We start from the raw sequence: 57,671 nt of genomic DNA, 5'->3' as shown, positions 1-57,671 counted from the left end.
GACAAATTGTCAATCTCCTCAGGTGTCAGTGCCTTGGCAATCGGGTTCATTATTGCATCGGATCGAATACCCGGTGAATAGACGGTGAGATCCTTATAGATACGAGGCGTCTTGGTGTAATCACGTGCGATCGCATCGACTTTTACACCGATGTCCAAGGGATTACGCGCAAAATCCCGGAGTTGTTTGCGAATGTAGTCAGGATGCAATCCGGCCAATCTGGGGTAACCGAGTCCCCGGTTGCCTTCGCCTGATCCACCATGGCAACCCGTGCAGGCCGGAATATCTTCGCGACCCTGTTGTGCCAATTGTTCGCCCATCTCTACGGCAGTCTCGAAGGAGGCACTCCGGTGGGACTGAAGATAAACCAGCAGCAACATCCCCAATCCACTGATCACAAGGGCAGAGAGGATGAAATATGATTTTTTCCACATCTCGGATTATATTGTGAATATAGTCACTTTAGCTGATCCGCGCGCCCTCAGTATTGAGGGGCTAACCCGACTTGCCGGGGAGGGATCAGCGTGTTTCCCCGACCAACCGGACCGGTCGCCCGTCCCGACAGACCGCCAGGCGTTGCAGGTCTATAGACACCCATAACCTCCGGAAGATCCTCCGGTAGTGGTAATTTAAATGGTTAGCGTAGAAGGGTTCATGATGCCCCGTTGCTTGATTGTCCCCAAAAACTTCAGTCCGCCGTAGGCGGATCGAGGTACAAACCTCCATCTTCCAGATGGATTATCTTCAGTCGGCGGTTGAGTCCGCCGAGGGCCACTTTAGTGGCCCAACCTACCAGCTTCAGCTGGTAGTGATTGAGTTGATCCCCTCTCCCCGGCCCCCCTCGCTGCGCTCGGCGCAGGCTCTCTCCCGGCGGGAAGGTGTCGCAAAAGCCCCTCTCCCGCCGGGAGAGGGGCTTTTGCGACACCCTCGGAGGGAGAGGGGGTGCTGCGTGTGACGTGCCCAACCCACTGCGAGTGGCGATGTTTCCATTTAAGCCTTAACCACTACCGATCTTCCATGCAGGCCGCTAACTCGGCCTTGTGCTCAGACGGGATCACCCGGCAGGTTTGCTGATACGGTTTCCGCCTATCTTTTTGAGTGCGCGCATGACGGTCGGTGCGGAGATGGCGTCCACTACCTTCAGGGCAACCAGCTCTGCGGCCAGTAAACGCAAGGTCCACCGGGCATGTCCGGGTGGTGGCTCGCTACTGGCGAGCTGGATCAGGCGCGCTTCTTTCTCCCCATCGAGAATCGGTGCGCGCGGGGGCCGCTCACGCTGCTTGCGCTCCAGGGCCGCCCCAAGCCCTTGCTCCACAAAGCGTTGGCGCAGTGTGAACACGGTTCGCGGGGCGCAGGAGAAGGCCTCCGCGGCTTGCGCATCGCTCCAGTTCGGTCCATCCGCATCGACCTTCAGCAGTACATTGGCATGCTTGATCTTATAGGCCGCCGCCTGGCCCTTGTTCACCAACTCGGTGAGCAGGGCGCGCTCCTCCGCGGTCAGACGCACGATGTATTTTTTGGTCATGGGATACCTCCTGATGGAATCACATCATGAGATAGCATCGATCCTGTGAGTTTGCAATGTTAGCCGAAATTGGAGTGTGTTTTCGATGCGGCTATTGGTTGAATTGTGGGTCGTGCGGATTGCTCGGTGCACCGATGAAAAACGAAACCAGCTTTGACAATCTGCGTAATCTGTGGATAAAGGTCTCTTGACCGAGACGTTCAACCGCATGGAAATATGACAGAGTATAAGCATGTCGAAGAAATACCCGATCATCGCCGTAACCGGCTCGTCCGGTGCCGGAACCACCACGGTGAAGGATGCATTGGAGCATATTTTCCGGCGGGTCGGCGCCCGCGCGGCGACCATCCAAGGCGACAGTTTTCACCGCTTCGACCGGCAGCAGATGAAGGAGGAGCTCGAGAAGGCCAAGACGGAGGGCCGCAACCTGAGCCACTTCGGACCTGAGGCCAACCTGTTCGAGAAGCAATCCGAGCTGTTCCGCCGCTATGGGGAGTCCGGCAGGGGGGAGCGCCGTTACTATATCCATGACGAGGAAGAAGCCGCACTCTTCGGGCAGGAGCCGGGCACCTTTACGCCTTGGGAGCCGATCCCGCCGGATACGGATCTGCTCTTCTACGAGGGGTTGCACGGTGGTGTGGTCACCGACGACATCGATATGGCCAAGGAGGTGGATCTGCTGATCGGGGTGTGTCCGACCATCAACCTCGAGTGGGTGCAGAAGATCAAACGCGACATGGCAGAAAGGGGCTACCGACAGGAGGTGGTGTTGGAGACGATCCACCGTCGTATGCATGACTATATGCACTACATCGTGCCCCAGTTCTCCGCGACCCACATCAACTTCCAGCGCATCCCCCTCATCGACACCAGTAATCCCTTCTCCGTAGCCAACATCCCGACTGCCGACCAGAGCCTGGTCTTGATCCATTTTCAGAAACCCAAGCCCAGCATCGAGTATAAGCTCAACCTCAAGGGCCTGATCGACGGGGCCATGATCACCGGCTTCAACACCCTGGTGATCCCCGGCGGCAAGATGATGTATGCGATGGAGCTGATCCTGACCGAACTCGTCATCGGTCTGTTGAGGCAGCGAGCGGATGTGGCGACACACCATCTCTAAGCCGGACAGGCTCTCAAACCGATTTCCATTGTGTTGATCCGATACGCTGACAAACCCACCGCGCCGACGCAGATGATGGGTAAGGTATGGTTCGTCGGTGCCGGACCGGGCGATCCGGACCTGATCACGGTCAAGGGTCGCGGACTCATCGCCGGCGCCGGTGCAATCCTCTATGCCGGTTCTCTGGTCGCAGAGACGGCCTTGCGCTGGGCGCCGTCCGGCTGCGAGATTGCCGATTCCAAGGATATGACGCTAGAGGCGATCACCGGCTGGTTGATCGAAAAGGCACGGGTGCATGACCGGGTGGTGCGCCTGCAGACCGGCGATCCCTCCCTGTACGGCGCATTGATCGAGATGGCACGACCGCTGGATGCCGCCGCTATCGAGATCGGCGTGGTACCCGGTGTCTCCTCCGCCATGGCCGCGGCGGCGGCGGCCGTGGAGAGCCTCACCCTGCCCGAGGTGACCCAAACGGTTATCATCACCCGGGTGGCGGGCCGCACGCCCATGCCGGAGGGCGAAACCCTGGAGGCACTGGCACGGCATCGCTGCACCCTATGCCTATTCCTTTCCATCCGGTTGCTGCGCAAGGTGCGCAGCGCGCTGTGCGCGGCAGGCTGGCAGGAGCAGGCGCCGGTGCTGGTCGTCCACAAGGCGAGCTGGCCCGGCGAAGAGAAGATCATCCGCGGCACACTCGCCGACATCGAGGCCAGGTGTCGCGCCGAACAGGTCGACAGCCAGGCCATGATCATCGTTAGCCCGACATTAGGGGCACGCCACTGGCCGAGCTTGCAGACATCCAAGCTCTATGATCCGGATTTTACGCATCGTTTCCGCCGGCGGGTCGGGTCGGAAGGCGAGGGGTAAGGTAATGGTTCAGCCCCCGCTTCGTCATTCCGGTAAGTGTGGCCGGAATCCGAGTGCCGTGGATGGCAAAAAAGATGGCTCTTTTTCACGCTCGTTCCCACGCTCCAGCGTGGGAACGCCGGCTTGTCCGCTCCCGCGGACTCAGCTCCTCGGTGCTGATCGGCGTTGTCACGCTCGTTCCCATGCTCCAGCGTGGGAACGCCGTCTTGTCCGCTCCAGCGGACTCAGCTCCTCGGTGCTGATAGGCTAAGTGCCCGGATTCCCGACCAACGCCGCTGGTATCCCCCGTGGCTGAGGTTAGCTCGAGCCGCGCCGTTTTGCCGGCGCACTCCAAAGCGGTCCGGAATCCATAAAGAACCAAAGAGATTTGAACAAAGGTACATCGAAAAACTTATGCCCAAAACGATCACCGAACAAGCGACCCAAACCGGCCGGCGGATTGAGCATGACTCTTTTGCCACCGTGGATCGAGAGGCCGGTCCCCATGGCTATGACGCGCACCAGTGGACGATCGTGCGGCGCATGATCCATGCCTCCGCGGATTTCGACTTCAACGGCCTGACCCGCTTCCATCCCCAGGCGGTCTCCGCCGGCGTCGCCGCCGTCCTGGCCGGCAGTCCGGTGGTGGCGGACGTGGAGATGATCCGGGTGGGTCTATCGCAGGCGCGCCTGGCCCACTTCGGTATCCAGATACACCAGTTCATCAGTGACCCCGATATCATCGCCCGGGCGCAAGCGGATGCCGGCACCCGCGCCGTGCAGTCCATGCGCAAGGCCCATGAACATGGCCTACTCAATGGCGGCATGGTAGCAGTGGGGAATGCGCCGACCGCCTTGCTGGAGGTCGTGCGCCTGGTACGCACGGAGGGGGTGCGGCCGGCCCTCGTCATCGGGATGCCCGTGGGATTCGTCTCGGCGGCCGAGTCGAAGGCGGCCTTGAGCAAGCTCACGGAGGTCCCCTGGATCCTTACCGACGGGCGCAAGGGAGGATCCGCATTAGTGGTAGCAGCAATCCACGCCCTCCTGGCACTGGCCGAGGAGCGGCAGTCCCAATCGGTAGGCCCAGTCCAGCCTCCAGGATCTCGAACATGAAAACCTTCAATACCGCCGGCCCCGTCAGGCCGGATGACCATTACATGATCCCTGCATTAGCGCGTTGGGAGATGGATGAAATCCGGCGTCTGATCCAGGAGAAACGCTACTTCGTCCTCCATGCCCCACGCCAGACCGGCAAGACCAGCTGCCTGTTGGCCTTGATGGCGCAGCTCAATGCGGAACAGGATTACACGGCCCTCTATGTAAACCTGGAGCCGGCCCAGGCGGTGCGGGGGAACCTGGAAGCAGGCATGCGGATCATCCTGGACGCCCTGGTCGCCAGTGCCGATGAATACCTGGCCGATCGGCTCCTGCCGGAGATTGCTCAGGAGATCATTGCCACTCACTCTGCCGGCAGTCTGCTCCGGGAAGGGCTGCGTCGCTGGTGCCGAGGGCTAGAGAAGCCCCTGGTCTTGCTCCTGGATGAGGTGGATGCCTTGGTGGGAGATACCCTGATCTCCCTGCTGCGCCAGATCCGCGCCGGCTATCCGGATCGTCCGCGCGCCTTCCCGCAGACAGTGCTCTTGTGCGGGGTGCGGGATGTGCGGGATTACCGCATGCATAGCGGCGACCACCAGATCATCACCGGCGGCAGCGCCTTCAACATCAAATCGAAATCCCTGCGGCTGGGGAACTTCAGTCACGGGGATGTCGCCGGGCTCTATGCCCAACACACCGAGGAGACCGGGCAGGCGTTCGCGGACGGGGTGATCGATTATGTCTTCGAGCAGACAACCGGTCAGCCTTGGCTGGTCAATGCCCTCGGCTACGAGGCCTGTTTTGAAATGAAGGCAGGCCACGACCGTGCCCGCCCGATTACCTTAGGTCTCATGGCCGATGCCCGGGAGCGGCTGATCGAGCGGCGGGATACCCATCTCGACCAGTTGGCCGACAAGTTGCGGGAGCCGCGGGTCCACAAGGTTATCGGCGAACTCTTGGGCGACGATTTCGAATCCGGAATCGCCCCGCCCAGCGAAGACGACCAACTGTATGTGCAAGACCTGGGACTGATCCGCACCCGCCCGCAGATCGAGATCGCCAACCCCATCTACCGGGAAGTCATCCCGCGCACCCTGACCTGGATTGCCCAGACCCGGATCCCCCAGGAGACCGGTTGGTATGTTACCCAGGACAAGCGCCTCGATCTCCCCAAGCTGCTCGCTGCCTTCCAGCAATTCTTCCGCGAAAACAGCGAGATCTGGATCGAACGGTTCGACTATAAAGAGGCCGGCCCGCAGCTCTTGATGCAGGCATTCCTGCAACGCATCGTCAACAGCGGCGGGCGCATCGACCGGGAATACGGCCTGGGACGCCGCCGCACCGATCTGTTGGTGCAGTGGCCCCTGGATGAGACTCAGGGCTTCCATGGCCCGGTCCAACGGGCGGTCATCGAGCTCAAGCTCCTACACAAATCCCTGGCGGCAACGATCAAAGAAGGCCTGGCACAGACCGCCGACTATATGGACCGGGTCGGCACCGACGAGGGCTATCTGGTCGTCTTCGATCGCACCCCGGAGGTGCCCTGGGAAGCAAAGAGCTTGGTTCGGCAAGAGCAGTATGGAGAGCACCGGATTTGGGTGTGGGGGATGTAAGGTGATTTCCGTTGAGAGCCTGTCTAAGAACTTGCCCGGTTGGCTCCCTCGCCCCCTGGAGGGAGAGGGGGGATCAAGGGCTTTATTTCGACAGGATTGGTCACGCCACATCAAGCAACATCAATAGGTTGGTTTTTAGACAGCCTCTGAGACGCTTTTTTTCCGCAAATGAACGCAAAAAAGACAATGACGAAAGCTCAGCGAAAAATCCTGATAGCCCTATTGGGACTGATCGCCGCGGTGGCTGCCGCCATCGGCGGCGGCTGGGCGGTGCATGTCTTCCTGTCCAATCAAAACAACTCGATCACGGCCACAGATGGCGGTGTGGTCAATCAAGACATCCAAGGCTCCCCGGTCACACATACAGGAACCGGGGACATCAACCAGGGCATCCAGCACCAGGGGATCGGGGACATCGGCCAGGCCGTCCAGCAGGAGGGGAAAGGGAATACCCAGATCATCCACATCGGCATCCCCTTCGAGAAATACAAAGCCGATCTCAAGGAACGGGAGCAAGAGGTCACCGAGCGCCTGGAACAGATCCATGCCAAGGAATCCCAAATACAGGAGAAGGAACGCCAAATCCTGAAGAAAGAGAAGGCCGAGATCGAACGCCAATTGGCGGATGCCGAAGCCAGCTACCAGAACCATATCAAGGAACTGAAGGAACGCATCGCTCAGTTAGAGACCATCCGCGGCCAGATCCCAGATGCGCTCCTGGATCAGGCCCGCACTGCCTTGGCCCAAGGCGACCGGCGCCAGGCAGACCAGCTCTTTACCCAAATCAAGGCCCGGACCAAAGCAGCCATCCAGGTCGCCGCCGAGGCGGACTATCAGCTCAGCCGCATCGCCCTGGACGAAATCCGCTATCGAAAAGCCTATGAACACGCCCAACGGGCCGCCCAGCTCGCGCCGGAGAACGGCCTGTATCTCACAGGCGCAGGCGAGCTAGCGCGGATACTCGGTGACTACAGGGCCGCCAAGGACTACTCCGAGCAAGCCCTGGCCAGCGATCTCAGCGCCTACGGTGAGGACCATCCCCATGTGGCAGCAAGCCGCAACAATCTGGGAATGGCCTGGGAAGCACTCGGGGAGTACCGGAAGGCCATCGGCTATTATGAGCAGGCCCTGGCCAGTGATCTGAACTCCTATGGCGAGGACCATCCCCGTATCGCGACAATTCGCAACAATCTGGGATTGGCCTGGGATTCACTCGGGGAGTACCATAAGGCCATCGGCTATTACGAGCAGGCCCTGGCCAGCGATCTCAGGACCTACGGCGAGGACCATCCCAAGGTGGCAATACGCCGCAACAATCTGGGAATGGCCTGGAAAGCACTCGGGGAGTACCAAAAGGCCATCGGCTATTTCAAGCAGGCCCTGGCCAGTGGCATCAAGACATACGGCGAAGACCATCCCCATGTCGCGACAATGCGCAACAATCTGGGATCGGCCTGGTATTCACTCGGCGAGTACCAGAAGGCCATCGGCTATTTGGAGCAGGCCCTGGCCAGCGATCTCAACGCCTACGGCGAAGACCATCCCGATGTCGCGACAATGCGCAACAATCTGGGATCGGCCTGGGATTCACTCGGGGAGTACCGGAAGGCCATCGGCTATTACGAGCAGGCCCTGGCCAGTGATCTCAAGACCTATGGCGAGGACCATCCCCAGGTAGCGATCTACCGCAACAATCTGGGAATGGTCTGGCGGTCACTCGGCGAGTACCGGAAGGCCATCGGCTATTTGGAGCAGGCCCTGGCCAGTGGCATCAAGACCTATGGCGAGGACCATCCCCGTATCGCGACAATTCGCAACAATCTGGGATTGGCCTGGGAGTCACTCGGGGAGTACCAGAAGGCCATCGGCTATTACGAACAGGCCCTGGCCAGTGATCTTAAGACCTATGGCGAGGACCATCCCCATGTGGCAGCAAGCCGCAACAACCTGGGATCGGCCTGGCTGAAACTCGGCGAGCATCAAAAGGCCATCGGCTATTACGAACAGGCCTTGGCCAGTGATCTCAGGACCTACGGCGAAGACCATCCCGCTGTGGCAAGAGATCGCAACAATCTGGGAGCGGTCTGGCAGGCGCTCGGCGAATATCAAAAGGCTATCGGCTATTTCGAGCAGGCCCTGCCGGTTCTCGAACGCAAGCTGGGGCCGGAGCATCCTGACACGAAAAGGGTTCGCGCCCGTCTCACCGCCGCGCGGGCGGGACGGGATCTGAGCGCTACCGAGGGGCGTGAATAGTCCAGAGGCCGGATCGAGGAACCAAACCCGGCACTTCGGCTCGGATGCGCAGATTAGGCAGATTTCCACAGATTTTCTTTGCCGCGCTCGTTCCCACGCTCCAGCGCCTGCCTGTGCGTGCCGCACGCAGACAGGTGGGAACGCCGGCTTGTCCGCTCCAGCGGACACAGCTCCCCGGTGCTGATCGGCGTTGGCGGTTGGCCTACCGAGGCGCTTAATCGATGCTGGAGCCTTTCTCGTTCCCACGCGCTGAGACTGTGAAAGAATTCGCCTTTCCCGGAAGCGGTGGGATGAAGTTACCATGTTCCACGCTGAATTCCATATCACGTGGGACTGAGGAGAAAGATTCCCGGCTGGATTATGGAAATTATGTTGCCCTATCCCTGATGCCCTGAAAATCCAGTAATACTTTCACAAAGCCGTCTGAAAGACGGCGGTCCCAGCCGGTTCACAAAGCCGTCTGAAAGACGGCGGTCCCAGCCGGTTCACAAAGCCGTCTGAAAGACGGCGGTCCCAGCCGGCCCGGAACCGCCGACATCTTGTCGGCCCCTGGGATCGCCGACATCTTGTCGGTCCCTGGGACCGCCGACATCTTGTCGGCTCCCAGGACTACCGATATTTCGTTGGCCCTTCCGGCTATCGGGTAAAACCTGAATGCCGAGTTGCCGGTCCAAACAGTCAGCGCTCGTTCCCACACTCCAGCGCCTGCCTGTGCGTGCCGCACGCAGACAGGTGGGAACGCCGGCTTGTCCGCTCCAGCGGACACAGCTCCCCGGTGCTGAGGAGCCAGAGACGCTCCAGGCAGCGGCAATCCCTATAGCGCACACCCCAGGCCGACGCTATAGTGACCATTCCCGCTCATAACCTTGGCAGGAAACGACTATGCCCTACCAGAACATCGATGCGTCGCTCTCAGCCGCCGACATCAAGGCCGTCAAGGACGCCTTCGATACCGTGCTCAATAAGCTGCCGTTCCTGGTCAGTCTGACGACCCAGGAACGCAAGGCCACCTTCAAGACCGGGCCCGATAGCGTCTCCTTCGTCCGGAATGCCCTGACCGCCGCCCAGGATCACCCCACCATCCTCCCCGCCAGCTTCGAGATCCCTGGCTTCGAGAAGGATGTGGAGCTATTCACCGCCCTGACCGAGCTGGGCACACTGGCCGATTCGGTAGCCTCCCAGCTCGACGACACCCGGTTGGCGGTGGGCGGAGAGGCGATGCAGGAAGCGATCCAGGTCTACGACTACGTCAAGACCGCCGCCAAACGGACACCGGGCCTCAAACCGGTGGCCGAGCAGCTGGGCGAACGCTTCCAGCATATGGGCGGGCGCAAGCAACCCCCCGCCGCAAAGGAGTAGGGCGCGGCGTGGAGATCGAGATCCAAAGCCGCAACCGGGCCTGGCAAGGACTCACCGGAGCGTCTTGAAGACTCACTGGAGAGTGTTGAAGACTCATCGGAGAGTCCTGAAGACTCACTGGAGAGTCCTGAAGACTCACTGGAGAGTCCTGAAGACTCACTGGAGAGTCCTGAAGACTCACTGGAGAGTCCTGAAGACTCACTGGAGAGTCCTGAAGACTCACTGGAGAGTCCTGAAGACTCACTGGAGAGTCCTGAAGACTCACTGGAGAGTCCTGAAGACTCACTAGAGAGTGTTGAAGACTCACGGGAGAGTCCTGAAGACTCACTGGAGAGTCTTGAAGACTCACTGGAGAGTGTTGAAGACTCACGGGAGCCTGTTAGAGACTCATCGGAGTGTCTTGAACGCTTATCGGAGAGCCCTGTAGGTCGGGTCAGCACGTAGCATCCCGCCTTTCCAGCTTTTGCGACATCCTTTTGGAGTGCGGCGGCAACCGGCCATCCCGGTGCCGCGGGTGAGTTCCAGTGATTGGCTGATAGCACCTGTCCGGCGACCGGCACCAAGCCGCCGCCGCTTTGGATCAGAACCACCCGCCAACCAAAGCGCCGTCGCCGCGCCGCGTGGGATACACCGTACCACCGAATCTAAGCATATGCCGCCCTGGTAGCGTACACCGCTGGAGATCGATCCAGTCGCGGCGCTTTGCCGGCGCACTCCAAAGGGTCGGACCGATGACCTGACCCCTCCCATTGACTGACCTACCATCAGCCTGTTTCAACAGTGATTATCTTTCGGTTGCCCTGCCTCCTACGTCGGGATGACAATTTCTGTTGGCTCCCACGCTCCAGTGTCAATAAGCGACCAGCTAGCTACCCATATCGGCTGGCTCCCACGCTCCAGCGTGGGAGCAGATCCCGACGCTCCAGCGTCGATTAAGCACCTCGGTAGGCTGACAGCCAACGCCGATCAGCACCGAGGAGCTGAGTCCGCTGGAGCGGACCAGACGGCGTTCCCACGCTGGAGCGTGGGAACGAGCGCGGAGTTCATAGTATCTGCTGGCTCACACGCTTGGCTCACATGCTCCAGTGTGTGGAGTAGGGGGTGTTGACATTCCAAAGGTCCGCGCAGCGGACCCTACGCTGACCAGCTGATTATGTGTCGGGTCCGCGGAGCGGACCGCTGGGATGTTGCAGCCATCTGACCTGTGAAAACCGTTGGTCAGTGCAGATAACAACCGGAAAGCGAACCACGGATGAACACGGATAGACACGGATAGAGACCAATCCGTGTCTATCCGTGTCTATCCGTGGTTCGATATAGCGAAGATTAGATCGTTTGTTAATTGCGAACACCCCCTAGCAATATCGATCGAAACTAGGTACTAGTGTAGTGCGCTGTAAATAGTAGAACTAATAAAGCCGCCCCTGGTCGGGAGAGGGGTTGGGGAGAGGGTAATCGAACAGGTGAGAGAGCTCCGATGCTGGGGTCTCACCTGGAATGATGATGGAGCACCAAGCCATCGATCTTTATCCTTTGACCCCTTCTCCCTGTCCCTCTCCCGGAGGGAGAGGGGACGAAGATGCTTGATCCTCTCTTATCCTGCAACCGGCGATTTATTGGCTGGATTCCCACTCAGATTTTACCCACTACCACCACTTAAAAATTTACTACTCCCTTCCCTAAAATTGAGAAGACCGTGCCGGTTGCAGATCCGACGACACTGTTTCAGCGTCGCCTGAGAACGAGGATGCGGCCACCGCGCCGAATCTTCAGGCTGACCAGGGTCCGGGCTCGACGCAGGACACGCCCCAGCTCCTTGAGGTTGCGCACCCGCTCCTGATTGACCGCCAACAGGAGGTCTCCCGCCCGTAGCCCGGCGAGCCAGGCGGGACTGCCCTTGTCCACGGTCCCCACGGCCACTGCGGACGAGCGGTTACCGCCGCTGCCATCGATTCGGTCTCCCAGCTTGGCACCTTGCAGCAGCGGGGTCAGACGCCGGCCTTCGACATACCCCGCATAGGGGTCCGCCACCGCGCTTTTGAGCCGGATGCGCGCACCCTTGCGAATCAGCTCCAGCTCCAGGGGTGTACCTACCCGTAGCAGACCGATATGTGCCTTCAGGGCCCCCGCGCCGGTGACGGGACGCTCGTTCACGGCGACGATCAGGTCGCCGGGGCGTAGCCCCGCGGCCGCGGCTGCCGAGCCGGGATCGACATGGGATACCACGGCGCCGTCGGCGTCCCCCGTCCCCAGTGCTCGGGCGAGCTCCGGCGTGAGATCCTGGACGGCAACGCCGAGCAGCCCGCGCCGCACTTCTCCATGCTCGAGCAGCTGATCGGCGACGACGCGCACCATCGCTACCGGGATGGCGAAGCCGATGCCCACGTTACCGCCGCTCGGGGCCAGGATGGCGGTATTGATGCCCACCAGACGGCCGTGCAGGTCGACCAGCGGGCCACCCGAGTTGCCCGGATTGATGGAGGCGTCCGTCTGGATGAAGCTTTCAAAGCCTTCGATGCCGAGGCCGCTCCGAGCCAGGGCGCTGACGATGCCGGAGGTCACCGTATGGCTGAGTCCGAAGGGACTGCCGATGGCAACCACGAAGTCTCCCACCCGCAAATCGTCCGAGTCTCCCAGGGCGACCGCGGTCAGGCCCTGGGCCGGGATGCGTAGCACCGCGATGTCGGTCTCCGGGTCCGAGCCCACTAATTCGGCCTTGAGCTCGCGCCCGTCCTGGAGCCTGACGTCGATCGCGTCCGCCTGGTCCACCACGTGGTGATTCGTGAGTACGATACCCCGCTTGGCGTCCACGATGACGCCCGAACCCAGGCTCTGAGTTTCACGCTCCCGGCGCTTGCGAGGCAGCTCGAAGAAGTAGCGGAAGAAGGGGTCCCGCAGCAGGGGATGGGTCTCTGCCTCGATCTGGGTGACGGTAGAGATATTGACGACCGCCGGTGTCACCCGCTCCAACATCGGCGCCAGACTGGGCAAGGGTTCCTTGTCGACCGCCGGCGGCAGGGCGGCGTGGGATAGGGGCACCAGCGCGAGCGATAAGACCAGGGCGCCGAGTGCGAGGCGTTTCGAGGGTCGGGATCTGCCCATGTTCACTCGGTCTTCTCCGTGGGGGTAAAGACACCCTTCCAATCGATCACCAGGTCGGGGATCGCCGCCGGGGTGCAGGAATCCACCGTGGGTAAGATATCCGGCTTGCCGTATCCATCGGCCCCCAGTCGATACATGAACAGGACCCGGTCGGTCGGATGGACCAGCCAATATTCTCGAACCCCGTGGCGCTCGTAGAGCGCACGTTTCCGGATCTGATCTTTGGCGGCGGTGGCGGGAGAGAGCACTTCGATGATCCAATCCGGGGCGCCGCGGCAGCCTTTTTCATCGAGCTTGGACGGGTCGCAGATTACCGCAATGTCGGGCTGGACGACCGTCTCCACCGCGGCGTCGACTTCGTCGCGGTGTGGCAGGCGAATGTCGAAGGGGGCGACATAGACCCGGCAACGGTCGCCTTGGAGGCCACCTTGGAGAAAGTTACCGATCTGGCGAACCAATTCGACTACCACCTCCTGATGTATCCGAGCGGGCGCGGGCGACATGGCGTAGGCCTCGCCATCGATCAGCTCCCAGCGTTCCTCATCAGGCCAGGTGCAATAGTCCGCGTAGGTGAAGCGGCTGGGTTTGTATGCTATTTGGGCCATACTCGTTGCTCGAAGGTCTTGGAAGCTGTCTGGTTACAAGCAATCCTGAATAATTCGGCGTTGTTTGGGGGACCGGACGTGTTGGGTTACGGCGCGTTCAAGGGTGTTTGTGTCCTTCGGGATCGAACCACGCGCCTAACCCAACCTACACCCAAAGGTCCGCGCGTGCAGGCAGCGCGGGGGTAATGTGGGTGTCGATTGCGTTGAGACGCTGGCGCCAGCACACCGTCATTGTGCAAGCCTTGGTACGTCGAACGCAACACGTCAAACCTTGTCCTGACGCCAGGTAAGGATCTTTTCCTGCCGGACAATGCCGGATCACTCAGGCCGAGGAAGCCGAAGCGGAATCCGAATCCCAGGGCCTGGGACACCTCCGGTTCATGGAACAGGGCGGCATCATTGAGCCGCAGCTTGTGCAGGGCATCGTGCAGGTCCTCGTAAGCGGTCCCTTTTTCTCGCTTCATGAATGATTCTCTGGAGAATACAATAACTGTTCGAAATCAAGATTCCATTCTTGTTTATAGTGAACATTTTTCCCCTCGTTCAAAGGCTGACTTTTTTTGATTGGGCGCCTTGAAAAATAGGTGTTTTCACCAACGCGGGCCGTAACCGGCAAGACCGAGGTGAGGGGAGCGGTATGAACCCTACGGTGATCCTCTCCAGGCTGCGCGCCCAGGTGCCGAAGCTACTGGCGGTTTATGCCTTTGGCAGCCGTATTCAGGGCATGGCCAGGGCGGACAGCGACCTGGATCTGGCGGTGTTGGTGGCCGGTTATGCGGAGCCGCTGTTACTCTGGGAGCTGGCGGGCGAGCTGGCCGATCTGGCTGGCTGCCCGGTGGACCTGTTGGACCTACGGGCCGCATCCACCGTAATGCAGTACCGGATTATTATTCAGGGGCAGCGTTGGTGGGCGAAGGACGCGCAGGCGGTGCTCTACGAGGCGGCGATTCTCAGTGAAAAAACAGCGCTCGACACTGCCCGCGCCGGGTTGCTGGAAGAGATACGAAAGCGGGGGAAGGTGTATGGCCGATGATGTCCTGATCAACAAGGCGGCCACCATCGAAAGGTGTGTGGCGCGGGCACGGGAAGAGTATGCCGCCGATCCCGATGGCTTCACTCAGGACTACACCCGTCAGGATGCCGCCATCCTGAATATCCAGAGGGCCTGTGAAGCGGCGCTGGATATGGGGCAACACCTGATTCGGCGTGAACGGCTGGGGGTTCCGCAAAGCGCACGCGATGTCTTTGCCCTGTTGGCGCAGGGGGGATGGATAGATGCCGAGTTAGCCGGTCTCCTCAAACGGATGGTCGGTTTTCGCAATATCGCCGTGCATGATTATCAAAGTCTGCAACTGCCCATCACCGTCAGCATCATCCGGAAACACCTTGATGATTTTCTGACCTACAGCAGGACTCTGTTGTTGCGAGATGCATCCCAATAACAGAGCAATGTCATTGAGGACCGTAGGACGGGAAAGCGTAGCGCATCCCGCCGCGTCAGTCATTCCAGAGTCAATTCCTTTACAACATCGTCCGCGGCCCAATGCGGTGGATACAGGCCCGCTTTTACATACTGGTGAAAGCTCGAATACGGCCAATCGATGAGGTGCGACACCTGGCCGGCGGAATGCCTATATACGTCACCTTCATCCATTTCAAAATGCGTATGGCGCCCCTGATCAGTTGTTTTTTCATTAAGGATCCATGTCTATCAACAAAGTCCTGCTTTTTCCATCATGTGAAAGCCAACTACCCCCTTTGCCTCCGGAAAATGTGAACCATCCACGGTCTTTTCCTATGAAGAGCCTATCACCCTCGACCCGCAATTCACCATCCCACCGATCGCCCAGAGTGATCTCGCCGTGCTTCCTTATCAGGAGACGATCTCTATCCCAATTGATGATAGATTCATCCCAGTTTACCTGGATTCCTTTGTCGTATTCGAAGGTAACGAACAGAAGGCTCTTAAAAACCCCGGAGCCACCTCCCCAATCAGACGTGTAAAGGATGTACAAGCCGGATTCGGTCATTCCTACATACCGATATCCGAATTCTTCCTCGGCGACTTGAATATAGACATAGGGATGCTGTCCATCGATTTTCCGAACACGCACCTCGCCAAAATAGCGATTGCTTTCCTGGGAGTCCAACAGACCGATGGCAATGATCTGATCCCCCTCATCACTCAGCCAGGTTGTTAAATCTTGCACAATCTTGGGGTGAATGTAGGGCGCATGCGTAAAAGAGTACGGAAAACGGTCTCGCGGCACACTCGCTGACTCGGCAAGCATGAACTCTGAGGGATTCGCCGCGGCCAGCCCGACAATTATAAATATACGAGAGCACAAAGACTTCATTATGGAGAATGTCGCAAAAGCTCGTAGCTGCGAACCGCATTGTTGGATAGTGCCATGTCCGACGTGGTATTGGCACGCCACCATCCATCGATGCGGTTCGGCCATCCCTGGCCTCACCACATCCTACGCAGCTTACTTTTTCATCAGTTATATAAATAATCACAATCGTCGCATACGAAATACCAGGTTTTATTACCACAGCTGATTGAGCCGGTACTGCCAGGCATTATCTTCCATGAGCAATAGATATCCCGATATTTCAGAGGGCCGGCTATATAGCAAGGCGCCACCTCATAGTGGTCATGGATGATTCGATAATCCACTTCCTTGGCTTTATCGAAAAATTCTCTTGCCTGAGAATGACTCAATTCGACATCCGACGTTTTGCATGATTGAATATCATCTGAATGGAAATCATCGATATAAAGCTCCTCGATATTACTAGAGTCCATCGTTGATGTCGTACAAGAGACCAAAGTGATAAAAAAGATGGGCAATAGTTTTCTCATTTCCATTTTGCACTAGCCGCTTCGCCAGGGTTTTTATAAGAAACAGCGGGGTGCCTATATATGTCACTTTTATCCAATCCAAAATGCGTATATAGCTCACCTATTAGCCATTGCAATGACATGTTTTGGCAAGCTGTTACAGGCTCATATGTTTTATCATTAATATGCATACCGACTAACTCGATACCAATAGAATCACTATTGATAGGAAATCTATCCGGATAATTTTTTTGTCGTTCATGCTTGTCGATAGCAACTAACCTTTTGGACCAACTGTACGCCTTGAGTTTTGCCAATTTTTTATCCTTACACTGGTTTTTATTGATTTCCAAACACTTTGATTTAATACGCCTGCCGACATGGTAGCAGCGCTTACTCAAGCTTGCCGTTTGATAAATCACCCCATCTTTTGCTATTAAAAAATGCGCACCATTTCCTCCTTTCCCATACGCATTGAAGGTAGATCGTACATTCGGGGAATCGGTTTGATGAATAATGATCCCGTGAACAACACGCAACGATCCATGTTCTATGTGTGGATATCGCCATAATGTCACTTTGGGCGAAATCAACATTCCGTTCTTGTCTATGGTAGACATTTTTTCCCCTATTCAAAGGCTGATTTGCTAATTATCCCTTCCAACCTGAAGCACCGCCAGGAAGGCCTCCTGGGGGATCTCCACCTTTCCCACCTGCTTCATGCGCCGCTTGCCCGCCTTCTGCTTCTCCAGCAGTTTGCGCTTGCGGGTTACGTCGCCGCCGTAGCATTTGGCGGTCACATTCTTGCGCAGGGCCTTGACCGTGGTGCGGGCGATGATCTTGCTGCCGACGGCAGCCTGGATGGCGACCTCGAACATCTGCCGGGGAATGAGTGCCTTCATGCGCACGGTCACTTCGTGGCCACGGAACTGGACCTTATCCCGATGCACGATGGCGGACAGGGCGTCCACCTGCTCCCCGTTGATCAGGACCTCGAGCTTGACCAGGTCGGAGGCCTGAAAGCGTTTGAAATCATACTCGAAAGAGGCATAGCCGCGGCTGACGGATTTCAGGCGGTCGAAGAAATCCAGCACCACCTCGCTCAAGGGCAACTCGTAGGTAGCCTGGACCTGGCCGCCCAGGTACCGGATGTCCTTCTGCACGCCGCGTTTCTCGATGCACAGGTTGATGACTCCCCCGAGCAGGTCCTGAGGCACCAGGATATGGGCCTCGATGATGGGCTCTCGGATCTCGCTGACCTTGCCAGCCTCGGGCAGGTCAGCCGGATTGTCCACCCGCACGACCTCGCCGTCGGAACGCAGGACCTCATAGACGACCGTAGGTGCCGTCGTGATCAGGTCCAGGTCGTACTCGCGCTCCAGGCGTTCCTGGACGATCTCCAGGTGCAGCATCCCGAGAAAGCCGCAGCGGAATCCGAAGCCCAGGGCCTGAGACACCTCCGGCTCATAGAAGAGGGCGGCGTCATTGAGCCGCAGCTTGCGCAGGGCATCGCGCAGGTCTTCGTAAGCATCGGAGCGCGTGGGGTAGAGCCCGGCGAACACCCGTGGCTGCAGCTGTTTGAATCCGGGCAATGACGCCTGCGCCGGGCGGTCCGCATGGGTGATGGTGTCGCCTATCGGGGCCCCGTCGATCTCCTTGATCCCGGCGACCAGGAAGCCGACCTCGCCCGTCCCCAGGACCTGGCGTTCGACCTTCTTGGGGGTGAATACCCCGATCCCGTCCGCCTGGTGGGTACGCCCGGTGGACATGACGCGCAGCTTGTCGCGGCGTTTGACCGCGCCGTTGACGATCCGCACCAGGGAGACGACGCCCACATAGGGATCGAACCAGGAATCGATGATGAGGGCCTGGAGGGGACCGTCGGGATCGCCTACCGGCGGTGGGATGTGGGCGATCAAGCGTTCGAGCAAATCGGAGATGCCGGCGCCCGTCTTGGCGCTCACCTGGAGGGCATCCTTGGCCTCGAGCCCGATGATCTCCTCGATCTGAGTGATCACCCGTTCCGGCTCCGCCGCCGGCAGATCGATCTTGTTGAGTACCGGCAGGACCTCGAGGCCCTGCTCGATGGCGGTGTAGCAATTGGCTACGCTCTGGGCCTCGACCCCTTGGGCCGCATCGACCACCAGCAAGGCCCCCTCGCAGGCGGCCAGCGAGCGCGAGACCTCGTAGGAGAAGTCCACGTGGCCGGGGGTGTCGATGAAGTTGAGCCGATAGGTCTCGCCATCCTTAGCCACATAGTCGAGGGTGACGCTCTGGGCCTTGATGGTGATCCCGCGTTCCCGCTCCAGGTCCATCGAGTCCAACACCTGGTCGGCCATCTCGCGCTCGCTTAAGGTACCGCTGAGCTGGATGAAGCGGTCCGCGATGGTGGATTTTCCATGATCGATATGGGCGATGATGGAGAAGTTGCGGACGTGATTGAGTTCAAACATCGAATCACGCTTATTCCTCTGGGATGCGCACCGCGAGGAACACATGCCCGTCGCCGCGCTGGATCAGGACGGCGACTGAACGGCCCGGCTCGATGTCCGCGAGCAGCTCCCGGAACTGCTTGGCACCCTCCACCGGCTTGCCATCGAACATCAGAATTACATCATCGGGACCTATGCCGGCGCGTTTGGCTGCACCGGGCTTGACCTCCCGAACGATCACCCCGCCTTGCTTCAATCCGAGCTGGTCGCGTTGCTCCGCATTCAGATCCCCCACCACCAGGCCGATACTGTTCGCCGTCGTGGATTCCGGCTCCGCGGCAGCGGTCAGCCCGCCCTCGTCCGGCAGCTCGCCGATGACCACTGTCACCTCCTCGATGCGACCCTTACGCAGCACTTCCAGTTGCGCGGGCTCGTTCACCCGAGTCGCACCGACCAGCGGCGGCAGTGCACTGTGGGTGGCAACCTCTTTGCCGTTAAAGCGCAGGATCACGTCCCCTACCTGCAGCTCCGCCTCCGCCGCCGGGCTATTCGGAAGCAGCTGCGCGACCAGCGCCCCCCGCGGCTGATCCATACCGAAGGTCTCTGCCAGCTCGCTGGTCACTTCCTGAATCCTTACGCCGAGCCAGCCCCGGCTGACCTTACCTGTGGCCTTGAGCTGCTCGACCACATTCATGGCCACATCGATGGGAACGGCAAAGGACAGCCCCATAAAGCCACCGGTGCGGCTATAGATCTGGGAGTTCACGCCCACCACCTCGCCGTCCAGGTTGAACAGGGGACCACCGGAATTTCCCGGATTGATCGCCACATCGGTCTGGATGAAGGGGACGTAATTCTCGCTCGGCAGGCTCCGGCCCTTGGCGCTGACGATACCGGCGGTAGCCGAGTGGTCGAAGCCGAAGGGGGAGCCGATGGCAAGCACCCATTCACCCACCTTGAGGTCTTGCGCGGAACCTAGCTTGATGGGCGGTAGGTCCCGGGCCTCGATCTTGAGCAAGGCGATGTCGCTGCGCTTGTCGGTTCCCACCTGCTTGGCGAGAAACTCCCGGCGATCGCTGGTGCGAACGATGATCTCATCGGCGCCCTCCACGACGTGGAAATTAGTGAGTACATACCCGTCCGAGGAGATGAAGAAACCGGAGCCCAAGGACCGGGACTGCCGACCTTCGTCGTGTGGGGTCAGGCCCTCTTCCCCGAAGAAGTGGCGAAAGAGATCGTGGAAGGGGCTGTCCTCGGGTAGGTCGGGTACCGAAAAACCATGGAATCTGCGGGCACCGCGGCGGGACTGCTTGGTGCTGATGTTGACCACAGACGGCCCGTAGGTCTCGACCAGCTCGCTGAACTCCGGCAGCGCGCTGGCCAACGCCTGCGCTGGCAGCGCAAACAAACTATGGACCAGGCAGATTGCTACTGCGATGAGTGCGTTTTTGTTCATGGATACCTCTTTGTTATCCTCATTCTCTATTTAATCCGCAGATTTTCGCAGATTTTCGCAGATTCTTTTTTGTCAACGTGCACTCGAGTAACGGGTTTTTGGAAAGAGACTCCAATACAAGCGCATGGTCTTCACGAAAAATCTGCGTGAATCTGCGTAATCTGCGGATAAGGAATGTCGTCACCAACTCGTTCTCCATACCCAAGCGGTATTTTTCAGGATACCCGTGCGTGTTTCCCGAGAGAAAAGATGCGTTTCAACCATTTCAATCGACGACTTTCCCTTTTGTATTCGGGGAAAGGGCCGTACTGATTTTCCAATTCGGCTACCGCCTCCTCCAATGGCAGTGACGTTAGAGATCTCGCTATCGCCACATGCTCATCACAGAAATATCTCATACCATCCGCTTCAATAAGCGAATAGGGAACACCTGGTCGGTAATCGGCGAATTCGACATAATCTCCCTCATTCGGCGGGATCTCATCGGTACAGGATTTTCCACAGAGTACACAAACTCCTGGTATCATTGTTCATCCTCCGTTGCGATTACCCCGAGGACCGGCATTGCAAGCCGTGGGACGTCGTGCCCGACGGACTTCGCGAATACATTGTGAAGAACTACTGCTTGTCGAGGAACGAAAGCGGTTACTCTCGGATATTTAGGTACAATTTCTGCGATATTTTTGTAGACGGAGGGGGTAGTATTTCCAACTGTCCTGTCCATATAGCGAATCTGTCCGAAGACCGTACGGAAAGCATAGAAGGCATGTCCATCCATAACTCTTCCTTGCTTTATGACATCCACTGCGATCATCACAACGCTTCCATCGTGAGGCACCATCCTCATGATGTCTTTCTCATTGGAGACACGTCTTATGGCACCGATTCTTACCCCCATTCTCTGGAGATGAGACATTCCTGTGCGTAGACCACGAACCCCCCACAGGTTGTCCATCGGCATGCCGAGGGCCCTGGCCAAGTCTTCAACACTCACGAACAGCTTGCCTTTGGATTTATGACCAATTTGCGCAAGGGCCTTTGCCGATGCGACCCAGAAGCAATGTGGACCACCTGTATCGACGATTACCTTTGCGCGCGTGAGGCCCCGTACCGATTTGAGTGTCTTCGCAGCTTTCCCGAAGGGAAATATGGCTACGAAACGCAAGGCATCCACCCCCGCTCCCTTGAGGGTTCCTGCTCTTATTCCGTCGCCTAGGCGGAGAATGTCGACGAAGCCGGCACCGAAAGTAGTCAGTGCTTTCGTCGTGGCTGCAACGATCATTGCTCCCTGGCTGTAACCCGAGTCCTCGACCCAGCGGTCTAATGTGGCATCCGTGTCCTTGCGCTTGCCTTCCCACCAATCCGCTATTTCTGTGAAGTACCACATTGTGTTTTCCTTCTGAGGAATCCTGGGCCTATCCTGACGAGCCGTAGCTCAAGCATAATGATCTCAACCGATTATTCGTTGCTTGACTTCTGACCACGGTGATCCCTCATTTGGGTTTGCATAGTATTCCTGAAGTCGCGTTTCCAGCGCCGTCTTATGCCACGCCGGAGTAATTGAATTCCAGCTGTCTTCGACTAACCGGAGGCGCTGGTCGATGGGCATTGCTGCCAGCTCTGATGCCGATATGGTTTGCATTGGGCAGATGTCTCCGAAGCGGTATTTTTCAAGGTGCTCATAAGTGTTTCCCGACAGAAAAGATGCATTTCAACCATCCCGATCGAGGCTCTTTCCTTTGGTATTCGGGGAAAGGGCCGAACTGATTTTTCAATTCGGCCAGGGCCTCTTCCGATGGCAGTGATGCCAGAGACTTGGCTATCCTCACATGCCCATCACCGGAATATTCCGTACCAACCGCGCTGCTAGGCGAATGGGGCTCAGGCCGTCGGTAGTCGGAAAATTCGATGTAACTCCCTCGATTCGGCCCGATCTCATCAATATACGGTTTTCCGCAGAGCACACATCTCGATGGTATCATTGTTCATCTTCCGTTGCGATTACCCCGAGGACGGGCATGACCGGCCTGGGAACATCATGCCCGACAGACTTTGCATACCCATTATAAGGAACCACCGCTCGATGAGGATAACAAGGGAGGGTCCCGGTACGCTCGGATCAGGAGCCACGCCGGGTCAGAAACATGGCATCGCCGTAGCTGAAAAAACGGTAGTTCTGCCGGACCGCGTGACGGTAGGCGGCCATTACCTGCTCGAACCCGCCGCAGGCGGACACCAGCATCAGCAGGGTCGATTCCGGCAGGTGGAAGTTGGTGATCATGGCATCGACCACCCGGAAGCGATAACCCGGACGGATAAAGAGTCGGGTATCGCCCCGATAGGGCCGCAGGTCCCCGTCCCGAGCGGCGCTCTCCAGACCACGCACGCTGGTGGTGCCGACGGCGATGACGCGCCCACCGGCCTCCCGCGTGGCCGTCACGGCGGCGCAGACCGCCTGCTCCACCTCCAGCCGTTCGCAGTGCATGACATGTTCCTCGAGCCGTTCCACCCGCACCGGCTGGAAGGTCCCCGCCCCCACATGCAGCGTGAGATGGGCGATCCGTACGCCCCGCTCCGCCAGGCGCGCCAGCATGGGGGCGTCGAAATGCAGCCCGGCGGTGGGCGCGGCGACCGCCCCTTCACGTCGGCCATAGACGGTCTGATAGCGCTCCAGGTCCGACGCCTCGTCGGGACGCCGGATGTAGGGCGGCAGGGGCACATGACCGTGGCGCGCCATCAGATCCTCGAACCCGGCGTCCGGGGAATGCAGACGCAACAGATCACTGTCCCGACCTGCTACCTCGAGCCGCTCACCGCCTGCGAGCAGGATCAGGGTCCCGGCCTTGAGGGTTTTGCTTGCCCGCACCTGGGCTAAAGCCATTCGATCACTCAGGAGCCGCTCGAGCAGGATCTCGACCCGACCCCCGGAATGCTTGCGGCCGAAGAGCCGCGCCCGCATCACGCGGGTATCGTTGAAGACCAAGAGATCATCCGGGTTCACCAACCGCGGCAGATCGGCGAAGGCCAGATCCCGTACTGCCCCGCTCGGGCCGTCCAGATACAGCAGCCGGCTCGCGCCCCGCTCCGGCAGGGGGCGTTGGGCAATGAGCGATTCAGGGAGATCGAAGTGGAAATCGGAACGCCGCATGGCGTGATACACTCGTCATATATAACGTAGCTACTTCATAGACTATGCTCGAAACCAAATCGAAACCGATGGAAATACTGGAAGATATCACCCTTGCCGATCTGCCTGGAAAACTGCGGCAACTCAAGACTCCCGTGACGGCCCACGTGCGCGTGTTCGTCCAGGAAATCGAGGAGTATCCCAGGAAAACCCGCCCGAGATTCGCCAAAACGCCGGGGCATGGCCTGTGGAAAGATCGGGAGGACCTAGACGACCCCACGGCATTTATCAATGCACGCCGCCTAACCCGCTGTCCGGATGTTTTTTGATACTGATGTCTTGATTTGGGCACTTCGCGGGCATCTAAAAGCCGAAGAGACCATCGTTCTGCCCTTTTCGCCGTAACTACCCCACTTTCTCCGGTCCAAAACAGCTTACAGCTGTGCTGTTGTGCGTTTTCCCCTCTATGTCCCTCCGCTGATATGCGCTTCCCCCGGAGATAAACACGCGTTCGATCTTGCCCCGCCGACCGGAGCGGCTATACTGTGACGCCTCGCCCACAGGCAGCCCCAGCGAGCCCGGATACCCGGGCGGTTCCAAGACTGGGAAGGCCAGGGTTCCTGGTGCGATCCCGCCAGTTCCCTGCCGGGGTGGCGAAATTGGTATACGCAGTAGACTCAAAATCTACCGGTGGCAACACCATGTCGGTTCGAGTCCGACCCTCGGCACCAATCTTTCGTTGATTGCGCGTTCCTATGCTCAAGTCAAGTTGGGGTAACAATCCCAATTTGCGGGTTTGAAATGAACCGCAGAGAACACGGAAGACACAAAGATTCCTCACTTGAGACTTCTCCGGTGGTGTTCTAATTTTGGGTAGTGGTTAAGGTTTAGGCTCTTTATGGATTCCAGACAGTTCTATCCTCCCTCCCCGGCACGACCGTCGCGTATGGTGAGCACCTGTCTGCGTGCAGGGACGCACCGGCAGGCGGCGAACCGGAGCGGTCCGGCGGAAACTTTGGAGTGCGGCGGCGACCTTATCCCGGCATTGGTAGAAACCCATAGTACCTGGTGTAACCGGGGATGCCGGCAGGTACAGTGCAAACCCGCCGCCGCTTTGGATTTAGCGACGTATCCAGCAAGGTGTTGCAGCCAGGGGAAAGCGCCGTCGCTGCGGCGCGCGTGGACCCCGCTGCCCAGGTTCTCGGCAAGCGCCGCTGGTATCTCCCGTCGCTGAGGTTCGATGCGGTCGCGCCGCTTTGCCGGCGCACTCCAAAGCAGTCCGGAATCCATAAAGAGCCTAAAAATTTACCACTACCACTGAATCTACCGGATCGTTTTTCCCATGCTCAACCCGAACCTCGGCGGTTCCGCTTGTTGCCGCCGATGAACGCGAATCAACGCAGATCGGTCGCAATCGGCTCTCGTCATCATCGACGGTTCTTGATTCATTTGCGTTGATTTGCGTGCATTTGCGGATAACTCTTCCGTCCGGACCCAAATTATGAACGACCCCACCCAGATCGCCTGCGACAGCATTCTGGCACTCGCCGGACTGGAGCACCGGGACCTCGACCGTTTGCTCGGAGCGCTCAAGGGCCCGGGCATTGATGCCGCCGATCTCTACTTCCAGTCCAGCCGGTTCCAGTCCTGGGTCCTGGAGGACGGTATCATCAAGGAGGGCAGCTTCAATATCGAGCAGGGAGCGGGGGTGCGCGCCGTAAGCGGCGAAAAGACCGGCTTCGCCTACTCCGATGAGCTCCGGCTCCCGGCCTTGCAGCAGGCTACACAGGCAGCCCGGGCCATCGTCCGGGGCGGTGGCGAGGGGCGGGTCCGCGTAGCCGGCGTGGCGGTTGGACACCGGCTGTACGAGCCTTTGAATCCGGTGGCCAGCCTGCCGGACGACGAGAAAATCGCCTTACTGCACCGCGTGGATCAGGTAGCACGGCGCCTGGACCCGCGGGTCAAGCAGGTGAACACGGGCCTGGTGGCGGTCCAGGATGTGGTCCTGGTAGCCACGGATGACGGCACCCTAGTGGCCGACGTCCGGCCCCTGGTGCGCCTCAATGTCTCCGTAATCGCCGAGGAGGGCGGTCGGCGCGAGCAGGGGTCGTGTGGCGGCGGTGCGCGTCAGGGCCTGGACTACTTTCTCGCCGCGGACCGCTGCGAGGAGTACGCCCGGGATGCGGCCCGGATGGCCCTGACTAACCTTTCGGCCATCGCCGCCCCTGCCGGTTCTATGACCCTGGTGCTCGGTCCCGGCTGGCCCGGCGTGTTGCTGCATGAGGCGGTGGGTCACGGCCTGGAGGGCGACTTCAACCGCAAAGGCACGTCCGCCTTCGCAGGCCGCCTGGGCGAACGGGTTGCCGCGTCCGGCGTAACCGTGGTGGACGACGGCACCCTGCCGGGTCGCCGGGGTTCGTTGAACCTGGATGACGAGGGCACGCCAACGGAAAATACCGTTCTGATCGAAGACGGTATCCTACGCGGCTATATGCAGGACAAGCTCAACGCCCGGCTAATGGGTATGGCCCTGACCGGCAACGGCCGGCGCGAGTCCTATGCCCACCTGCCCCTACCGCGGATGACCAACACCTACATGCTCCCCGGCGATAAGGACCCGCAGGAGATCATCGCCGCGGTGGACCAGGGTCTCTACGCCGCCAACTTCGGGGGTGGCCAGGTGGACATCACCTCCGGCAAGTTCGTCTTCTCTGCCAGCGAGGCCTATCTGATCGAGAACGGCAAGCTCGGAGCCCCGGTCAAGGGTGCCTCTCTGATCGGGAATGGCCCCGATGTGCTGACCCGGGTGACCATGGTAGGCAATGACCTGGAGCTGGACCAGGGGACCGGCACCTGCGGCAAGGAAGGCCAGAACGTACCCGTCGGGGTGGGCCAACCGACCCTGCGTATCGATGGCCTGACGGTCGGTGGAACGAGTGCTTGAGCAACCCTCATTAACCGCGGAGACGCGGAGAATGCAGAGAACAAACAACCGCAAACCCTGCGTCTCTGGAGTTCAAATTTAAAAGTCTTTAGAAAAAGGGGTGGTGTTTCAACTTTGTTGTTTCTGGTGTAAGGGCACCGTGAAAGATCCCAGGGCGGAAACTTTTCAAAGTTCCCTCTACTCGGTAACAACAAAATTAGAACACTACCCTTAAGGCGAATCGCAAGATGAAGCTAGCGGACGCACTGCGTAGCAGGCACTCCTGCCGGGCCTTTCTGGCCCGCGAGGTCGAGAGCGACAAGATCGAACGCATCCTGCGGCTGGCCGCCCAGGCCCCTTCCGGGGGCAATCTCCAGCCCTGGCAGGTCACCGTCGTCAGCGGCCGCACCAAGCAGGCGATCGCGGAAGCGCTGGAGGCCCGATTCCGTGCCGGCATTCGGGGCGAGCCCGACTATCGGTATTATCCGGAGTATTGGACCGAACCCTACACCTCCAGGCGCCTCGCCTGCGGCATGCAGCTCTACTCCGCGCTGGGGATCGAACGCGAAGACAAGGACCGTCGGCGCGAGCAATGGATCGAGAATTACTGCTCCTTCGGCGCGCCGATCGTGCTCTATCTTCATATGGAATCCCACCTGGCGACCGGCGCCTATGTGGATCTCGGCATCTTCCTGCAATCCCTGATGCTTGCCGCCCTCGAGGAGGGACTGGCAACCTGTCCCCAGCAGGCCCTGGCCGAGTACCCCCAAATCGTCAAGCGCAGGCTCGGCATCGGGGATGACTGCATCCTCTTATGCGGAATTGCCCTGGGGTATGAGGATACGAGTGCGCCTATCAACCAGTATCGTACGCCGCGGGCCGAGCTTGCGGAGTTCGTCCGCTATTTCTCCTAGGGGAGATGCCGATCATCGGCCATCCCGCCTAGGGGAGATGCCGATCATCGGCCATCCCGGCTTGAACCAGCGCGGCACCGGAAGTTTGGCGATCTTCGCTCCTCGGGTGGTAGTGGTAAATTTTTAAGGCTCTTTATGGATTCCGGACCGCCAACGATCATGGAAGGGTACCACCAGACGTTTTGGAGTGCGGCGGCAATCTTACCCCGATGCTTACCGGAACCTACGGCCTTGGGCATAAGCGGGGGGTCGGCCAAGTGGCACAGACCCGCCGCCGCTTTGGATTGGGCCGCGCATCCGTCCCCAGCACAGGTGTTGCGGCCAAGGGAAAGCGCCGTCGCCGCGGCACGGGTGAACCTAAGTACCCGAATTCCCGGCCAACGCCGCTGGTATCCCCCGTGGCTGAGGTTCGATGCAGCCGCGCCGCTTTGCCGGCGCACTCCAAAGCAGTCCGGAATCTATAAAGAGCCATTTTTAAATGGTTAGTGTAGAGCGGTTCATTATGCCCCGTTGCTTGATTTGATCCCCTCTCCCCGACCCTCTCCCGGAGGGAGAGGGAGTGCAGCTTGTGGCGTGCCCAACACACTGCTAGTGGCGATGTTTCCATTTAAACCTTAACCACTACCCAAGATGGTTTGAGGCGCTATCCCCTTCTCGACCCAGTCTTCAAGCGCCTCCAAGACATTCAGGTTGTCCTGACTGACACCATTGGCAGCGGGTAGCAGACCACAATGGTCCATACCGGGGATCATAAAGAGCCGCACGTTTTTCTTCAGCGCCGCTTCGCCCCCCATATTCGAGGCCAGTCTTTCATACCAGTCGACCGTTTTGTAAGGGGTAACAATCGCATCCGCCCAACCATGCCACACGATCATCTTACCGCCGGTTGCTATGAACGCCGTCAAATCCGGCTGGTCTGAATTGTAGACTTCGGCCATGGCTTCCAGACGTTTCGGGTCGGTTTCAAAATCGAAATCCAACGGGGAGTAGCTTGCCCCCGGATCATCTTCAAATGCCATATAGGCCCCGAAATCCTTAGCAAAAAGCGGTACCAGCTTGCCGCCGCCTTGCGGCTTACCAGTCAACCACAACCACCAGAATCTTTCCGAACCTTCCGGTATGCCACCTGGATAGAGTTGCTCACCGGCCTTATTCCGTGGGCCTTGGCGCCATTTTTTGATCACATCCAGCTCGGCGTCAGTCAAACAGGTCGCGTCCTCTTGACCGGCCTCACATCTCAGCACGGACAGATCGACAGAGCACCTACGCGGGTCCGCAATGATGCTGTCCTCGGTCCCGTCTTCGGCATCACACTGGCGCATGACTTCATCGCCGATCAACCCGTCCTTGCCCGGTTTCAGAATGGCCTTGCCGTCCTTATCCGTATTCGCTTGTGTGAGCCATGCCATTTTGACGGCAACCAGCCCGGTAGAGTCCATCGCCGGTGCCCCGGAGATGATACCGCTGAACATGTCCGGGTATTTCAAGGCCGCCATATGGGCCAAGCGACCGCCGTTAGAGCAACCTTGAAAATAGCTCTGTTCCGCTTTCTCGTCATAGAAGGCCTCCAGCAACGACATGGCGACACGGTTAGTCTCACCGATGGCACGCCACCCCCAATCTCTTTCTGCCGGAGGGTTGTTATGGGCCCAGGTCGCATCCGTGACACCAAGGCCATGGTGACCGCTGTCGGAGGTCGCCGTAGCATAACCCCTTTCCAATCCCGGCCCCATCGCATTGACGAACCATTTTTTCTTATCCGGACGCTCCAAGACACCGCAGAAACCACCGCAGCCGACTTGATAGAATTTGCCGTTCCACTCGTCAAGCGGCAGCCGAACTCCGATGGAGATCGACGGTAAAGCAATGGCACGTACCTCACAATATTCCGTCAGATTCTCTGAAGTCATGACACGGGCCGAGGTCACATAGGCCCCGTCCATGACATGATTGCGCAAGGCCCGACAATCCTGTGGATCTTGGGCCCATGCCGTCCCCCCTGTCCCACTGGTTAGACCCAGCGCCAGCGTTGCGCCGAAAAAACGGAGTTTCATAGCGTTGCGTTTCATACCGAGGATACTCCTCCGCTAGTTCTGATGATCAGACCCAAGCCACCGTCGCCTAAGAGGCTGTCTAAAAATTAAGATACTGATTTTAGAACATAAAATCTGAAATTTCGCGCTCGTTCCCACGCTCCAGCGTGGGAACGCCGTCTTGTCCGCTCCAGCGGACTCAGCTCCTCTGTGCTGATAGGCGTTGGCTGTTAGCCTATCGAGGCGCCTAATCAACGCTGGAGCGTTAGATCCCTCCTCCGTCGGGACCAGGTCTGCTCCCACGCTGGAGCGTGGGGAGCCAGCCGAAAATCAATGCCAGTAGAAAATCAATGTGTTAGTTTTTAGACAGCCTCTAAGTAGCGCTGCCGCATATTCTACCGGGGATCGCGGTTCTGGTGAGATATGCGGCCTGGAGTGGGAGCCGTTGAACACCTACACCTCGACCTGCCCGTACTTGAGCATTTCGGCCGGGTAACCGCAGATGAACAATCGCCTGCGGCCACCCAGCCATTTTTCAAGGTACTCTAATATATACCCGTCACACGTGAATATTTCGCCGCGATGCACGCCGCTCGCACCCGATAGCCGCGTTGCGACTCGTCGCAATAGGGCCTGGCTATTCCTCCTCGTCGCGCCTTGCTCTCGGGCACGATCAGCACACCTCACTTACCAAAATATTCACGTGCGACGGGTATATAATTGCGTCCTATTTTACATTCCCAAGGGTCGGTAAAATACGGAAACCCGATGCGCCCATCAGCACTCTCCCTAAAAAACAGACTGAAACCACATACTAATAGAGATACGGTTGCAATTCTGGCCTATTTCAATTTTTCACGGAAAAAGGCCAGGGAAATAGCCCTCCAAGAGACATTGAGACACTTAGATCAGCAGGTAGATATCATACTGGTGTGTTATGGTTTACCGACGGATGGTCTGTTGCCTACGGATAATATTCACGTCATTACTATTCAATCGGCCGCTATTGTTTGGCAAAAAGAAAGATTCTATATAGACACTGCATCATTATCGGGGCGATGAAATGCGGGACCACTTCGTTATTTCACTCTCTATCCAAGCACCGCTCGTTGATTCATGCATCACGGGTGAAAGACACCAAATTGTTTCTCGTTCCCACGCGCCGCGTGGGAACGAGAGAAAAGCCCCCCTCCGTGGGCTGTTGCGGTGCGGAAACGGAATAGCGCGATTTCCCGTTTCCTTCATTTCCAATCAGTTGCAGTGGTCGAAAATGGTACTCCATCCCTAAACCGTGTCGGGCGTCACCTTTTACGACACCCTCGAATGACGAGAGGTGGGGTCTGAACCATTACAGGTTGATCGCCTAATGCCCCGGTCACGGAAATATACCCCTCGCCCAGGCGGCGGGTATAGAAAAATTCCATGGATTTTTTTATGCTTAAATCTCTTCCGCACACCCAAGATCTGACCTGTTGTCCTGGTTCCGGCGCACCCGACGCACTCCCTGGCACCCAACAGGTGGTTCTTTCTTGACATGACAAAGATGATAAAAACAGGATGCTAGGCTCGATTGCCTGAGAGTTTTCGTGAACATCGAGCGCACCGCGCCAGCGAGAACAACCCGTAACCACCAGAGGTTAAGAAAATGTCGAACCAACCCATCGATCGGCAAGCAGGGGAGGATTCAGCCGTCCCCCGCTTCACTGAATTTCCAACCACCGGCTACGACGAGTGGCGCGCAGCCGCGGAGGCAGCCCTCAAGGGCGGTTCCTTCGAGAAAAGGCTCATCACCAAAACCCACGAGGGCATCGCGCTGCAGCCCATGTATCGGGCGGAGGATGTGGACGGGCTGCCCCACATGGGTTCGCTGCCGGGCTTCGCCCCCTTTGTGCGCGGCACCCAGGTATTGGGCTACAAGCACGCGCCTTGGGAGGTCAGCCAAGAGCTGGCGAACGCTACCCCGGAATCCTTCAATCAGGCGCTGCGGGCCGATCTCGAGCGGGGACAGACGGCGGTCAATATGCGGTTGGACCTCGCCACCCTGCTAGGAGAAGACGCGGACACCACGGAGTCGGGCCGGGTCGGCAAGGGTGGCTTGTCCATTTCCTGCCTGGGTGATGTGACCGCGGCGCTCACCGGGGTCGATCTGGAGCAGACGCCGATCTTCATCCAAACCGGCGCCTCGGGGCTGCCGCTCCTCGCCATGGTGCTGGCCATGCTCGGGAAGCAGTCGCGCTCCGCAGCCAAGCTGCGGGGCTGTATCGGCGACGATCCCTTGGGAGCGCTGGCGGGTTCAGGCCGGCTGCCGCGTTCTCTGAACGGGGCCTATGAGGACCTGGCGCAGCTCACGCGTTGGGCCGCCGCCAATGCGCCGGGGCTGCGGACGGTTCTGGTCCGCGGCCATCCCTACCATGACGGCGGCGGCAACGCGGTGCAGGAGCTCGCCTTCGCCCTCGCCACCGGAGTCGAATACCTGCGCGAGCTCCAGGCGCGCGGAGTGACCATCGACCAGGCCGCGCCGCGCGTGCTCTTTGCCTTCTCCCTGGGCTCGAACCTCTTTATGGAGATCGCCAAGCTCCGGGCCGCCCGCATGCTGTGGGCCAAGATCGTAGCGGCCTTCGGCGGCGGTGAAGAGGCCCGGAAGATCCACGTGCATGCCCGCACTTCGGGTTGGAACAAGACCCTCTACGATTCCGACGTCAACATGCTGCGCGCCACCACCGAGGCCTTTTCCGGAGTCCTGGGGGGCTGCGATAGCCTGCACATCGGCCCTAAGGACGAGATCGCACGTGTACCCAGCGACTTCAGCCGCCGGGTCGCCCGCAATGCCCATACCGTGCTGCGCGAGGAAGCGGGGCTGACCCGGGCCGTGGATCCGGCGGGGGGCTCCTGGTATGTGGAAAACCTCACCGATACCCTTGCCCGTAAGAGCTGGGACCTGTTCCGCGAAGTGGAGAAGCAGGGCGGCATGGCCAAGGCATTGAGCGCAGGCTTTCCCCAGCAACAGGTAACAGCGGTCTCCGACCAGCGGGCCAAGGCCTACGCCCAACGCCGGGACATCTTCGTGGGCACCAACATGTACCCCAACCCGACCGACGAGCCCCTGACGCCGGAGCCCATCGACCATGTCGCACTCCAGCAAGAGCGCACCAGGGCGCTGAAGGCATCTCGACAATCAACAGACGCCGACGCACGCCGGGACGCCTTGGAAAAGCTGGCGCAGGCAACCCCGGATCGGCGTGTCACCACCGCTGTGGCGGCGGCCGCCGCTGGTGCCACCCTGAACGATCTATGGAAGGCACTGACCACCGGCGAACAATCGGATCCGGTCATAACGCCGGTTGCGATCAAGCGGGGGGCGGAGCCCTTCGAGGATCTGCGGCGACGTTCCGAAGTCTTTGCCGAACGCACCGGGGGGCTGCCCAAGGTGTTCCTCGCCAACCTGGGACCCACTCCTCAACACAAGGCCAGAGCGGACTTCAGCCGCGGTTTCCTGGAGGTAGGCGCCTTTGAGGTCATCGGCAACGAAGGGTTCGGGACCACCGACCAGGCCATCCAGGCGGCCATCGCCTCCGGGGCCGGGGCGGTCGTCATCTGCTCCACGGACAAGACTTATCCCAAGCTGGTGCCGCCCCTGGCCAAGGGCATTAAGGCGACCAAGCCGGACACCCTGGTGCTGGTAGCGGGCTATCCCGCCGACCATGTCGAGGCCTTCAAGGCGGCCGGGGTGGATGACTTCATCCACATCCGAGCCAACTGCTACGAGTTACTGGACAAATTACAGAACCAAATGGGGGTCTAACCATGAGCAAGACACCAGACTTTACCTCCATGGACTATGGCATGGACCATGGCCTGGATTTTCCCAAGCCCAGCTTCGAGGAGTGGAAGGCCGCGGTGGAACAGGCCACCGGAGAAACCCTGGAACACCTGATCGCTCACACCATGGAGCAGATCGACGTCAAACCCCTGTATACCGACGCCGATCTCAAGGGCCTGGGGCACCTGGGCTATGCCGCCGGCATCCCGCCCTACCTGCGGGGGCCCTATCCCACCATGTATGTGACCCGGCCCTGGACCGTGCGCCAGTACGCCGGTTTTTCTACGGCAGAAGAGAGCAACGCCTTTTATCGCCGCAACCTGGCCGCCGGGCAAAAGGGGCTCTCCATCGCCTTCGATCTTGCCACCCACCGCGGCTATGACTCCGACCATGCCCGCGTGACTGGCGACGTAGGCAAGGCCGGGGTCGCCATCGACTCCATCTTGGACATGAAGGTCCTGTTCGACGGCATCCCCCTGGACCAGATGTCGGTCTCCATGACCATGAACGGCGCCGTCCTGCCCTGCATGGCCTTCTACATCGTGGCCGGCGAAGAGCAGGGGGTCGAACACAAGCAGCTCACCGGGACCATCCAGAACGACATCCTCAAGGAGTTCATGGTCCGCAACACCTATATCTACCCGCCCACGCCCTCTATCCGCATCATCGGCGACATCTTCGCCTACACCGCCCAGGAGATGCCCCGCTTCAACAGCATCAGCATCTCCGGCTATCACATGCAGGAGGCGGGCGCTACCGCCGACATCGAGCTCGGCTACACCCTGGCGGACGGCCTGGAATACCTGAGAACAGGCGTCAACGCCGGCATGCCCATCGACACCTTCGCCCCGCGCCTCTCCTTCTTCTGGGCCATCGGCATGAACTACTTCATGGAAGTCGCCAAGATGCGCGCCGGGCGCCTGCTGTGGTCCAAGATCGTCAAGCAATTCGGACCCAAGAACGACAAATCCATGGCCCTGCGCACCCACTCCCAGACCTCCGGCTGGAGCCTCACCGAGCAGGACCCCTACAACAACGTCGCCCGTACCTGCATCGAGGCCATGGCCGCCGCCCTGGGTCACACCCAATCCCTGCACACCAACGCCCTGGACGAGGCCATCGCCCTGCCCACCGATTTCTCGGCCCGGATCGCGCGCAACACCCAGCTCTATCTGCAAGACGAGATCGGCATCTGCAAGGTGGTCGATCCCTGGGCCGGCTCCTACTATGTGGAGGCCCTGACGGACCAGCTGATCAAAAAGGCCTGGGCCCATATCCAAGAGATCGAGGACCTGGGCGGCATGACCAAGGCCATCGACACCGGTCTGCCCAAGATGCGCATCGAAGAAGCCGCCGCCCGCCGCCAGGCCCAGATCGACTCGGGCAAGGAAACCATTGTGGGCCTCAACAAATACCGCCTGGAACAAGAAGACCCGCTGGAGATCCTGGATATCGACAACTCGGCGGTACGCGATTCCCAGATCCAACGGCTCAAGAAGCTGCGCGGAGAGCGTGACGAGGCCAAGATCCGGGCTGCCCTGAACGCCCTGACCCACAGCGCCGAGACGGGCAAAGGGAACCTGCTGGAACTCTCCGTGGAAGCGGCCAGATGCCGCGCCAGCCTGGGCGAGATCTCGGATGCCATGGAAAAGGTCTTCGGCCGCCACAAGGCAGTGATCCGCTCCATCAGCGGCGTCTACGGCAGCGAGTTCGGCGAGAAGGAAGAAGTCGCCACCGTCCGCGAGATGGCCGATACCTTCGAGCAGAAAGAAGGCCGCCGGCCCCGCATCCTGGTCGCCAAGATGGGCCAGGACGGCCACGACCGCGGCGCCAAGGTCATCGCCACCGCCTTCGCCGACCTCGGCTTCGACGTCGACATCGGGGCCCTGTTCCAGACCCCGGAAGAAGTCGCCCGCCAGGCGGTAGAAAACGATGTCCACGTCGTCGGCATGAGCTCCCTGGCGGCGGGCCATAAGACCCTGCTGCCCCAGTTGGTGAAGGCGCTCAAGGAGATGGACCGGGAAGACATCATGGTCGTCATCGGCGGCGTCATCCCCGCCCAGGACTACCAGTACCTCTACGACAGCGGCGCCTCCGCCATCTTCGGTCCGGGGACCGTGGTGCCCATCGCCGCGCAGAAGGTGCTTACCGAGCTCGACCTGCGGCTTGCTGCCTGATATGCTGTGAAAAAAGGAAAATCGCGCCTGTAGGCGCGATTCGATTTTTGAACCGCAAAGGACGCAAAGGGTAGGATGGGTTGCGGCCATTGATGACTGGTCCCAATGGGGCCACGGAATAGGCCGTAGGTTGGGCAAAGCCGCCAGGCTTCGTCCCGACGCAGGGATGCGGAGGGAGCTTGGCGGCGTGCCCAACATTTCCCTGTATACTTTATCCGCAGATTACACAGATTTTCACAGATTACTTTTTCGTTCTTCATCTGTGGGAATCTGCATAATTTGCTGAGAGAAAATCCACCCTAAGGTTATCTAGACCCATGCAAAAATAAACGAGGAATACAAATGGATAAACGACTTGAAAAAGCTCTTGAATCTCTTTCCGTAACATGCAATAAATCTGCATTGCATGTCAGTGATGAATAAACAATAAAAGGACACCCATTTTGTTTGAAATTCTTTCCACTCCGAGCTAAGCTCCTTCCGACCCCAAAACCACAGAGAACCAACCATGACCGCTCCCCGCTCAGCTCTCGTTTCCCTTGAAGATACCCCTTGGTATCACTGTGTGTGCCGCTGCGTGCGCCGTGCCTTCCTGTGTGGGGAGGATCAACTCTCAGGTATGAATTTCGATCACCGCCGTGGCTGGATCGTCGAGCGCATGCAGCAGCTTGCTACTCTGTTCGCCATTGATGTGGCTGCCTACGCGGTGATGAGCAACCACTACCACATCGTGGTGCGTATCGACCGAGAACGGGCCTTGGGGTGGTCGATCGAGGAGGTACTAAGACGCTGGACGGGGCTTTTTACCGGGCCAGTGTTGGTAACACGTTATCTCTCAGCGTCACGAGCGGGGATGACCCAGGCGGAGATCACCAAGGTCGAGGCGCTGGCCGAGGTCTACCGAGGGCGGTTGCACGATTTGTCCTGGTTCATGCGTACCCTCAACGAGCATATCGCCCGCCGGGCCAATGCCGAGGATGGGGTAAAGGGGCGGTTTTGGGAGGGTCGCTTCAAGAGCCAGGCATTGCTCGATGAGAAGGCGTTGTTGGCAGCGATGGCCTATGTGGATCTGAATCCGGTGCGGGCAGGGCTGGCCGAGACGCCGGAGACTTCGGACTATACCTCGATTCAGGAGCGTGTCGTCGGCTTGCCGGAGGAGGTCGGGTCCGATACCGGTTCGCAGGAGACTGCAACCGTTAAAGATCCTGACACAGCACTCGACGGGGAGCGGTTACGACCGGAGGCTGAGACGCAGATCCTACCCCAAGCCCCGCTGATGCCCTTTGATGCCACTGCGCGGACTCCTTGGGCAGTGCCGTTTGCCTTCGAGGACTACCTGGAGCTGGTCGATTGGACGGGCCGCGCATTACGCGCGGATAAGTCTGGATATATCGAGGCGCGAGAGCCCAAGATCCTCGCCCGGCTGGGCATCGATGGGGAGCAGTTTATCGGCTATTCTGAACGTCTTCTCAAGGCGTTCGGAACGGCGGTCGGTGCGCCGGCATCGCTGGTGAATCTTTGCGCGCGGCGTCAGGCCAAGTACCTGCGTGGTATCCAGGTTGCGCGAGCGATGTTTGTAGCCAAACAGGCGGCGTGATAGGGTTGAAAGGGTTTGGCATAAAGGGGTCAGCCCGAGGAAATGGGGTCAGGTCTTGATCCGTCACCCTTGAAGGCACAGGTCAAGACCTGACCCCTTTCCCTGCTTTCCCTTTTTGTAAATAGAAAGATCATTTCCGACATAAAGAGACGTAAGAGGGCTTTGAAATGGAAATTATCATTGTGTTGTTAGCCGTTATGCTCGTCGGATTAATCGCGTATATTTCCTCACAGGCGATGCGCCATTGAATGTCAATGGCCTACGGCCTATGAAAAAAGGGAAAAAAACGGAGAAAAAAGGACCCCCACTTTGTTGCTGGCGGCGAACCACAAAGCCCTGCTGCCCTAGCTGGCGTTAGGGCTTACTGAAGTTGGCTTTAAGACCGCTGAAGGATTTACATATGTCCGATGTTCCCATTCATAGTTTGGAAGCGATAGTAGCTCGCTTACGACAGCAAGCAGAAGAAGAGCTGATGCGTATTACTGTCCATGCGCATCAGGAAATGGTCGAGGAACATATTTCGCTGGACGATGTAGTGAGCGTGCTGCTTCAGGCGACAGTTGTGGAGAACTATCCAGAACACAGAAGAGGTGCCTGCTGTCTTGTCTGCGGTCAAACCCGCACGGGCAGATACTTGCATGTAGTCTGTACAACGGCTCTCGATCTGGCAATAATCATAACTGTATACGAACCCAAACTTCCAAAATGGGTTGATCCTTTTACCAGAGGCCAAAGATAATGAACTGCAGCATCCAAGGATGTCCTGGGCACTACGAGCATCGTCTAATCGTACATACGGTCAAGCGTGGAGAGACAGTACTTATCTTTGAGAATGTACCTGCTGAGGTCTGCGACGTGTGTTCTGATATACTGCTAGCCCCAGATATAATCCGTCATCTTGAGAAACTTATAGAGCAACGTGCGGAGCCGATAAAGCACGCGCCAGTGTATGCCTACGCATAAGCTTTTTCGGCAGTAAGGGAGGATTGAGTCGGTCGTCCTGTTTTGCCTGCCCGCGTAGGTCGGATAAGGCCAGGGATGGCCGCCACTCGACGGAGGTGGCTATTGGCTGCTGGGAAAAGCAGGAAAAGGGGCCAAGTTCAATTTCTGAAGTATATCGATTGCAAATGATAACCATCGAATCGAAATCATGCCTGTATTAAAAGAGTTATCTAAAAAATATGGTTTCAAAATCATTATACCGATTAATGACCATGAGCCCAAACATGTGCATGTCTTCAGAGGAGATGACGATTATGCCAAGATCGAGATTGAAACGTTTAAAGTTATACGTTCTTATCTAAAGAAGAGTGAGCTTAAGCAAGCAATTGAGATCATCAAAGAGAATCAGGATTACTTAACCGACAAGTGGAATGAAATCATAGGGGAATAGTCATGTTCAAATGCAAGAACATCAAATTGGATAATCATCGTCTCCATGTAGAACTGGAAGACGGGAGGATAATATCCACACCGCTGAGTTGGTATCCGGCATTGTTATCTGCAACTGATGAACAACGGAAAAATTACAAATTGATTGGTAGAAGGACTATGGTTGAGTGGGCCGAGCTGGATTTACATCTTGATATAGAGGAAATATTTAGAGTCGAGCGAAAGGAAGAGGCTGCTTGACAAAAAGCGCGTAGATTGGGGTGAGGAACGAACCCCAACATGGTATGTTGGGTTACGGCGCGTGCAACCTCTTCGGCACATACCAACCTAGCAGCACGCGCCTAACCCAACCTATGGTTCAACCGGTGAAGATTCCACTCCATCAATGTTACCGGTAATTGAGAGCATCCGTGCCAGGTCCCTCACTATGCTTAACTCGGTGGCTCAGCTCCCACAACACCACCCGATCTCCGTCCGGGAATACTTCCGCATGGGCGAGACAGATGTCTTGGATCCCGAGGCACGCTGTGAGCTGATAGAAGGCGAGCTCTTCGATATGCCCCCCATCGGTCCCCCACACTCCAGTAAAGTCAAACGCCTCATCCGGTCCTTCTCCCGGATAATCGGTGACCAGGCCATCGTCTCGGCACAAGATCCTATTTTGCTCGGCGATTTCTCGGCCCCCCAACCGGACCTGGCGTTGCTGCGCTGGCGGGAAGACTTCTACGAGCAGGTCCACCCCGGACCGGACGACATCCTGGTGCTGGTCGAGGTAGCGGACAGCACCCTCACCTACGACCGTGACCGCAAGCTCCCCCTCTATGCCCGCTTCGCGATACCGGAGGTCTGGCTCGTCGATGTGGCAGGAAGACAACTGGATGTACACCGGGACCCGGAGAGCGGGAAGTATAAGACGAAGTTTCAGGTGCAGGATCTGTCGTGTGTCGGCATCGCCGCGCTGCCCGACATCGAGCTAAATCTGCGGTCGCTGTTCTGACCGGACGAGCGTGCCTGGTACACAGCAGGATATACCCTTTACCAAGACCGCCCTTGGATAAGCACGGGCATCCGGGAGCAACATGGGGTTCCCGAAATCTTAAACGACATCACTGTTCTGTAGATAATGAATTATGCTCGAATTGAAATGGATACAAGATAAAGTCGGGAAAAGTCAGTATTATCTTTCACGGCATGGCGATCAAGAAAGGAAAAACGACAATCTTGTAATAACAGAAATCGAAGAAGCTATATTAAATGGAAGAATAATAGAAGAGTATAAAGATACCGGACGGGGAGAAAGTTGTTTGGTTGCCGGATTCACTGGCCAGGGAAAACCGATTCATGTAGTGTGTGCTGAAATGGAGGATGATTTGCTCATAGTAACCGTATATGTTCCAACTCCACCGAAATTTAAAACTATCTACGAAAGAGGTTAATTTATGCGAAAAATTTGTCACTTTTGCGGGAACAAGAATTTCAGGCAAGTGAATGTTCAATACACATACACACATGACGATAAATATCTTATTGTTAACGAAGTCCCATGTGAACAATGTGAGTATTGCGGCGAACAATATTTTAAAGCAGATACTATAAAAGCAATTGAACAAGAATTCGATCAAATCTATGTACATGGCAAGAAAACGAAGGAAGAAATTCGTGTTCCAGTAGAACGATTCATCGAGGTTGACGTGCCTAATCAGGTAAGGGCAGGTGATTAACCCACCCTCCCGACCAAAAGGACACCCACTTTATTTGACTTGTTTTCCTCTAAGCTAGATTCCCCTCAACCCAACGCGCAGCCAGGAATCTGACCATGACCGCTCCCCGTTCCGTTCTTGTCTCCCTTGAGGACACCCCTTGGTATCACTGCGTGTGCCGCTGCGTGTGCCGTGCCTTCCTGTACAATGCTATTAAGTTAAGCCTCAGCGGCACCGCTTGTCGTTGGGATGGAAGCCGTGGAGCTTGACGGGCTTGATCTTTCACGGGTAAGAGCAGTCCGGTCGGACGGCTTCGACGCAGGCAGCCATCGCCAGTATTAATGATATGTGCTGTAATAACCGCATGCGTATGTCATATTGACACAGATTCGTATGCCGATTGATGAATACGCGTATAAATCCATACGAGGGGGGAGGGGGGAGATACAAAAATGAGTGTGGTATTAGAGATTCCAGATCAGGTTGCTCATGCGCTTCGATTGCCGGCAAGTGAGCAACAACAGTCGCTCATGACGGAATTAGCGGTTGCGCTGTATGCCCGAGGTATCCTGTCGTTTGGAAAAGCGCGAGAATTAACCTCCTTAAATCGCATCGAATTTGGGCTGTTGTTAGGACGACGTGATATTCCTCGTTGCTATACTGAGCAGGATTTAGAGGATGATATTGCCTATGCCCGTGGTCAGTAACACCTCACCAATCTGGAATCTTGCGAGTATTGAACGCCTTGATTTGTTTCATGAACAATTTTCGGATGTTCGGATTCCACACGATGTGTGGCAGGAATTGCAGGTCGGTCACGAGTATCCTGAAGTGGTGCGAATTCAACGGGCGATTGATGCCAAGTGGATCACCGTTGAGTCACTCTCCAATCCATATCTTCAACAGTCCCTGATGTTGGAGATAACAACAAAAAAAGGACACCCATTTTGTTTATGCGGTGCTTCGAGTTGCCAGCTACCAGTCGGGTGTATCCGACATTTCCCTGTTTCCGGTTGTGCAATAGCCCAACTTCGGATTGAGTATGGGAAAAGCCATGTGGGGTACGGTGAGCCTGCCTGCCGTTTCCCGCCTACTCCCTGTTTGCCTGTGCTGGCGGCTAGGCAGGGTCGGTACAGGCAGGCGTCTCTGAGGACGAGGCAGGCAGGAAACGAACCGCCTTACTGTTCTGTAGACCCTAATGAATTATGCTCGAATTGAAATGGATACAAGATAAAGTCGAGAAAAGTGAGTATTATCTTTCACGGCATGGCGATCAAGAAAGGAAAAACGACAATCTTGAACGAGCGCGCGGGAATCAGTCCGGAGATGGCAATTCGGCTGTCTAAGGCATTTGGTACGTCAGCTGAGAGCTGGCTAAACCAACAATCGCAGTATGATTTGTGGGTCGCAGAAAAGTCTCTGGGCAAAATTAGGTCAAGCGCCTGTCCGCGGCCTAACAAGGCGCTGCAGCCGACGGCCAACCCGCTTCGCAGGCGGTTCGCGGCTAAAAAAGACAAAAGAAAAATTCGATTTGATCGGTCCCCAACGGACCGAGTATGCTCCAGTATCCATACCAAGACGGTGCTTTCCGTCCTCGGCGCAACACGCGCTACGGGTGGGGGGCTAGCCCTTACCCGACCGGGATTTGCACCCGGCAAGAAGCGCCAAGCTTCGCTTGGCGCACTAATCTGCGGATCAAAAAAGTTTCGGCAGACAGACAGATCTGCCGAGACCATGGTTTCGGGAAGCTTTATACGCCCTCGCCCTGAGCCGCCCTCTGCACTCATCCCGTAGCGGGGACCTTCGATTCGGCAGCGGTTTTTTTCTTATCGCCGCCTTTGTCCTGCTTGGTGTCCTGAGACGAGCCCGCATCCTTCTTCTTCTCGCCGTCCTCCTTCTTTTCACCACCTTCGTGTAGGTTCTTCTGCTTTCCACCCTTGAAGTCCGTCTCATACCAGCCGCTGCCCTTGAGCCGAAACCCCGCGGCGGATACCAGCTTCTTCAGTGCCGGTTGCGCACACTCGGGGCAATCTATCAGCGGCGGATCGGTGATCTTCTGCAAGACCTCCAGCTCGTGGTCACACTGCTCGCATCGATATTCGTAGAAAGGCATGTTGCTACCTCGCCAATCACCAGTTGAGAAAACTTGAAGCCAATGGGGCTTGCGGCGGGTGATTTCAACCGATCACAGGTAGAATTCCGTCCGCGAAACAATCCTTTCGGCGGCCCGGGAGAGACCAAATGCAACCCGAGGAAACGCGCACGATCCTGATCACCGGCTGCTCCAGCGGCATCGGTTACGCCTGCGCCCATGGCTTGCGGGAACGAGGCTACCGCGTCTTCGCATCGGCCCGGAAACCAGAGGACGTGGAACGACTGTCCAGCGAGGGTCTGGAGGCGTTGCGCCTGGACCTGGACGATCCGGCCACTATCCGGGATGCGGTCGACCGGGTCCTGTCCCGTACCCAAGGCCAGCTCTACGCTTTATTCAACAATGGTGCCTACACGCAGGTGGGGGCCGTGGAGGATCTGTCGCGCGCGGTGTTGCGCGCCCAGCTGGAGACCAATCTGCTCGGTTGGCATGAGCTTACCTGCCGCCTCATACCCATCATGCGCCACCAGGGCTACGGCCGCATCGTCCAGAACAGCTCCATCCTCGGGTTGACGACTTTGGCCTACCGGGGCGCCTACGTAGCCAGCAAGTTCGCCCTGGAGGGGCTGACGGACACCCTGCGTCTGGAGCTCGCCGGCAGCGGTATCCAGGTCTCTCTGATCGAACCCGGCCCCATCAAGAGCCGGATCCGAGCCAACAGCTATGAGAAGTTCCGCGCCCACATCGATCGAGAGCACAGCCCACACCGGGAGCAATATCGCGCCGTGGAAAAGCGCCTGCTCCGGGAAGGAGCAGTCCAACCCTTTACTCTGCCTCCTCAGGCGGTACTCAAGAAGTTGATCCACGCCTTGGAGAGTCCACGGCCCAAGCCCCGCTACTATGTCACCGTTCCCACCTACCTATTCGGCGGATTGCGCCGAGTGCTGTCCTCCCGGGGGCTCGACCGGGTGCTGAGGTGGATCTCGGATTCCGGTAGTAGATGATCCCGCCACCGGATTGGGGGTGTATGAATTGCCACCAACGACCAGTCGCCGGCTGCCGGCAATGGAGGGTGGGCTCTGCCCACCGACTCACCCGGTTCCGATGAGGCCGGGGGACAGTTTGAACCCTAAGGGGGTAGTGGTAATTTTTTAAATGGTTAGGGTAGAAGGGTTCATTATGCCCCGTTGCTTGATTTGATCCCCTCTCCTCGGCCCTCTCCCGGAGGGAGAGGGGGTGCTGCGTGTGGCGTGCCCAACCCACTGCGAGTGGCGATGTTTCCATTTAAACCATGCTCTGTTGCAGGTCGGCGAGGAGAAAGTCTGGTGTCGCGGCGGTTTACTCAGCGGCATGGAGCTGGTTCTTGGTCTGAGTTCGGAGCTGGTTCAGGGCGGCGATGCGGCGCGCGCAAGCGCGGATGGTCAGAGCCAAGGCAGCGGGGCGTTGCCAGGGGGTAAAGGGCATGCGCAGGGCGAATTGGGCCAGGACGGTGGCATCGACGGCATCGGTCTTGGTACGCGATCAACCAGGTTGCTATCGCCATCGCCCACAGGATTACCGGCCAGTATGCCAGCTTAGGAATCAAATTATCCCGGTAATGGATAATTGATCACGAATCACATTTGTATCCGTTCCATATGAACGGTATACATTCAACCACTTATAGCTCATTGCGGCGACAGCCACCAGTGAAATGAGAACAGACAACAGCCAGAGGTACGGGGTATTGGAACGGAAAAATTCCATGCTGGTTTACGTCCGCGATAGCGTTTGGAAAGAGTAGTATACTGGGCACAGATCCGGATAAGGGTAGCGGCGGTCATGCAGAATGATAAATTTTTTGTCCCCAGAACAGTAGTGAATAGCACGGTAGTAGATCGATGACAAGAGAAGATAAAGAGAGTCTGGGTGTATGTCGTTCGGTAGCCGTCACCTGTATCTCGGAAGTCGGCTGGCATGACACGGACCGAATGCTGGCGGATATCAAAGGTGAGGGTGGTCCTGACGCCAGTCAGTGGGACAAGCCTTGGCAGGCGAGCAATGCCGCAGGCAGCGCCGCCCTCATCGAGGTCGAGCTGCTGACGGGGGCACGGCACAAGTTTCTCCTCGATTGCGGGTGGAACGAGGCCTACATGCAAGGCCGTTTCGAGGCAACCGGCGTTGACGGCATGCTGGCACGGGGCGAGATCGAGTTCCTGTTCCTGTCCCATGAGCACTTGGATCACCTGTGGGGGCTGCAAGCCGTCCTGCGTTACCGTCCGGACCTTCCCCTGCGCGTGCCACCCGGCTTCACCGAGGAGGCGCTGGCGTTTATCCGCGGTGAGCGTTCGGCACCTACCTCCACGGACAGGGTGCCGCCTGTCCGTCATGCCGGTCCCATTCTCATCACTCCCCCGGACGAGCCGACAGTCCTTTACCCCGGCTGTGTGGCGGTGGCCTTCGACCTTCCCATCTTGCTCGGCATCAGAGGCGAACAGTCACTGTATTTCCGGGTTCAAGACCAGGGGACCGTCTGTGTTACCGGTTGTTGCCATCAGACGGTTACCACCCTGGCGGATTACGCCCTTACCCATATCGCGACCGAGTCGACCTTGTACGGTCTTTACGGGGGTCTCCATATTGCCCCCTTTGACCCGTCGCTGTCTCCCGCGCAGGAGCGGATGATCGCCGATCTGGGGCGATTCGGCTTCCGCAAGATCGCCGCCAATCACTGCACCGGCGTGCCGGCGGTGGAGAGGATGATTGCACTCGGCTATCCCGTTGTGCGTGGTTCCGGCCGATACGGCTCCGCGAGCCCGCTGATGCTCGGCAACGGCGACCGTGTCGTCTTCGATTAGGGCTGATTTGGATTAGGGCCTACCTGGACACAAGCGTCCGGTAGAACGCGAGCATGCGGTCGGCGAGGATCGGGGCGGACCAGGTCCGAGCGTAGGCCCGGGCCTGCGCGCCGAGCCTTGTGCGTAGATTGGAATCGGAAAGAAGGCGCACCGTCTTGGAGGCGAAATCGGCCTCGTCATCGGTGGCAATCAGGCATCCCTCACCACCGTCGAGGACCTCTTGGGTACCCATGACGGCAGTAGAGACCACGGGTACGCCCAGGGCCATGGCCTCCAAGAGCACCAGACCCTGGGTCTCGGTGCGGGAGGCAAAGACGAATCCGTCTCCGGCGCGGTAACAGTCCTCCAGATCACCGTCGCGGCTCAGATAGCCCACGAACAGGAGCTGTTCGCGTAGGCCCAGCTCGACGCCCATGGATTCCAATCTGCGGCGTGCCGGCCCCTCGCCGGCGATGACGAGCAGCACATCCGGAATCTCGCGCTTGACCCGCACCAGCATACGCAAGAGAAAGTCCACATTCTTCTCGAAGGCCAAGCGCCCGATGTGAACCAGCACGGGCCGGTCCGCCGGAATTCCGTAACGGTGTCTAAAGCGTGCTCCGTCACCCTGACTGAATTGCTCAAGCTCGATACCGGTGGGAATGACCGTGGCCGGTGTCGTTACCCCGTAGGTCTCGAGTATAGATCGCGTGGCCCGCGACGGGACCACGAGCGCATCCAGGTTGCCGCACTGGGCGGCGGAAATATGCCGCGCCGCCAGGCGCAGCCAGGACGGAGGTAAACAGGTAATGTACTTGTCGACATATTGCTCGAAGAAGGTGTGATAGCTTTCGACTACCGGGACCTTCAGCCGGCGCACCAGTTTCAGCCCCGCGTAATGGGCGATAAAAGGGGTTTGGATATGGAGTAGGTCGTAGTCCTGTGCCGCCAGTCGCGGGGTAAGCGAACGGATTCGGCTCATGCGCAAGAGGCGATCCTCCGTGTCCAGTGGAAGATAGCGCGATGCGATGCGGATGATTTCGAAAGACTCCAACTCATCGCCGGTATGCTCGGCGTGGGGAGGAGCCGCAGAGATAGAGGTACCTTTGCGCAACGCCCAGCTCCTCCCTTGTGCCATTGGGCCATAGTCAGGTGCGATCAGCGTAACCTGGTGCCCCTGCTTCGAAAACTCGGTGGCGAATGTCTGGATCGATGTGGATACGCCGTTAATCCGCGGGAAATAGACGTCGGAGATCATCAGGATGCGCATGGTGGCACCATAATTTTAAGAAAACCGGACTTAGAGACCGGGATCGAACGGTTGGATTCAGATGGCCGCACAGGACGCACGGGTGGAGAGACAATGGAACCTGGGCGTCTCGCCGGCGGGACTTGGCCCAGACGGCCCTATGGATAGGGAGACAACCCTGTAGCTCCGCTGCAGGTTAAGGTAAGAGCAGAATTCCCGCATAGCCCAGCACAAACCCGATGCCCGTAGCCGCCAGGACGTCGCTTGGATAGTGAAGGCCGAGGATAACGCGGGAGCTTGCGACCAAAAGGGTAAAAGGTACCAAAACCCAGGCCAGCTGAGGATAGTAATGCAACGCAACCACAGGGCGAGCGCGTATAAATTTTTAACCACACAGGACCTTAGCGCGGTAGTCGTCATCCCAAGCGGCTCGGCGTCGCTTCTGTGCCAAACGCAAGGAGGAAGGCTCACGCTCAAACAAATTCAGGCCCAGGTGTCGGATCGCGGTCATGATGGCTGGCGCGTTGCCGCTGCGAATGCGGCTGGCATCCTCATGTTACCGACAGCCGCGAGATCACGCTGGCAATACAATCGTGGGAGGGGACGCCGTTCGTAAAGGGGGCAAACTGACGCAGCCACTGCAGCTTTGCCTTGCCGAACTCCTCAATGGCCTCCCAACCGTCGGCACCACGGACGACGGCACAGATCACCAGCAGTCGAATATCCATCAAGCCGTGAAGTTGATGGCGCTCAACCCGCGGATCTTCAAGGCCCAAAAAAAGGTCTTGAAAGCGGCTTGTCAGGGGGAAAACTCCAAAAGTTGTTTCCCCCTACTTTCACCTATCTATTTGTTATTATGCAAATTTATACGCGCTCGCCCTGGAGAGAATACCTGGTCTACCCCTATTCCGGTTTGATAGTGGTTAGTATGGAGGGTTACCGAGAGGATTGCTGATCGATTGTCCGTTCCGTCCGGCCACGGGGCGGTGTTGTGTTTCCTGTTTTCCCTTGCTTTCCCGTTTTCCCGGGTTTTCTTGTCTTCCCCCGCTTTCCCGTTTTCGGTTTTTTTATCTTTTTCCGCTTTCCTGTTTTCCTCGGCTTTTTTGTCTTTCCCCGCTTTCTTGTCTTCCCTCGCTTTCCTGTTTTCCCCGGTTTTCTTGTCTTTCCCTGCTTTTTTGCCTTCCCCGACCGGTAAATCTGCTTGACATTGGTGAGTTTGCGTTCGGCTTTGAGGCAAAGCTGGATTTCCCGGTCCTTGGAACATTTCGCGGCCTTGGTATACCAGTCGCGTGCCTGAAGCAGATCTCGCTTCACGCCGAGACTCATCTTATAGAAGTCACCGAGCCGTAGCTGGGCCTTTTGATGCCCCTGCTCCGCGGCCTTGCGATACCAATAGGCTGCGCGCTCGTAGTCCCGTACCTGGGGGGTTCCTTCCTCGTAATTCCTGCCTAAGGAGAACTGCAGCTCAGGACCACTCGTTTCGGCAATTTTCTCTATCAAGGTACAGGCGGCGAGCAACATCACAACCGCCACTGCTACCCAGACTCGGACGAGCCAAATTAATCCTTGTGCCTGTTTCATGACTATCTCCTCACCTTTCGGCTAGCGGCCTCCCGCGATCTGGGTTCCCCTACGTTGTCACTTCCCGATTCGAGACCGAACGTGCGCACCAATCGGAAGCCGACGGTGTTGAAACGAAAGCTTCGGGGGGCCCCGTCCCGTGCCGCGGATCGTGCCAGCACCGGTGCGTCGAGCCAAGAGCCGCCGCGCAGGACCTGCGGCGCCCCGCCGAAGCGTCCGCTGCAGGTTGCCTGGCTACCGTCGTAGCTGGTTGCGTATGCGGAGCAGGTCCATTCGGCCAGATTGCCCAGCATCTCGCGCAGACCAAATGGATTGGGCGGAAAGGCCCCGGTCGGGGCTGCATAGGTGTGCGTGTCTTCGCAGTCGGCGGTATTGGCGTATCTGCAGCCTGCTTGGGGATTATCGCCCCAGAAACGGCTTGACGTAGTGCCGGCACGCGCCGCGTACTCCCACTCCAGCTCAGTCGGCAGGCGATAGCGGCGACCAGTCTGTTTGGATAACCAGTTTGCATAGGCACTGGCGTCGTTCCAGCTGACGCAGGCAACGGGATGTCGATCCGTGACCTCATACCCCGGATGCTCCCAGGTAAGCTTCCGATCTTCCACCAAGCGTTGCCAATTCTCGTCCGGTTTCTGGCAGGGAAATTCGCTGCCGGCCTCGGATCGGTAACCCGTCTCCTCGATGAACCGCCGATAATGTCCCAAAGTGAGCTCGGTTTCGCCCATGGCGAACGGCTCCGCGACCCGCGCGAGGTGGCGTCGCTCGTCGGAATGGCGGCCCTTCTCTTTCGGCAGAGAGCCCATCTGGAACTCTCCCGCAGGCAGCCAGACCATGATGGGGCCGAAGCCGCCGTTACTCATGGGATCCGAAAAACGCGTTCCAGATATGGGTAGGGGCTCGGGCTCCGGTGGCTGCGTCGGCTTGTCTTTAGGTTGTGTATCATCGGCGACCTTGTCGGCAGTCTCCAGGGGCGGCAGGGTCGTCGTTACATCCGGTGTACCTGAGCCGGAGTCGGGTTCACCCGCATTAAAGTACAGACCAAGACCGGAAACCATGAGGACGACTACCGCCGTGCCGGCTGCGAGCCAGAGGCGTGCACTGCGCCTCCTCGGCTCCTGCGGCGCCGGCTCGCTTGTAACCTGGGGGACCGCGGGGGTAGGTGCAGTCTTCGGTGGCGAGACACAAGTAGGGTCATCGGGGCCGGAAGCGGGTCTGACGACGGTTGCCTCATCCGCTTGGGACGCGTCGGAGGCCGTTGCTACGGATTGCCGCCACTCGGATACGGACCGCGGCCGCTCCTCCGGTTTGACCGCCAGGGCCTGGTCGATTGCGGCCAGGATCGGTTGCGGATAGATGTCCTTGCATTCCTCGGTAGCTGCCCGTTGGTTGCCACCGCGCAGTCGCTCCATGGCACTCAAGGGTTTATGACCCGTCACCGCTTGGTAAAGCACGGCACCGAAGCTGTAGATATCCGTCCATGGGCCCTGATCGCCGACATTATGGTATTGCTCCAGGGCGGCATAGACAGGGGTGTAGGACGATACGATTGAGTGCTCCTGCCCGGGGACCACGCGGCGCGCGGCCCCGAAATCGATCAATACCGGCGTGCCGTCGGCACGGATCAGGATATTCGCCGGCTTGATGTCCCGGTGCAGGATAGCAGCTGCATGGATCCGTTCCAGGCCGTCGAGCAGAGAATAGAAGAGGGTGTCGATCTCTGGGGGAGGCAGCTGGCCCCGTTGCTCGAGAATCTCCGAGAGAGGACGGCCTTGCTCGAAATCCATAAACATATAGGCGGTTCCGTTCGCCTCGCGATAACGGGTTACGCGTACGATGTTCGGATGGCGCTCCGGGCGCGCCAGCTCCCACAGGGTCTTGGCCTCTTGCAGGAAGCGGTCGCGCGCCCAGTTGAAGGTCTCCTCGGTCTGATCGGAGAGGGGCATCACGTGACCATCCGCCCTCCGGTAGGCGAACTCAGGGGGCAGGAATTCCTTGATCACGGCCGTTTCCGGGAAATGGGTGTTTCGGCACTCGTAGACGATACCGAAGCCTCCCGCACCCAGGACCCGGATGATCCGAAACTCCTCGATCATCTCCCCCACCGCCAAAGCATGGGGCATATTCGGCGTTGCCATCTGTGTTTTTCTCGGCTGTAGCTCGTGAGGTGTCGGCGGCACCTGATTGCTTTTCGAGGTCGCGTCCCCAACCACATGCGTTGACTGCCGGTTGCCACTTTAGCGCCGGTTTCACTTCCTTCCAAGGGGGTCGAACAGGGCAAGTGCGTATCAACCTGCCGAGAAACCGTCCTGGCGGATCTATCTGTCTGCCTGCTTGGCGGCAGACAGGTCCTGCTTGCCTTTGCAGATGCTAAAGTTATCCGGACCCTTGTCGGCAGTCTGAAATCCATACGGGATTTTTTACTTTGGCGACAAGAAAAAATCCTCATCGATTTGTGTTAAAATAGAAAGTTAAGTGTCCATAGTTGGCCCCCAGAACCCGCAGGTCCCTTACAGGTCCCTTAATGGATCAAGAACAGCAACAATCCCAGCTCAAGCAACTGATCGCCAAGGGTAAGGAGCAAGGATTCCTGACCTATACCGAAGTCAACGACCATCTGCCGCCCGGCATTGTCGAGCCGGAGCAAATCGAAGATATCGTGCATATGATCAACGACATGGGGATCGTGGTGCACGAGACCACGCCTGCGGAAATCGATCGGACCTTGAGCGATTCCACCGTCTCCGATGACGAGGCTGCCGAAGCCGCCGCGGCGGCGCTGGCATCGGTAGACAACGAGTTTGGGCGAACCACCGACCCGGTGCGCATGTATATGCGGGAGATGGGTACCGTAGAGCTGCTGACCCGTGAGGGCGAACTGCGGATCGCCAAGCGAATCGAAGACGGTCTCAATCAGGTCCTTTCTGCCCTTTCCACCTATCCCCGCACGGTCGAAAAGCTGCTGGACAGCTTTACCCGGGTGGAGGACGGAGAGATTCGCCTCTCCGATGTTATCTCGGGATTCGCCGACGCCGACGATCAGACACCGGCGTCGCCGGCCGCGGCCAAGAACGGCAAAACCGAGTCGGCCACGGACGGTGACGACGAAGCGGCCGCAGTGGATACGGGCCCGGATCTGGAAGAAGTCGCCCGCCGGGTACAGCTGCTGCGCGGCCATTATGCAGTGATGCGTGATTGCCTGGCGCGGTTTGGGCGGGATGACGAACGTACCCGTGCCACCATGCAGGAGGTCTCCAAGGCGTTCCTGCACTTCAAGCTGGTGGCCAACGTCTTCCAGGTGTTGGTGGAGACCTTGCGTTACGCCATTGAGCGGATCCGCACCCAAGAGCGTGTGATCATGGGTCTGGCGGTCGAAGTAGCCGGGATGCCGCGCAAAGTATTCATCGATACCTTTCCGGACCACGAGACCAACCTGGAGTGGATCGACCAGCAGCTTGCCGGCGGTGGGTCCTATGCCGAGCAACTTGCGGCGAACGCCCAGGATATCCGCCGCGCCCAGCGTAGGTTGCAGGACGTGGAAAAGGAGAACATGCTCACCATCGGCGAGATCAAGGACGTCAACCGCAGGATGTCCATCGGAGAGGCCAAGGCCCGACGCGCGAAGAAGGAAATGGTCGAGGCCAACCTGCGCTTGGTCATTTCCATCGCCAAAAAGTACACCAACCGCGGTCTGCAGTTTTTGGATCTGATCCAGGAGGGCAATATCGGCCTCATGAAGGCCGTGGATAAGTTCGAGTACCGCCGCGGCTACAAGTTTTCCACCTACGCCACCTGGTGGATCCGTCAGGCCATCACCCGCTCTATCGCTGACCAGGCGCGGACGATCCGCATCCCGGTACATATGATCGAGACCATCAACAAGCTCAATCGCATTTCCCGTCAGATGGTCCAGGAGATGGGTCGTGAGGCCACGCCTGAGGAGCTCGCCGCGCGGATGGAGATGCCCGAAGACAAGGTGCGCAAGGTCATGAAGATCGCCAAGGAGCCCATTTCCATGGAGACTCCCATCGGCGACGATGAGGACTCCCATCTGGGTGATTTTATCGAAGACGCCGGGGTGATCGCCCCGGTGGAATCTGCCACTGCCGAAGGCCTGCGCGAGGCGACTCAAAACATGTTGGCCAGCCTCACCTCTCGGGAGGCCAAGGTCCTGCGCATGCGTTTCGGCATCGATATGAATACCGACCACACCCTGGAAGAGGTCGGTAAGCAATTCGATGTCACGCGCGAGCGTATTCGTCAGATCGAGGCCAAGGCCCTGCGCAAGCTACGCCATCCGACCCGCTCCGAAAAGCTCAAAAGCTTCCTCGATACGGAGTGAGCGCTACGGGCCGTTAGCTCAGCGGTTAGAGCAGGGGACTCATAATCCCTTGGTCCGGGGTTCAAATCCCTGACGGCCCACCAACTCTCCCTCCGAGAGGATGTCGTAAAAGCCCCTCTCCCGGTCTCTGGTTCCCAGGCAGCGCATAGGAACGAGAAAATGTCGGCGATCCCAGAGGCCGACAGGATGTCGGCGGTCCTAGGGGCCGACAAAGTGTCGGCGGTTCCGGGGACGCTGGGACCGCCGTCTTTCAGACGGCTTACCCACCCAATGACCAGCTGCCGGCAACGGTCAGAGCAGACGCCTTGTGGGCCGCACCGGATAACGCCGGACCGCCGGCAGGTTCGCCCGTGTATACCCAATGGTGGACACCAGCCTGATGCTCTGTGCGGCGCGGAGCAACCAGGTTCCCACGCGCCGCGTGGGAACGTGAAAAACCGCGTCGGGCGTCACCTTTTACGACACTCTCTCCAAGAGAGGGTTGGGGAGAGGGGATCAAAAAGATGAATCTCTCTAGGTTAACACTTATGAATTTACCACCACCGGGCAGTTTTTCGACCTGGATGCGCCGTGAGTGCGCCCTTTCTCGGAGGCGCACAGAAATAACATAGTAGAAACAGAAACTTAGGATCATACAACACGAGATAGGCCATTCCTGTGTTGCCGTTTTTGTCGGATTGAGATTACTCACACCAAGTGTGAATACTTGCAGGTATTCGTAACATGCTATTCTATGATCATGTGGTGTGCCCTGCCGCCGGTTGGTGTTACAACTCAATGCCATGTAAGTTAAGCGTCACCGGTCGACAAACAAGAGGAGAAACGACGAATCACGCGAGTCCTCACGGATCGATTCGCGCGTTTTGTCTTTTCTTTAACTTTTCGGTGGTCGGGCCAGGGGGCGTTCAGACTCGTTTGTATTCTCGACGCCGGGGCACGCTTTTGACCCGACCTGTCACGACAAGCGGCCGGTAGCTAACTTAATGGCGTTGAAAATCGGCCAGGATAATCTAAAGGTAAAGAACGATTCTTCCAATGAACATACACTATGGTTACTGGAAAAAACTTGGAGTAACCAAAGAGCTACTGGAATGCCCCTTCTATAACATAGAGTTTGGTGTCATTTTGCTATCTAGAATTCGGGATCGGATTGAAAAGCCGACCGTTAGAAAAATTGCGTCTATTTACAATCTTCTAGGGGCAAGAAAGGTAACGGACTATGGCGCACGAGTAGGGAGACTATACTACTTACAACCTTGGAGAAAGCGAGGGTGTGCGGTATGAAAAAAGCACTCTTGGTGTCTCTTTCCATATCAGTTCTACTTGGCATGTTTGCCCTCTACGCAGGTATGCAACACAATGCTATGGGTGAATTCTGTCGAGATGACAATTTAGATGTATGCAAAATTGATTACTTATATGCATCTTCTATTTTCTTGTCTTGGGTTGTCGTCTCGTTTCTCGCCCAAATTATAGCTATCTATCTGGTACGCATACTTATTCGGCTTAGTCATTACCTGACATTAGGGTCAAGTCAGACACGCCGATAAGGGACATGGGGTCTCGAGTCCAATGCATCCGGTCAGCAAGAAAGAGGAGAAACTACGAATCACGCGAATCCTCACGGATCGATTCGCGCGATTCGTAGTTTTTTCTTCCGCATCCTGATCGACCACGACACGCGGTCAGCAGCTAACTTAATGGCATTGTGTTACAATTGCCCTGGCCAAGCGGGCCGAAAGCGCGTTCCTGTTATCCAGCCGTGGCGCGGCTGGATTTCCTAATCCTTGAGTTGTGACCAGCAAGCGGAGATGACCATGAGTAAAGACAACTATCGAATTTTGATCCTAGATGATGATTTTTTGTCCAAACATGATTATTAAAAGTATTGCGGCAAGTCTCGGCTCAAGGCGGGTATCCAACGATGAAGTGATCGAGCTGATCAAGGAGCATTCGACTGCATACCAGGGTAACATCAAGCGCGCAACTAGACTTATCAGGAAACTATTAGAAATATCAGGATTGGAAGAACGGCGCTGGTGTGATCGCCATGAACAACCACTCGATCATGTGGCAATGGCGACCAACCAGGCCCTGTCCGAATGCTATCTGACCCCATCTCTTATCGATTTGTTGATTTATGTGGGTATTGGACGAGGCTTTTTGGAACCCGGCAATAGCCACATGATCGCCAATGTACTCGGGTTTCACAAGGCCCAGTGCTTCGACATTACCGATGCTTGCATGAGTTGGGCGCGCGCCCTGCATCTGGTCGATTCCTTGTTCAAATCCGGGGCCTACAAAAATGCCATTATCATCAACGCCGAATTCAACATGATCGAGAATGGCCCCTTGTTCCCAAGGAATTTTGCCCTGAAGAACGAAGAACAGATCTATTATACCTTCCCGTCCTACAGCATCGGTGAAGCGGCGACGGCTACCCTCCTGATACCGAAAGAACCCGAAAATTTCGCGTTTAGTTTCTCGACCCGACCCGACTTGGCGGATCTGTGCACAATTCCCATGAACGGGTATGAGGATTTTTGTCACCCCAATGAATTGATCGGCGCCAACGGCCCGCTTCAATTTACCTCATTCGGTATCGATTTACATAAAAGTGGACAGGATGAATCCATTGCCGTGTATAAGGCAATGGCAAAGAACAAGAAGCAGGTCGATAAAATATTCGTCCATGCCTCATCGAAAAAGGAATGGGACTTGTATGGGCAGGCCATTGGTGTCGCCGACAAGATACACCATATCTATCCCCTGACCGGAAACCTGGTCTCCGCATCCATCCCGGCCGCGATGGTCGACGCCATCAAGTCCGACCATTTAAAGCGGCATGAACGGGTCGCCTTGTGGGTGGGCTCCTCCGGCATGAGCTTCAATGCGACCCATTTCGTGTTTTAAGATCACCTGCATACCAGTGACGAAATCGTATTTTTCGAGGTGCCCCTAAAATGCATCAGCTGATCCATTATCTCAGCCACACCCTGAAGCGAGGCACGCACAGAGCGCGATATAACATCATGTTGGTCGGCATTATCGGATTGATCGGCCACCCGCTTTACTGGGCAATCTGGGTATACCTGCTGCCACAACCCTACGAGAGTCCGTTGCTACGCTTTTCAGGTGCCGCAATTTGTGCCCCATTAGCCATGGTTAAATTCTGGCCCTCGGGACTCAAACGATTTTTACCTGCTTATTGGCATTTCGCAGTTTTATATTGCTTACCTTTCATATTCACCTACCTCATGCTGCAAAATGAATATAGCATGGTGTGGCTGTTATGCTACCTGGTAATGATAGTCATCGTGATACAATTAATACCTGAAGCCGTGTGGTTTGTTGTCGTTTTGGTCGTTGGTTCAGTAGCGGGGGCGACTTTATTTGCTATAGAAGAAGGGCCTATCTTATTTGATGCCTTCAATCTCGAATACATCCCTATATTCTTGTTTATGCTGTTCGTGGGCATGCTTTTTCAACATATGGTACGCAAAGCGATCGCAGACCTAACTCGTGAAAGAGAACAAGGCAAGGTATTTAAGGCTTTATCGGGCAGTATCGCCCATGAGATGCGCAATCCGCTGGGACAGCTCCGCCACAGCCTCAACAACATCCAAAACCAACTGCCGGTCTATCACCCGGAGCGACCGACCGCGGCCCTGGATGAGGCGTCCCTCGAACGCATCTATCAGGGGGTTGGTCACGGCCAGATGGCGGTCAAACGCGGGATCCAGATCATCGATATGATCCTGGACGAGATCCGGGAGCGGCCGATCGATTCCGAGCGCTTCGTCTATCTCTCGGCCGCCCGCACCACCCACAAGGCGCTCGACGAGTATGGCTATGACTCCGCGGGCGAACGCGGGCGGGTCCATTTGGAGGTGCGGGAGGATTTCAGCTTCCGCATCGACGAGACCCTGTATATCTTCGTCCTCTTCAACCTGATGAAGAACGCCCTCTACTATTTCAAGCACCGCAGCGCGGGCGAGATCCGCATCCGGCTGGCATGCGGGGATGCGCATAACCGGGTGTACTTTCGCGACACCGGCCCCGGCATCCCCAAACCGGACCTGGCGCGGCTCTTCGACGGCTTCTTTACCGCCGGCAAGCAGGGTGGGACCGGCCTCGGGCTCGCCTACTGCAAACGGGTGATGCGGGCCTTCGGCGGCGATATCACCTGTGATTCGGTCCTGGGGGAATACACCGAGTTCACCCTCAGCTTTCCGGCGGTGGCAGAGCAGGACCTGGCCGCTGACCAGGCCCGGATCATCGCCGCGGCCCGGCCTGCGTTCCAGGGTAAGCGCCTGCTGGTGGTCGATGACGAGTCCCTCCACCGCGCGGCGGTGCAACAACAGCTGGCGCCCTTGGAGGTGGTGATCGACGAGGCAGCGGACGGTCGCCAGGCCATCGAGCTGGCGCGCACCAACCCCTATGACCTGATCCTCATGGATCTCAACATGCCGGTCATGAACGGCTACGAGGCCGCCGAGCGCCTGCGCCGGGGCGAGGCCCGGGGGGAAACAGGCACCGACGCGGCGGCCATCCCCATCGTCGCCCACACCGCCGAGCCGCCCTACATCGCCCGCGGCAAGACGGAAAAGGTCGGGATGCGGGAGCTGGTCGCCAAGCCCTGCAGCCAGGCCGAGCTGATCCGCGCCCTGCGCCCGGTCCTGGAGGCCGGTCCGAATCCAGGGGCCGGCCTTGCCGACACCGGTGGATTGCCGGTGTTGCTGGTGGACGACTCGGCCCTCAACCGCGACCTGCTGGCACTCAGCCTGAAGGAGAAGGTCGGCCTGGCGGTGGACAAGGCCGTCGACGGGGCCGAGGCCTGGGATCTGCTGCAGGCGCAGGCGTATGCCCTGCTCATTACCGACCTCCGGATGCCGGTGCTGGACGGCCTGGCGCTGACCCGCCGGGTCCGCACCAGCCCCGACGCCCGGCTGCGCCGGCTGCCGATTATCGCCTTTAGCGGTGCCGAAGATGAAGAAGACGCCGCCAAGGCGGCCGGGGTGGATGCCTATCGGCTCAAGACCGACCCCATCGAGGGGCTGCTGGCGACCATCGGCAGGCTGTTGGACCAGACGCCCCAGCCCGCGCCCGACGTGCCCCCGTCACCCGCGGACCACCCGCCGCCACCCGCGTTCGACCTCGGCCCCGCCGCCGCCAGGCTCGGGGTGTCGCCGGCGAAAATGGCGGAGTTCTTCGCGGTCTTCCGGGCCGAATCTCGAGACATCCCGGCCATCCTGCGCCAGGCCCTGAGTGCGGGGGATACGGCTGCTTTGGACGCGCAGGCGCACAAGCTCAAAGGGTCCGCCGCCGCCTTATGCGCCGAACCCGTCCGGGCGGCCGCCGAGGCCCTGGAGAATGCGTGTCGTGACGACCGAACCGAAGCCCTCGAGGACCTGACGACGGACCTGGTCCTGGCCCTCGAGGCCTTGCTCGCGGCCTGAAGCGGGTGGAGACGTAGGGTGAGCTGTGCCCACCGAACACCGGATCGCGCGGTAGCCCAGGTAGGTCGGGTAAGACGCGCCTGCTGCGAAGCTGCTGCCATTAGCCGCGGTGATTGGCGCGCCGTCACCCGACACCGGGTGGCCGGTATGTCGGGTGGCCGGCTCCGGTGGTGAGTTGTTACGAAGCAGGCCGGGACG

General features: G+C 58.1%; 50 protein-coding genes, 2 tRNA genes and 1 pseudogene (1 of these 53 running past the window's edge). 31 read left to right on the top strand and 22 right to left on the bottom strand.

Going from position 1 to position 57,671, the window contains the following annotated elements; all coding sequences use genetic code 11:
* Nucleotides 1–380, bottom strand: partial view of a c-type cytochrome gene (locus E1958_RS12835; RefSeq protein ID WP_243725269.1) — the 5' portion only. It extends 343 nt beyond the left edge of the window; the window shows 380 of its 723 coding nt (coding positions 1–380); its start codon is at nt 378–380; its stop codon lies beyond the left edge, outside the window.
* A gap of 674 nt (nt 381–1,054) precedes the next feature.
* Nucleotides 1,055–1,525 (bottom strand): helix-turn-helix domain-containing protein, encoded by a 471-nt coding sequence (locus E1958_RS12830; protein ID WP_133512223.1) that lies wholly within the window; start codon nt 1,523–1,525, stop codon nt 1,055–1,057.
* Nucleotides 1,526–1,757: 232 nt separating this feature from the next.
* Between E1958_RS12830 and E1958_RS12825 the strand changes: the two genes are divergently transcribed.
* The 5 genes from E1958_RS12825 to E1958_RS12805 all read left to right on the top strand — a co-directional run bounded on the left by E1958_RS12825 (nt 1,758) and on the right by E1958_RS12805 (nt 8,455).
* Entirely contained in the window at nt 1,758–2,648 is an 891-nt protein-coding gene (locus tag E1958_RS12825; RefSeq protein ID WP_133512222.1) for a phosphoribulokinase, read from the top strand.
* A 75-nt stretch (nt 2,649–2,723) separates the two neighbouring features.
* Nucleotides 2,724–3,515 (top strand): precorrin-4 C(11)-methyltransferase, encoded by a 792-nt coding sequence (gene cobM / locus E1958_RS12820; RefSeq protein WP_207787870.1) that lies wholly within the window; start codon nt 2,724–2,726, stop codon nt 3,513–3,515.
* 393 nt (nt 3,516–3,908) lie between these two features.
* On the top strand, nt 3,909–4,607 hold the full coding sequence (locus E1958_RS12815) for a precorrin-8X methylmutase (RefSeq protein WP_133512220.1): 699 nt from the start codon (nt 3,909–3,911) through the stop codon (nt 4,605–4,607).
* Entirely contained in the window at nt 4,604–6,202 is a 1,599-nt protein-coding gene (locus E1958_RS12810) for an AAA family ATPase (RefSeq protein ID WP_133512219.1), read from the top strand. The genes E1958_RS12815 and E1958_RS12810 overlap by 4 nt, the downstream gene beginning before the upstream one ends.
* Before the next feature lie 186 nt (nt 6,203–6,388).
* The gene (locus E1958_RS12805) at nt 6,389–8,455 is read left to right on the top strand and encodes a tetratricopeptide repeat protein (RefSeq protein WP_166664650.1); all 2,067 of its coding nucleotides are present in this window, start codon (nt 6,389–6,391) and stop codon (nt 8,453–8,455) included.
* Nucleotides 8,456–9,133: 678 nt separating this feature from the next.
* Here E1958_RS12805 and E1958_RS20320 read toward each other — a convergent pair.
* Nucleotides 9,134–9,307 carry a hypothetical protein gene (locus tag E1958_RS20320; RefSeq protein ID WP_165742010.1) on the bottom strand — a complete coding sequence of 58 codons (174 nt, stop codon included), beginning with the start codon at nt 9,305–9,307 and terminating at the stop codon, nt 9,134–9,136.
* Between the two features lie 30 nt (nt 9,308–9,337).
* On the opposite strand from E1958_RS20320, the gene E1958_RS12800 reads away from it, so the two are divergent.
* A complete protein-coding gene (locus tag E1958_RS12800; protein WP_133512217.1) occupies nt 9,338–9,814 on the top strand; it encodes a hypothetical protein in 477 nt (158 codons plus the stop codon).
* A 1,725-nt stretch (nt 9,815–11,539) separates the two neighbouring features.
* Here the strand turns inward: E1958_RS12800 and E1958_RS12790 are convergent.
* The 3 genes from E1958_RS12790 to E1958_RS12780 form a co-directional block, all read right to left on the bottom strand.
* Nucleotides 11,540–12,916, bottom strand: a complete 1,377-nt coding sequence (locus tag E1958_RS12790) for a DegQ family serine endoprotease (protein ID WP_133512248.1) — start codon at nt 12,914–12,916, stop codon at nt 11,540–11,542.
* Between the two features lie 2 nt (nt 12,917–12,918).
* Nucleotides 12,919–13,521, bottom strand: coding sequence for a Uma2 family endonuclease (locus E1958_RS12785; protein WP_133512216.1), 603 nt, complete (start codon nt 13,519–13,521; stop codon nt 12,919–12,921).
* Between the two features lie 86 nt (nt 13,522–13,607).
* Nucleotides 13,608–13,985 carry a hypothetical protein gene (locus E1958_RS12780; RefSeq protein ID WP_133512215.1) on the bottom strand — a complete coding sequence of 126 codons (378 nt, stop codon included), beginning with the start codon at nt 13,983–13,985 and terminating at the stop codon, nt 13,608–13,610.
* 173 nt (nt 13,986–14,158) lie between these two features.
* Between E1958_RS12780 and mntA the strand changes: the two genes are divergently transcribed.
* Both mntA and hepT read left to right on the top strand, forming a co-directional pair.
* Nucleotides 14,159–14,554, top strand: coding sequence for a type VII toxin-antitoxin system MntA family adenylyltransferase antitoxin (gene mntA / locus E1958_RS12775; protein WP_089728079.1), 396 nt, complete (start codon nt 14,159–14,161; stop codon nt 14,552–14,554).
* Entirely contained in the window at nt 14,544–14,963 is a 420-nt protein-coding gene (gene hepT, locus E1958_RS12770) for a type VII toxin-antitoxin system HepT family RNase toxin (protein WP_133512214.1), read from the top strand. Before mntA ends, hepT begins: the two co-directional genes overlap by 11 nt.
* Before the next feature lie 252 nt (nt 14,964–15,215).
* Here the strand turns inward: hepT and E1958_RS12765 are convergent, their stop codons facing one another.
* The 7 genes from E1958_RS12765 to queA all read right to left on the bottom strand — a co-directional run bounded on the left by E1958_RS12765 (nt 15,216) and on the right by queA (nt 23,402).
* The gene (locus E1958_RS12765; RefSeq protein WP_133512213.1) at nt 15,216–15,983 is read right to left on the bottom strand and encodes a hypothetical protein; all 768 of its coding nucleotides are present in this window, start codon (nt 15,981–15,983) and stop codon (nt 15,216–15,218) included.
* 400 nt (nt 15,984–16,383) lie between these two features.
* Complete coding sequence (locus E1958_RS12760; RefSeq protein ID WP_133512212.1) at nt 16,384–16,986, bottom strand: peptidoglycan recognition protein family protein; 603 nt, start codon at nt 16,984–16,986, stop codon at nt 16,384–16,386.
* Nucleotides 16,987–17,013: 27 nt separating this feature from the next.
* Nucleotides 17,014–18,819, bottom strand: a complete 1,806-nt coding sequence (lepA, locus tag E1958_RS12755) for a translation elongation factor 4 (RefSeq protein WP_133512211.1) — start codon at nt 18,817–18,819, stop codon at nt 17,014–17,016.
* Between the two features lie 10 nt (nt 18,820–18,829).
* Nucleotides 18,830–20,254 carry a DegQ family serine endoprotease gene (locus tag E1958_RS12750; RefSeq protein ID WP_133512210.1) on the bottom strand — a complete coding sequence of 475 codons (1,425 nt, stop codon included), beginning with the start codon at nt 20,252–20,254 and terminating at the stop codon, nt 18,830–18,832.
* Nucleotides 20,255–20,777: 523 nt separating this feature from the next.
* On the bottom strand, nt 20,778–21,641 hold the full coding sequence (locus E1958_RS12745) for a hypothetical protein (protein WP_133512209.1): 864 nt from the start codon (nt 21,639–21,641) through the stop codon (nt 20,778–20,780).
* Nucleotides 21,642–21,704: 63 nt separating this feature from the next.
* The gene (locus E1958_RS12740) at nt 21,705–21,863 is read right to left on the bottom strand and encodes an addiction module protein (protein ID WP_207787808.1); all 159 of its coding nucleotides are present in this window, start codon (nt 21,861–21,863) and stop codon (nt 21,705–21,707) included.
* Nucleotides 21,864–22,373: 510 nt separating this feature from the next.
* Nucleotides 22,374–23,402, bottom strand: coding sequence for a tRNA preQ1(34) S-adenosylmethionine ribosyltransferase-isomerase QueA (gene queA, locus E1958_RS12735; protein ID WP_133512207.1), 1,029 nt, complete (start codon nt 23,400–23,402; stop codon nt 22,374–22,376).
* 68 nt (nt 23,403–23,470) lie between these two features.
* Between queA and E1958_RS12730 the strand changes: the two genes are divergently transcribed.
* Together E1958_RS12730 and E1958_RS12725 are read left to right on the top strand one after the other, a co-directional pair.
* Nucleotides 23,471–23,710, top strand: a complete 240-nt coding sequence (locus E1958_RS12730) for a hypothetical protein (protein ID WP_133512206.1) — start codon at nt 23,471–23,473, stop codon at nt 23,708–23,710.
* 315 nt (nt 23,711–24,025) lie between these two features.
* A tRNA-Leu gene (locus E1958_RS12725) sits at nt 24,026–24,112 on the top strand.
* Between the two features lie 184 nt (nt 24,113–24,296).
* Here E1958_RS12725 and E1958_RS12720 read toward each other — a convergent pair.
* Entirely contained in the window at nt 24,297–24,671 is a 375-nt protein-coding gene (locus E1958_RS12720) for a hypothetical protein (RefSeq protein WP_133512205.1), read from the bottom strand.
* A 211-nt stretch (nt 24,672–24,882) separates the two neighbouring features.
* Between E1958_RS12720 and tldD the strand changes: the two genes are divergently transcribed.
* Nucleotides 24,883–26,325: a metalloprotease TldD gene (tldD, locus tag E1958_RS12715; protein ID WP_133512204.1), complete on the top strand. Its 1,443-nt coding sequence runs from the start codon at nt 24,883–24,885 to the stop codon at nt 26,323–26,325.
* 227 nt (nt 26,326–26,552) lie between these two features.
* Nucleotides 26,553–27,218, top strand: coding sequence for a nitroreductase (locus tag E1958_RS12710; protein ID WP_133512203.1), 666 nt, complete (start codon nt 26,553–26,555; stop codon nt 27,216–27,218).
* Nucleotides 27,219–27,832: 614 nt separating this feature from the next.
* On the opposite strand, the gene E1958_RS12705 is transcribed toward E1958_RS12710, so the two are convergent.
* The gene (locus E1958_RS12705) at nt 27,833–29,287 is read right to left on the bottom strand and encodes a tannase/feruloyl esterase family alpha/beta hydrolase (protein WP_207787807.1); all 1,455 of its coding nucleotides are present in this window, start codon (nt 29,285–29,287) and stop codon (nt 27,833–27,835) included.
* A 1,609-nt stretch (nt 29,288–30,896) separates the two neighbouring features.
* On the opposite strand from E1958_RS12705, the gene E1958_RS12700 reads away from it, so the two are divergent.
* From E1958_RS12700 to E1958_RS22035, 13 genes are all read left to right on the top strand, one after another.
* Nucleotides 30,897–33,053, top strand: a complete 2,157-nt coding sequence (locus tag E1958_RS12700) for a methylmalonyl-CoA mutase family protein (protein WP_133512202.1) — start codon at nt 30,897–30,899, stop codon at nt 33,051–33,053.
* Between the two features lie 2 nt (nt 33,054–33,055).
* Nucleotides 33,056–35,248 carry a methylmalonyl-CoA mutase gene (gene scpA / locus E1958_RS12695; RefSeq protein ID WP_207787759.1) on the top strand — a complete coding sequence of 731 codons (2,193 nt, stop codon included), beginning with the start codon at nt 33,056–33,058 and terminating at the stop codon, nt 35,246–35,248.
* A gap of 508 nt (nt 35,249–35,756) precedes the next feature.
* Nucleotides 35,757–36,845 carry a transposase gene (locus tag E1958_RS12690; protein WP_133512201.1) on the top strand — a complete coding sequence of 363 codons (1,089 nt, stop codon included), beginning with the start codon at nt 35,757–35,759 and terminating at the stop codon, nt 36,843–36,845.
* A 400-nt stretch (nt 36,846–37,245) separates the two neighbouring features.
* Nucleotides 37,246–37,584, top strand: coding sequence for a DUF4258 domain-containing protein (locus tag E1958_RS12685; protein WP_133512200.1), 339 nt, complete (start codon nt 37,246–37,248; stop codon nt 37,582–37,584).
* Nucleotides 37,584–37,808, top strand: a complete 225-nt coding sequence (locus E1958_RS22040) for a YgiT-type zinc finger protein (RefSeq protein ID WP_133512199.1) — start codon at nt 37,584–37,586, stop codon at nt 37,806–37,808. Before E1958_RS12685 ends, E1958_RS22040 begins: the two co-directional genes overlap by 1 nt.
* Before the next feature lie 187 nt (nt 37,809–37,995).
* Nucleotides 37,996–38,238, top strand: coding sequence for a DUF4160 domain-containing protein (locus tag E1958_RS12675; RefSeq protein WP_133512198.1), 243 nt, complete (start codon nt 37,996–37,998; stop codon nt 38,236–38,238).
* Between the two features lie 2 nt (nt 38,239–38,240).
* Complete coding sequence (locus E1958_RS12670) at nt 38,241–38,477, top strand: DUF2442 domain-containing protein (RefSeq protein ID WP_133512197.1); 237 nt, start codon at nt 38,241–38,243, stop codon at nt 38,475–38,477.
* Between the two features lie 187 nt (nt 38,478–38,664).
* Nucleotides 38,665–39,234, top strand: a complete 570-nt coding sequence (locus E1958_RS12665) for a Uma2 family endonuclease (protein ID WP_133512196.1) — start codon at nt 38,665–38,667, stop codon at nt 39,232–39,234.
* A gap of 133 nt (nt 39,235–39,367) precedes the next feature.
* Nucleotides 39,368–39,673 carry a DUF4258 domain-containing protein gene (locus tag E1958_RS12660; protein WP_133512195.1) on the top strand — a complete coding sequence of 102 codons (306 nt, stop codon included), beginning with the start codon at nt 39,368–39,370 and terminating at the stop codon, nt 39,671–39,673.
* 3 nt (nt 39,674–39,676) lie between these two features.
* Nucleotides 39,677–39,958: a YgiT-type zinc finger protein gene (locus tag E1958_RS12655; protein WP_133512194.1), complete on the top strand. Its 282-nt coding sequence runs from the start codon at nt 39,677–39,679 to the stop codon at nt 39,956–39,958.
* A gap of 431 nt (nt 39,959–40,389) precedes the next feature.
* Entirely contained in the window at nt 40,390–40,644 is a 255-nt protein-coding gene (locus tag E1958_RS12650) for a UPF0175 family protein (RefSeq protein ID WP_133512193.1), read from the top strand.
* Nucleotides 40,616–41,155: a PIN domain-containing protein gene (locus E1958_RS22250; protein WP_481752902.1), complete on the top strand. Its 540-nt coding sequence runs from the start codon at nt 40,616–40,618 to the stop codon at nt 41,153–41,155. The genes E1958_RS12650 and E1958_RS22250 overlap by 29 nt, the downstream gene beginning before the upstream one ends.
* A 48-nt stretch (nt 41,156–41,203) precedes the next feature.
* Entirely contained in the window at nt 41,204–41,731 is a 528-nt protein-coding gene (locus tag E1958_RS22035) for a HigA family addiction module antitoxin (RefSeq protein ID WP_133512245.1), read from the top strand.
* Here E1958_RS22035 and E1958_RS12640 read toward each other — a convergent pair.
* Nucleotides 41,721–42,050, bottom strand: a complete 330-nt coding sequence (locus E1958_RS12640; RefSeq protein ID WP_133512192.1) for an FmdB family zinc ribbon protein — start codon at nt 42,048–42,050, stop codon at nt 41,721–41,723. The genes E1958_RS22035 and E1958_RS12640 overlap by 11 nt on opposite strands.
* A 128-nt stretch (nt 42,051–42,178) precedes the next feature.
* Here E1958_RS12640 and E1958_RS12635 point away from each other — a divergent pair, with 128 nt between their 5' ends.
* Nucleotides 42,179–43,033, top strand: coding sequence for an SDR family oxidoreductase (locus E1958_RS12635; RefSeq protein WP_133512191.1), 855 nt, complete (start codon nt 42,179–42,181; stop codon nt 43,031–43,033).
* 334 nt (nt 43,034–43,367) lie between these two features.
* Here E1958_RS12635 and E1958_RS12630 read toward each other — a convergent pair.
* A pseudogene (locus E1958_RS12630) lies at nt 43,368–43,535 on the bottom strand (hypothetical protein); the annotation flags it as partial.
* Nucleotides 43,536–43,909: 374 nt separating this feature from the next.
* On the opposite strand from E1958_RS12630, the gene E1958_RS12625 reads away from it, so the two are divergent.
* Entirely contained in the window at nt 43,910–44,866 is a 957-nt protein-coding gene (locus tag E1958_RS12625) for an MBL fold metallo-hydrolase (RefSeq protein WP_133512189.1), read from the top strand.
* A 19-nt stretch (nt 44,867–44,885) separates the two neighbouring features.
* Here E1958_RS12625 and E1958_RS12620 read toward each other — a convergent pair whose 3' ends face one another.
* The 5 genes from E1958_RS12620 to E1958_RS12600 all read right to left on the bottom strand — a co-directional run bounded on the left by E1958_RS12620 (nt 44,886) and on the right by E1958_RS12600 (nt 49,810).
* Nucleotides 44,886–46,115, bottom strand: a complete 1,230-nt coding sequence (locus E1958_RS12620; RefSeq protein WP_133512188.1) for a glycosyltransferase — start codon at nt 46,113–46,115, stop codon at nt 44,886–44,888.
* A gap of 175 nt (nt 46,116–46,290) precedes the next feature.
* Nucleotides 46,291–46,458 (bottom strand): phosphatase PAP2 family protein, encoded by a 168-nt coding sequence (locus E1958_RS12615; RefSeq protein WP_424945084.1) that lies wholly within the window; start codon nt 46,456–46,458, stop codon nt 46,291–46,293.
* 187 nt (nt 46,459–46,645) lie between these two features.
* Complete coding sequence (locus E1958_RS12610) at nt 46,646–46,870, bottom strand: transposase family protein (protein ID WP_243448420.1); 225 nt, start codon at nt 46,868–46,870, stop codon at nt 46,646–46,648.
* Nucleotides 46,871–47,030: 160 nt separating this feature from the next.
* Entirely contained in the window at nt 47,031–47,675 is a 645-nt protein-coding gene (locus tag E1958_RS12605) for a tetratricopeptide repeat protein (RefSeq protein WP_133512187.1), read from the bottom strand.
* 2 nt (nt 47,676–47,677) lie between these two features.
* Entirely contained in the window at nt 47,678–49,810 is a 2,133-nt protein-coding gene (locus E1958_RS12600) for an SUMF1/EgtB/PvdO family nonheme iron enzyme (RefSeq protein ID WP_133512186.1), read from the bottom strand.
* Between the two features lie 386 nt (nt 49,811–50,196).
* On the opposite strand from E1958_RS12600, the gene rpoD reads away from it, so the two are divergent.
* The 4 genes from rpoD to E1958_RS12580 all read left to right on the top strand — a co-directional run bounded on the left by rpoD (nt 50,197) and on the right by E1958_RS12580 (nt 57,473).
* Nucleotides 50,197–52,014, top strand: coding sequence for an RNA polymerase sigma factor RpoD (rpoD, locus tag E1958_RS12595; RefSeq protein WP_133512185.1), 1,818 nt, complete (start codon nt 50,197–50,199; stop codon nt 52,012–52,014).
* 7 nt (nt 52,015–52,021) lie between these two features.
* Nucleotides 52,022–52,097: transfer RNA gene (locus E1958_RS12590), tRNA-Ile, on the top strand.
* 1,768 nt (nt 52,098–53,865) lie between these two features.
* Nucleotides 53,866–54,927: a 3-oxoacyl-[acyl-carrier-protein] synthase III C-terminal domain-containing protein gene (locus E1958_RS12585; RefSeq protein WP_208108597.1), complete on the top strand. Its 1,062-nt coding sequence runs from the start codon at nt 53,866–53,868 to the stop codon at nt 54,925–54,927.
* Between the two features lie 665 nt (nt 54,928–55,592).
* Entirely contained in the window at nt 55,593–57,473 is a 1,881-nt protein-coding gene (locus E1958_RS12580) for an ATP-binding response regulator (RefSeq protein ID WP_166664648.1), read from the top strand.
* The last annotated feature ends 198 nt before the right edge of the window (nt 57,474–57,671 follow it).

It is taken from the genome of Candidatus Thiosymbion oneisti, assembly GCF_004359955.1.
Lineage (GTDB): Bacteria > Pseudomonadota > Gammaproteobacteria > Chromatiales > Chromatiaceae > Thiosymbion > Thiosymbion oneisti.
The sequence above is the reverse complement of the archived record's forward strand: the minus strand, read 5'-3'. Positions and strand labels throughout refer to the sequence as shown.

Excerpts from the sequence above, each read along its gene's own strand:
- rpoD (WP_133512185.1), top strand. The coding sequence starts at position 50,197 with ATGGATCAAGAACAGCAACAATCCCAGCTCAAGCAACTGATCGCCAAG.
- E1958_RS12675 (WP_133512198.1), top strand. The coding sequence starts at position 37,996 with ATGCCTGTATTAAAAGAGTTATCTAAAAAATATGGTTTCAAAATCATT.
- E1958_RS12745 (WP_133512209.1), bottom strand. The coding sequence starts at position 21,641 with ATGTGGTACTTCACAGAAATAGCGGATTGGTGGGAAGGCAAGCGCAAG.
- E1958_RS12660 (WP_133512195.1), top strand. The coding sequence starts at position 39,368 with ATGCTCGAATTGAAATGGATACAAGATAAAGTCGGGAAAAGTCAGTAT.
- E1958_RS12640 (WP_133512192.1), bottom strand. The coding sequence starts at position 42,050 with ATGCCTTTCTACGAATATCGATGCGAGCAGTGTGACCACGAGCTGGAG.
- E1958_RS12750 (WP_133512210.1), bottom strand. The coding sequence starts at position 20,254 with ATGAACAAAAACGCACTCATCGCAGTAGCAATCTGCCTGGTCCATAGT.
- E1958_RS22040 (WP_133512199.1), top strand. The coding sequence starts at position 37,584 with ATGAACTGCAGCATCCAAGGATGTCCTGGGCACTACGAGCATCGTCTA.
- E1958_RS12580 (WP_166664648.1), top strand. The coding sequence starts at position 55,593 with ATGCGCAATCCGCTGGGACAGCTCCGCCACAGCCTCAACAACATCCAA.
- E1958_RS20320 (WP_165742010.1), bottom strand. The coding sequence starts at position 9,307 with ATGGTCACTATAGCGTCGGCCTGGGGTGTGCGCTATAGGGATTGCCGC.
- E1958_RS12720 (WP_133512205.1), bottom strand. The coding sequence starts at position 24,671 with ATGGATTCCGGACTGCTTTGGAGTGCGCCGGCAAAGCGGCGCGACCGC.
- E1958_RS12700 (WP_133512202.1), top strand. The coding sequence starts at position 30,897 with ATGTCGAACCAACCCATCGATCGGCAAGCAGGGGAGGATTCAGCCGTC.
- tldD (WP_133512204.1), top strand. The coding sequence starts at position 24,883 with ATGAACGACCCCACCCAGATCGCCTGCGACAGCATTCTGGCACTCGCC.
- cobM (WP_207787870.1), top strand. The coding sequence starts at position 2,724 with ATGGGTAAGGTATGGTTCGTCGGTGCCGGACCGGGCGATCCGGACCTG.
- E1958_RS12650 (WP_133512193.1), top strand. The coding sequence starts at position 40,390 with ATGAGTGTGGTATTAGAGATTCCAGATCAGGTTGCTCATGCGCTTCGA.
- E1958_RS12740 (WP_207787808.1), bottom strand. The coding sequence starts at position 21,863 with ATGCCCATCGACCAGCGCCTCCGGTTAGTCGAAGACAGCTGGAATTCA.
- E1958_RS12830 (WP_133512223.1), bottom strand. The coding sequence starts at position 1,525 with ATGACCAAAAAATACATCGTGCGTCTGACCGCGGAGGAGCGCGCCCTG.
- E1958_RS12710 (WP_133512203.1), top strand. The coding sequence starts at position 26,553 with ATGAAGCTAGCGGACGCACTGCGTAGCAGGCACTCCTGCCGGGCCTTT.
- E1958_RS12805 (WP_166664650.1), top strand. The coding sequence starts at position 6,389 with ATGACGAAAGCTCAGCGAAAAATCCTGATAGCCCTATTGGGACTGATC.
- E1958_RS12600 (WP_133512186.1), bottom strand. The coding sequence starts at position 49,810 with ATGGCAACGCCGAATATGCCCCATGCTTTGGCGGTGGGGGAGATGATC.
- hepT (WP_133512214.1), top strand. The coding sequence starts at position 14,544 with ATGGCCGATGATGTCCTGATCAACAAGGCGGCCACCATCGAAAGGTGT.
- E1958_RS22250 (WP_481752902.1), top strand. The coding sequence starts at position 40,616 with ATGATATTGCCTATGCCCGTGGTCAGTAACACCTCACCAATCTGGAAT.
- E1958_RS12790 (WP_133512248.1), bottom strand. The coding sequence starts at position 12,916 with ATGGGCAGATCCCGACCCTCGAAACGCCTCGCACTCGGCGCCCTGGTC.
- E1958_RS12620 (WP_133512188.1), bottom strand. The coding sequence starts at position 46,115 with ATGCGCATCCTGATGATCTCCGACGTCTATTTCCCGCGGATTAACGGC.
- E1958_RS12685 (WP_133512200.1), top strand. The coding sequence starts at position 37,246 with ATGTCCGATGTTCCCATTCATAGTTTGGAAGCGATAGTAGCTCGCTTA.
- E1958_RS12635 (WP_133512191.1), top strand. The coding sequence starts at position 42,179 with ATGCAACCCGAGGAAACGCGCACGATCCTGATCACCGGCTGCTCCAGC.
- E1958_RS12670 (WP_133512197.1), top strand. The coding sequence starts at position 38,241 with ATGTTCAAATGCAAGAACATCAAATTGGATAATCATCGTCTCCATGTA.
- E1958_RS12605 (WP_133512187.1), bottom strand. The coding sequence starts at position 47,675 with ATGAAACAGGCACAAGGATTAATTTGGCTCGTCCGAGTCTGGGTAGCA.
- E1958_RS12815 (WP_133512220.1), top strand. The coding sequence starts at position 3,909 with ATGCCCAAAACGATCACCGAACAAGCGACCCAAACCGGCCGGCGGATT.
- mntA (WP_089728079.1), top strand. The coding sequence starts at position 14,159 with ATGAACCCTACGGTGATCCTCTCCAGGCTGCGCGCCCAGGTGCCGAAG.
- E1958_RS12665 (WP_133512196.1), top strand. The coding sequence starts at position 38,665 with ATGCTTAACTCGGTGGCTCAGCTCCCACAACACCACCCGATCTCCGTC.
- E1958_RS12810 (WP_133512219.1), top strand. The coding sequence starts at position 4,604 with ATGAAAACCTTCAATACCGCCGGCCCCGTCAGGCCGGATGACCATTAC.
- E1958_RS12625 (WP_133512189.1), top strand. The coding sequence starts at position 43,910 with ATGACAAGAGAAGATAAAGAGAGTCTGGGTGTATGTCGTTCGGTAGCC.
- E1958_RS12730 (WP_133512206.1), top strand. The coding sequence starts at position 23,471 with ATGGAAATACTGGAAGATATCACCCTTGCCGATCTGCCTGGAAAACTG.
- E1958_RS12780 (WP_133512215.1), bottom strand. The coding sequence starts at position 13,985 with ATGAAGCGAGAAAAAGGGACCGCTTACGAGGACCTGCACGATGCCCTG.
- E1958_RS12705 (WP_207787807.1), bottom strand. The coding sequence starts at position 29,287 with ATGAAACGCAACGCTATGAAACTCCGTTTTTTCGGCGCAACGCTGGCG.
- E1958_RS12785 (WP_133512216.1), bottom strand. The coding sequence starts at position 13,521 with ATGGCCCAAATAGCATACAAACCCAGCCGCTTCACCTACGCGGACTAT.
- E1958_RS12800 (WP_133512217.1), top strand. The coding sequence starts at position 9,338 with ATGCCCTACCAGAACATCGATGCGTCGCTCTCAGCCGCCGACATCAAG.
- E1958_RS12655 (WP_133512194.1), top strand. The coding sequence starts at position 39,677 with ATGCGAAAAATTTGTCACTTTTGCGGGAACAAGAATTTCAGGCAAGTG.
- E1958_RS22035 (WP_133512245.1), top strand. The coding sequence starts at position 41,204 with ATGGCGATCAAGAAAGGAAAAACGACAATCTTGAACGAGCGCGCGGGA.
- queA (WP_133512207.1), bottom strand. The coding sequence starts at position 23,402 with ATGCGGCGTTCCGATTTCCACTTCGATCTCCCTGAATCGCTCATTGCC.
- E1958_RS12690 (WP_133512201.1), top strand. The coding sequence starts at position 35,757 with ATGACCGCTCCCCGCTCAGCTCTCGTTTCCCTTGAAGATACCCCTTGG.
- E1958_RS12760 (WP_133512212.1), bottom strand. The coding sequence starts at position 16,986 with ATGTCTACCATAGACAAGAACGGAATGTTGATTTCGCCCAAAGTGACA.
- scpA (WP_207787759.1), top strand. The coding sequence starts at position 33,056 with ATGAGCAAGACACCAGACTTTACCTCCATGGACTATGGCATGGACCAT.
- E1958_RS12765 (WP_133512213.1), bottom strand. The coding sequence starts at position 15,983 with ATGGCCGAACCGCATCGATGGATGGTGGCGTGCCAATACCACGTCGGA.
- lepA (WP_133512211.1), bottom strand. The coding sequence starts at position 18,819 with ATGTTTGAACTCAATCACGTCCGCAACTTCTCCATCATCGCCCATATC.
- E1958_RS12585 (WP_208108597.1), top strand. The coding sequence starts at position 53,866 with ATGATGATTTTTTGTCCAAACATGATTATTAAAAGTATTGCGGCAAGT.
- E1958_RS12825 (WP_133512222.1), top strand. The coding sequence starts at position 1,758 with ATGTCGAAGAAATACCCGATCATCGCCGTAACCGGCTCGTCCGGTGCC.